The following is a 57533-nucleotide window of genomic DNA, read 5'->3' on the forward strand; positions in this document are numbered from 1 at the left end:
CGCAGGGCGTGTTCGGACAGCAGCTCCTCGAAGGGCCCGGCCTCGGCGGCGAGCAGCCGGGCGGCGCGCAGCGGGGTCTCGATCGCCCGGTCGCGTGAGGTGTACAGCGCCACGGTCTTCTCGACCGTGACCGGCCGGCCGCACTCGGCGTCCACGGTGAGGAGGTGGGCCGTCCAGCCCTCGCGGCACTCGGTGGCCGCCTGCGCTCGGTCCGAACGCGTCCGGGCGGAAAGGGCGATCCGTAGCGGAGAGTTCGCCGCGCCGACCTCCATCCAGAGCAGCCCGTCCTCGTCCACCCCCTGCCCGACCGGGGTGAGGTGGCGCTCGGTGAGCCCTCGGTAACGGTGCACGCCGGTGTTGGCGACCCGGCCGTCCAGACCCGAGCGGACCTCCAGCCGACCGGACCAGTTCTCCGGGGTGAACGTGCTTTCCAGGGCGAGGAGGTGCGGGCGGGACTGGCTGGCGAGGCGGCGCTGCACCAACCGGGTCCGCCGCCCCTGGCCGTCGACCACGAGCGCCGTTCGGGTCAGCACGCCCCGGCGCAGGTCCAGCTCCAGGGTCTGTTCGGCGGGCGGGCCGGCGAACCGGACGCCGCCGGACGGGCGGAAGGTCAGCGGCAGCCAGTTCGGGCAGTTGACCAGGTCCTCGTTGCTCACCACCCGCCCCGAGACCGTCGACTCCGCGCGGTCGTAGCAGCCGGCCAGGTACGTCCCCGGGTAGTGGACGCCGTCGGCGACCGACTCGGGTGCGGCGCCCCGGGTGACCACGTAGCCGTTGCCGACCGCGCACAGGGCCTCCCGCAGCCCCTCCTCGGCGGGGTCGAAGCCCCGGTAGCGGAGGGTCCACGGGTCCGGCATGACCGGATAGCCCTCTGTGGTGTGCGCTGCCACCTCACCACCTCCGTGCCGACCGGCCTGCCTCCCAGTCTGCGCACCGCGCCGCCGGGCCGCGCGTCGCCACGTCCAGCCCGCTGTCCGGTCGGTGTGTTTCCGGGGCCGTCGAGCGCGGCTGCCGCAGGACCGGAGCCCCCTGGCTGGGCCGGTCGGCCCTCCCGGAACGAAGGGTGGGAGCGGAAGCTGAAGGGGAGAACGGCGACGGCCGAGGAGATCCGCCATGTCCACCGTGCAGCAGCCGCACAGCACCGCCGAGGCCCTGCTGGCCGACGGCACCACCGTCGAGATCCGTCCGCTCGGCCCCGACGATCACCGAGCGGTCCTCGACCTGCACACGGCCGGGATGTCCGAGGAGAGCCGTCGGATGCGGTTCTTCGGGGTCAGCCGCAACGCACCCGAGCAGGCCGCCGACCGGTTGTGCGGGCCTCCGCGGTCCGGCCTGCTGGGGTTCGGGGCCTGGGCGGGGGAGGAACTGGTCGGCGAGGCGGACTGCGAGGTGCTGGACGAGCCCCCGGAGACGGCGGAGCTGGCACTCGTGGTGGCCGATCGCTGGCACGGCCGGGGCGCGGCCACTCTGCTGCTGGAGCACCTGGTGCACGCTGCCCGGCAGCGCGGGATCCGCTTCTTCGAGGCCGACATGCTGTTCGGCAACCGGGCCGTCCACCGGGTCTTCGCCGACCTGGGGCTGCCGGTCGAGCGCCGCTACGCGCAGGGCGAGGTGAGGATCCGGGTGCCGCTGGACGAGCGTGACGAGCGGTACCGCTCGGCCGTGGATGAACGCGGCCGCCGTGCCGATGTCGCGAGTCTGGCGGGGCTGCTGCAGCCGGCCTCCGTCGCGGTGGTGGGGGTGTCCCGGCGGTCGGGCTCGGTGGGGCGCACCGTCCTCGCGAGGATCCGGCGGGCCGGCTTCGCGGGCGAGGTGTGGGCGGTCAACCCGCGCGCCGGGGAGATCGACGGCCGGCCCGCATTCCCATCCGTCCGCGCGCTGCCCGCCGTGCCGGACCTCGTCGTGCTGGCCGTACCCGCCGGCGCCGTCCCGGAGGTGGCCGAGGAGTGCGGCGCCGTCGGGGTGCGCGCGCTGGTGGTGCTCACCTCCGGGCTCGATGCGCACCAGGCCCGCGGGCTGATGAGGGCCTGCCGCCGGCACAGCATGCGCGTGGTCGGGCCGAACAGCCTGGGCATGGCCCAGACCGATCCGGCCGTCCGGCTGGACGCCGAGTTCGGCGGCGCGTTCCCCAGGCCCGGCAGCGCCGGGATCGCCGTGCAGAGCGGTGGCGTGGGGATCGCCCTGCTCCAGCGGCTGGCCTGGCTGGGCATCGGGGTGTCGAGCTTCGTCTCGCTCGGCGACAAGTACGACGTCAGCGGAAACGACCTGCTCCAGTGGTGGGAGGCCGACGACCGCACCGACCTCGCGCTGCTGCACCTGGAGTCCTTCGGCAGCCCGCGCGCCTTCGGCCGCACCGCCCGCCGGGTGACCCGGACGATCCCGGTGCTGACCGTGGACGCCGGACGTTCCACCGCCGGCCGCCGGGGCGCGGCCTCGCACACCGCGGCCGCCGCCACGCCGACCGTCACCCGGGAGGCGCTGTTCCGGCAGGCCGGCATCACGGCTACGCGAAGCATCGATGAACTCGTCGAGGCCGCCGCCCTGTTGCACGCCCAGCCGCTGCCCGCTCCGCGGGGTGCGGTCGCCGTGGTGTCGAACGCCGGCGGCATCGGCATCCTGGCCGCGGACGCCTGCGCCGATGCCGGGCTACTCCTGCCGGAACTCCCGGTAGGCCTCGCTGACCTGCTGCCACCCGGTGCCTCCGTGCGCAACCCGGTGGACACCACGGCGGCGGTGACCCCGGTCGAACTCACCCACCTCCTCAGGGCATTGGAGCGTGAGCCGGGCATCGACGCGATCCTGGTGTGCCTGGTGCCGACGGCGCTCGGCGTCACCCCCGACCGCGATCCGGTGTACGCCCTGCTCGAGGGGCCGGCCCGGCGCCGCATCCCGATCGCCGCCGTCCTGCTCGACCAGCAGGTGCCCGTGTGCTACCGGACGTGCGCCGACGGGGGCGTGCTGCCGGTCTACTCGGACAGCGTCGCTGCGGCACGTGCCCTCGGTCACGCCCGGGACCGCGCCCGGTGGCTCGCCGAACCGGCCTCCGCCGAGGCGGACCCGCCCGACTGCGACCGGCGCACTGCGGGCAGCCTGGTCGACCGCTACCTCGCCGTCCACCCCGAGGGCGGCTGGCTCGATCCGCTGTCGACCGCAGACCTGCTGGAGGCCTACGGGCTGCCGTTGATCACCTCGGTGTGGGCACGCGACGAGCACGCGGCGGTCGCAGCCGCGAGGGGGCTGCGCCGGCTCGGGCACGAGGGGAGGGCGGCGCTGAAGGCGTACTGGCCCGGTCAGGTGCACAAGAGCGCGCTGGGCGCCGTCCGCACCGGTCTCGCCACCGATGCCGAAGTGCGCTCCGTGTACCGGGAGTTCGCTCGGCGGTTCGGCGCGGAGTTGGCCGGAGCCGTGGTCCAGCCGATGGCCGCGCCCGGCATCGAGCTCCTCGCGGGCGTCGTCCAGGACCAGGTCTTCGGCCCGCTCATCGTGCTCGGGATGGGCGGCACCGCCGCGGATGTCCTGGCCGACCGGGCGGCCCGGCTCGCCCCGCTGAGCGAGCGCGACCTGACCACCATGGTCACCGAGCTCCGTTGCGCGGCGCTGCTGTCGGGAACCGGCGGGGCACCGCCCGCGGACCTCGCCGCGGTCCGGTCCGTCCTCGCCCGGCTGTCCCGGCTCGCCGAGGACTTCCCGGAGGTCGTCGAGGCCGACCTCAACCCGGTCATCGTCCGCCCGGACGGCGCCGTCTGCGTGGACGCCCGGGTCCGCCTGGAACGCCGGCCGTCCTTCGACCCCTACCTGCGGCGGCTACGGCGCCCGGCGGTCGCCGAGGGGGAGTGACCACCGCGAAGCAGGGCGTCCGGCATGCCTCGCGACACCTTCCCGCCCTCCGATCCTGCCCGACCGCCCGGCCTCCGTACGTCGGCTCGGGTCAGCGGACGAGCACCCGCTCGCCCGAACGCGGCACCACGGCCGTCCAGCCGAGTTCGCGGTCGATCCGGTCCCGCAGCGCCTCCGAGCCCTCGGGCTCGCCGTGGACGAGGTAGACCGCGCTGGGCGGTGGTGCCGGGCGCAGCCATTCGACGATCTCGGCGGCGTCGGCGTGCGCGGAGAATGCGGGCACGTTCACGACCTCGGCACGCACCGGGACGTAGGTGCCGTACATCTTCAGGGCGCGGGAACCGTCGACCAGGTCCCGGGCGCGGGTGCCGGCGGCGGCGTAGCCCACCACGACGACGGTGTTGCGGGCGTCCGGGAGCAGGCGGGCGAGGTGGTGGACGACGCGGCCGCCGGTGGCCATGCCGGAGGCGGAGACGATGACGGCGGGTCCGTGCGCGTGCTGCAGGCCGAGTGATTCCTGGAGGGAGCGGATCAGGGTGAACGGCTGCGGGTCCAGGGCACTCGGGCCCTGGGCGACGATGTCGGGGCGCAGCTGGGCGGAGCCGTCGGCGAAGGCCTCCCGGTAGATCTGCAGGGTGGCCAGCGCCATCGGGCTGTCCACGTAGACGGGGACGTCGGCCGGTAGTCGGCCGGTGCGTCGAAGCTCGGTGAGCTGGTGCAGCACGACCTCGGTGCGGTCGACGGCGAAGGACGGGATCACGACGGTGCCGCCGCGAGCCAGGGTGCGTTCCAGCGCTTGGGCGAACCACTCGCGTGCGGCGGTCTCCTCGTGGTGCCGGTTTCCGTAGGTGGATTCCATGAGCAGCACGTCGGCGCCGGTGAACGGCTCGGGCGGGCGTAGCAGCGGGTGGACTGGGCGGCCGAGGTCGCCGCTGGCGGCGAGGGTGTGGCCGTCCTCCAGGGTCAGGTGGGCCCAGGCGGAGCCGAGGATGTGCCCGGCCCGGTGCAGGCGGAGCACGGTGCCGGCGGTGACCTCCACGTCGGTGTCCAGCGGGACGGGGTCGAACATGCGCAGCGCGTTCTCGACGTCCTTGTCGTCGTAGAGCGGCTGGGCCGGACGGTGCTTGGACCAGCCGTGTTCGTTGGCGTGGTCGGCCTCCTCCTGCTGCAGGTGGGCACTGTCGCGCAGGATCAGTTCGGCGATGCGCGCGGTGTCGGGGGTGGTGAGGACCGGTCCGCGGAAACCGTCGCGGACGAGTCGGGGAAGGTACCCGCAGTGGTCCAGGTGGGCGTGGGTGAGTACGACGGCCTGGACGTCGGCGGGGTCCAGGGGGAGCGGGCGCCGGTTGCGGCGGCGCAGCTCGGCCAGGCCCTGGAACAGGCCGCAGTCGATCATCAGGCGGGCGCGGTCGGTCTCGACCAGGAACTTGCTGCCGGTGACGGTGCCCACGCCGCCGAGGAACGTCAGCAGGCCCGGCCGGGGCTTCGGTCGGCGTTCGCCGGTGGCCGTCGTGATGTCCGTCGCCATGGCCGCCTCCAGCGGGACTCGGGGTCCCATCGTCCCGCCGTTCGGCAGTGTTGTCCTGGGCCGAACCGTACCCGGCGGCATGGACCGTCCGGCCCTGTCCGGCGCCCTCCGACGAGCGGACATTGGAGGCGGGACCACCTCAGGAGGAGTGAGGACGATGCAGCACCGCAGCGTCAACGACGTGATGACCCACGAGGTCGTCACCGCCAGGCCCGACACGGCGTTCAAGGAGGTCGCGGCACTGTTCCACCGCAACGACATCACCGCGATCCCGGTGATCGACGATCAGGGCCGGCCGCTGGGCATGGTGTCCGAGGCCGACCTGCTCCGCAAGGAGGCCGTGCTGCCGGATCCGGAGGGTCGTTTTCCGGGCCGCTGGCTGGACGCGAAGGACCGTGCCCGCGCGGAGGCCGAGACCGCCGGCGGGCTGATGACCAGCCCCGCCGTCACCGCCCGCCCAGGCTGGTCGGTTCCCGAGGCCGCCCGGGCCATGGACAAGCACAAGGTCAAGCGTCTGCCCGTGGTGGACGAGGTGGGCCGTCTGGTCGGCATCGTCAGCCGCCGCGACCTGCTGGAGGTCTTCCTGCGCCACGACGCGGCCATCCGGGACGAGATCGCCCACGACGTGCTCGGCCAGACCCTCTGGCTCGCCCCGGGGGACGTCCAGGTGGCGGTCGACGACGGCGTGGTCACCCTGAGGGGGCGGCTGCCGCGCCGGAGCCTGATCCCGATCGCCGAGCAGCTCTGCCGCGGAGTGGACGGAGTGGTCGCGGTCCACCACACCCTCGACTGGACCGAGGACGACACCGACCCAGCCGTGGAACACCCCCGCGCCTACCGCGCGGCGTCCTAGGAGGCCACCGTGATCAACGCACCGAGCACCGTCGCCGACGTGATGACCCACGCGGTCGTGGCCGTGGGCCGCGACGCGGACTTCCGCGAGATCGCCGACACCCTGCAGCGCTGGCGGGTCAGCGCGGTCCCCGTGCTGACCGGCGACGGCCGGGTGGTCGGAGTGGTCTCCGAGGCCGACCTGCTCACCGCCCGGGACGGCGACGGCGAGCGGGCCGACGCCCTGACGGCCGGGCGGATGATGTCCGTCCCGGCGGTCACCGTGCACCCCGGCAGCCCGATCAACGAAGCGGCGCGGGCGATGGCCCGCGGCCACCTCAAGCGGCTGCCGGTCGTGGACGACGAGGACTACCTGGTGGGCATCGTCAGTCGGGGCGACCTGCTGAAGGTCTACCTCGACGACGACCGCGAGCTCGCCGACCGGGTCCGCTTCGAGCTGGTCGCCACCCTCGGTCCGGCCGCCGCCGTGAACACCGACGTCCGCTCCGAGAACGGCCGGATCACCCTGTCCGGCGACCTGCCCGACGCCCTCTCCGCGCCGGTCCTGGCACGGCTGGTGCGTTCCGTCCCGGGCGTCGTGGGCGTCGAACTACGGCTCGCCGCGGCGGCCTGAGCAGACCGGTCGCCGCCGAACCGCGCGGCCGACCGCGGTGCGCGGGCAGGTCCGGGCGCGCAGAATCGGTGATGTCGCCGCCCGCGCACACCCAGGGAGCCAGGACATGGACACGCCCCAGCCCGTACGGGTGTTCCTGCTGGACGACCACGAGGTGGTCCGGCGCGGTGTCCGTGACCTGCTGGAGGCCGAGCCCGACATCGAGGTCGTCGGCGAGGCGGGCACCTGCGCGCAGGCCATCGCCCGGGTACCGGCGCTGCGCCCGGACGTCGCCGTCCTCGACGTCCGCCTGCCGGACGGCGACGGCGTCACCGTCTGCCGGGAGCTCCGCGACCGGATGCCCGACCTGGTCTGTCTCATGCTGACCTCCTTCGACGACGACGACGCCCTGCTCGACGCGATCATGGCCGGCGCGGCCGGCTACGTGCTGAAGCAGGTCAAGGGCGCGGACCTGGTGAGCGCGGTACGGACGGTGGCCTCCGGCCAGTCGATGCTCGATCCCGCTACCACCCGCAAGCTGATGGAGAGCCTGCGCCACCACGAGGAGAGCGAGGCGGACGCGGCCCTCGCCGGTCTCACACCGCGTGAACGGGAGATCCTCGCCCTCGTCGGCGAGGGGAAGACCAACCGCCAGATCGGCCAGGAGCTGTACCTCGCCGAGAAGACCGTGAAGAACCACGTCTCGCGCCTGCTCGCCAAGCTCGGCGTCGAACGACGCCTCCAGGCCGCCGTCCTCGCCGCCCACGCGGAGCAGCCCGAGCACCACCACCAGCGCCCGCAGTGAGCGCCGCGATCACGGCCGTCGGACCCCGGCGATCGGACCGATAGGCCCAAGCGCGGATCCGGGACCGGGCCGCACGGTGGAGGTGAGGCAGCAGCAGCCTCACCCACCGGCCGAGGAGCCCGTGATGATGTACTGGAACGATCATGGAATGAACGGCTGGGGCATCGGCCTGATGACCGTGAGCATGCTGCTCTTCTGGGCGCTCCTGGCCGTCGGTGTGGTCGCCCTGGTCAGGTACGTCGGTCGCACGACCCAGCACCACCCCACGGCCCCGCCGCCCACCGGCGCCACCGACCGGCCCACCCCGGACCGGCCCACCCCGGACCGTCCCACCCCCGAACAGGTCCTCGCCGAGCGGCTGGCCCGCGGCGAGATCGACCCCGACGAGTACCGGCAGCGCCTGGGCGTCCTGCGCGGCGGGCCGGGCTCCGGCTGACCACGCCCCGTCCCCGGAGAGCGCCATGACCACCCTCACCCTCGACGCCGCCGCACTGGAGAAGCTCGTCTCCGCGGCGGTCGCCGCGCCCTCGATCCACAACAGCCAGCCCTGGCGGTTCAGACTCCAGCCCGACACCTCGACGCTGGAGGTCCGTGCCGCCCGCGAACGGGCCGTCCCGGCCGCCGACCCCCGGGGCCGGGCGATGCACATCTCCGTCGGAGCGGCCGTCCTCAACCTGCGGATCGCCGCCCGCCACCTCGGCTGGGCCCCCGACGTGCGGCTGCTCCCCGACCCGGCCGAGCCGGACCTGTTCGCCGCCGTCGGCCTCGACACCCCGGCTTCGGCGGCGCTGCCCGGCACGGAGGAGCTCTACGAGGCGATCTGGCACCGCCACTCCGTCCGCACGCCCTTCACCGACGAACCCCTCGCGCCGGCGGTACTCGACCACCTCGTGGCGGTCGCCCGAACGGAGGACACCACCCTCCGGCTGCCCGACCACGAGGAGACGGCCCGGTTGCTCCACCTCACCGCGGAGGCCGAACGCCGCAACACCACCGACGAGGCCCAGCGGACGGAGAGTCGGGCCTGGATCCGCAGCGGGAACGTGCCGCCCTACGGCATCCCGGCCGGTGCGCTCGGCCCCCAGGACCGCATGGGTCAGCTGCCCATGCGGGACTTCGCCGCCATCCGCCCCGCCGAACACCGGACGCCCGCCACCTTCGAACACGAGCCGCGCATCGCCGTGCTCACGACGGAACGCGACACCCCGACGGACTGGCTGCGCGCCGGGATCGGCCTGGAACACGTCCTGCTCGCCGCCACCGTCCACGGCGTCCGCGCCTCCCTGCTCCACCAGGCGATGGAGTGGCCCCACCTGCGCTGGGAGACCCGCGATCCGCGCCGACCCCCCGGCTACGTCCAGATGCTGATCCGCCTGGGTTACGGTCCCGAGGGCGCCCCCACGCCCCGTCTGCCCGCCGGGGACGTCCTGGAGGGGGAGGCCTAGGGTTTCGGCAGCGGCACCCGCCACTCCAGTGCGGTGCCGCCCTCCGGGCGGCGGCGGGCGGTGAAGGTGCCGCCCAGAGCGGCGGCGCGGTCGGCCAGGTTGGCCAGGCCGCTGCGGCGGCCTCCTTCGGGAAGGCCGACGCCGTCGTCCGTGACGGCGACGACCAGCTCGGGTCCGGCGGTGACCGACACGCCGACCGCACCGGCCTGCGCGTGGCGGGCGGCGTTGGACAGGGCCTCCTCCAGGACGGCGACGGCGGCGTCGGCGATGTCGGCGGGGACGGTGACGTCGATCAGGCCGGTCATCCGCAGGGCCGGGGCGAAGCCGAGGGCGCGGGCGGCGCGTTCGGCCACCTCGACGAGCCGGGCCCGAAGGCCGGCCGCCGCCGGGCCCGACTCGCGCAGGCGCAGGCCGAAGATGGTGGCGCGGATGGTCTTGGCGGTCTCGTCCAGGTCGTCGATCGCCCGCAGGACCCGATCGGTGGCCTCGGGGTGCTCGATGAAGCGCGTGGCGCCCTGGAGGGTCATCCCGGTGGCGAAGAGGCGCTGGACGGCCAGGTCGTGCAGGTCACGGGCGATCCGGTCGCGTTCCCGCAGCAGGGTGATCTGCTCGGAGTCCCGGCGGTGCTCGGCGAGCTCCATCGCCACCGCCGCCTGGCCGGCGAAGCCCAGCAGCGGCCCGGACTCCCCCTCTTCGAACAGCGGTGCGCCCGCCGCCCGGGCCAGCATCAGCACACCGCGGATCCCGCGTTCGGAGGTGCCGATGGGTACCGCGACCGCGGGCCCCAGGCCCTGCCAGCGCGGTGGGCCGACGGTGATCCTGGGGTCCTTCCGGACGTCGGGACTCACCACGAGCCCGCCGGTGCGCGCGGCCGCGCCGACGAACGAGCCCTCCACCGGGAGCACCAGCCCGCGGTGCTGCTGCGCGCCGAGACCGACCGCGATCCGCACCTCCAGCTCACCGGTGTCCGCGAGCGGCAGAGCGACGACGGCGAGATCCGCGCCGGCGATCTCGGTGGCCCGGGCGAGCAGCAGGTCCAGCACCTCCTGCTCCCCGCTTCCGGAGAGCAGGCTGCGGGTGATCTCGGCGTTCGCCTCCAGCCAGCGTTGCCGCTGCCGGGCCCGGGCGTAGAGCCGGGCGTTGTCGATCGCAACGCCGGCGGCGACGGCCAGGGTCGCGAGCACCGACTCGTCCTCGGCGTCGAACTCGGCGCCGCCGCGCTTCTCGGTGAGGTAGAGGTTGCCGAAGACCCTGTCCCGGATCCGGATCGGCACGCCCAGGAAGGTGCTCATCGGCGGGTGGTTGGCCGGGAAGCCGTAGGACGCGGGGTGCTCGGAGATCCGCGCGAGCCGCAGCGGCTCGGGGTGGCGGATCAGCTCACCCAGCACCCCGTGGCCGGACGGCAGCGAGCCGATCAGCCTGACCTGGCCGTCGGTGACGCCGACCGGGATGAACTGCGAGAGCCGCTGGTCCTCGCCGATCACGCCGAGTGCGCCGTACTCGGCGTCCACCAGGGTGACCGCCGCCTCCACGATGTGCCGCAGCACCTGGGCCAGCTCCAGATCACGGCCCACCGCGAGCACGGCCTCCAACAGGCTGTGCACCCGGTCGCGGGTACCCCGGGCTGCGTCCAACCGGCCCTGGAGCTCGTCCAGGAGCTCGTCCAGCCGCAGCTTCGGCACTGGGGCGGACTGCTCCGCATCGCTGCCCAAGGAATCCTCCGTGCCTCGCCCGACGCCACTGACCAGCCTAGGCGCGTACTGGTCGGTCTGCCGGGGGCAAGGGGCCCGTCGGCCCGGCAGGAGGACCCCACCGGGCCCCTGGCGGCCGCCACCGTCGCGCAGAAGTCCGGCGGAACGAGCGGAACCGCACACCCGGGGTCATCCCGGTGAGGTCGGGCTCAGCCGGACACCGGCTTGCGGGCGCGGAGAACGACGTCGAACCGCCCGGAGGTCTGGCGGTCCAGCGGCTCGAAACCCGCTTCGGTGTACCACTGCTCGAATTCCCGCGGGGTGTAGGTGCGGCCCTCGGGCGATGCGACGGTGTGGAGGTACGCCGACAGGAACGCGGCGTGTACGGGACCGGTCTCGTCGTCCTCCTGGGCGCAGGTGACGATCACCAGGTGACCGCCCGGTTCCAACGCCCGGTAGGCCCGCTCGAAGAGGTCGCGGACCTGCTCCGGAGACCAGATCTCCAGGAAGCGGGAGAACAGGACGCAGTCGTGGGACGTGGGGAGTTCGTCCTGCAGAACGTCGGTTCCGACCGCGCGGATCCGCTCGGACAGGCCGACCTCGGCGATCCGGTCGTTCGCCGTCTTCGCCACGTTCGGCAGTTCGAGAATGGTTGCCCGGAGGTCGGGCCAGCGTCGGGCGAAGCCGATGGCATTGGTACCGGTGCCCCCGCCGACGTCCAGGACACGGCGATACGGCGAGAGGTCCAGGGCGTTGACCAGGTCCTCGACCGCCGAGCGGCTCTGGTGCTCCATCATGGCGGTGAACAGCTTCTCGAGGTTCTCGTCCTCGGCCAGGCGTTCGTAGAGCGTGGTCGCCGACGAGCCGGCGAGGAGTTCGCGGTGCAACCCCAGGTTGTCGTTGTGCACCAGCGATTCGTAGAGCCAGCCGATCGGCCGGTACAACATCTCGTGCGTGTAGCGGACGATGACCGGCATGAACTCGCCGGGATCGCCTGCCACCAGATCGGTCGCGGCGGTGTTGTAGTACGCCTGGCCGTCCTTGCGCACGAGATCGAACGCGCAGCATCCCAGCAGCAACACGTGACCGGCACGCTCCTCCAGCCCCAGCGCGGCGACGATCTCGTCGAGAGTGCTGCCCGGCCGCTCTCTGAGCAGGGCGAACAATTCCAGGCGTAGTGCGGCGTGCAGGAACGGGAACCGGAAGCTGGTGTACACCAGCTTCCACAGCTCGTCCATGGCGGTCGCCGACTGTTCGGTCGTTGACGGTGCGGTCGTTGACGGTTCGGTCATGGTGATCCCCTTCGCGGCGGGGTAGTGGCTCACGTGCAATGGGCGCGGACATGCGCGGGGAGGGAGGGGGCGAACGGGGTGGTCAACCCCGGGCCATCGTCGGCAACAGCTGCTTCCAGGCGAGCTCGCCGCCGGCCGCCGCCATCACGGACCAGGGGTCCCAGAAGTCACGGTAGAGAGCGATCAGGCCCTGCTCGAAGCGGACCACCGACAGGTAGGTCTGGAGGTACTGGCCGCCGGTGGCGAGCAGCGTGCACTCGCCGGTGAAGCCCGCGATGACCAGGTCGTCCGCGTCGGCGGTGTAGAACTCGGGTTCGGAGAAGTCGACCTTCAGCTGCTCACGGAACATCGTCATCTGGGCGAGCAGTTCCTTCCGGCCCTGCATGCGGGAGGGCAGACCCCAGGCCGGGTAGGGGAATTCGAGGATTCCGTCCTCGGCGAAGAGGTCGATCCACTCCTCGATCCTCGCCTCTGACAGCAGGTCCAGGCTGTGGGTGAACAGGTCCTTCAGTTCCTGCGACGTGGTCATTCCGACTTTCCTCTCGTGGTCTTGTGTGGGGGGGGGATTCGCGCAGCTCGTGTTCAACGGGCGGATGTGACGATGCCGTTGAGGATCCGGTCGATCGCCCGGTCGGGCATCAGCCGGGCCAGCACGCGGCTGCCGACCGCGTCGCGGCCGACGCCGTAGCGGGTCCTGGGCCGCTTGGTGACCAGGGCGCGGAAGACCACCCGGGCGACGTCGTCGGGGGTCGTGCGGCTGGTCCTGGCCGAGGTCTCGTTGGCCTCCATGAACCGTGGGAACGTGCCGCTGTAGAGGTCCTGGACCGGCGCCGGGGCGCTCTCCAGCGCTCGGTTCCCCTCGTCGGACATCTTGCCCCAGAGCGGCGTGAGGACGGCGCCGGGCTGGACCACCACGACGGGGATCCGCTGCGGGGCGAGCTCCCGGCGCAGCGCGTCGCTGAGGGCCTCCTTGGCGAACTGGGCGGCTGCGTAGGCGCCGAGGTAGGGGATGGCGACGTTCCCGAGGCCCGAAGTGACGTTGACGATCCGTCCGACTCCGGCTCGCAGGAGGGGGAGGAAGCTCTGGATGGCCAGCAGTTGACCGATCACATTGGTTTCGATCTGACGCCTCATCAGCTCGTGCGGTACGCATTCCAGCGGGGCCGTGACGGCGATGCCCGCGTTGTTGACCAGCCCGTACAACCCCGCCGTGCCGGCCGGCTCGGCGATCGCGCGCACGGCGTTCCGGACCGACTCCTCGTCCGTCACGTCGAGGACCACGGGGGTGAGTCGTCCGGTGGCGCCGGCGCGCAGCCGTTCGCCGTCCTCGGGGCGCCGGACTCCGGCGTAGACGTGGAAGCCCACCCGGGACAGCTGGAGCGCGCAGGCCTTCCCCAGGCCCGAGGAGGCGCCGGTGATGACCACGGCCCGGCCTGCGGGTGGCGTCGGGGCCGACGAATTCGACACGAACTTCCTCCTGGCGGCAGGACGTGGAGGGGGGCGGCCCCCACAGTAGGGGGAGCCGGCGATCAAATCCGGGATGAACACAGGGTTTTGGTGCGGCGCGGGCCGCGGCGCGAGGGCTGTGTCAACGCTGGCGGGGTAACGCCGCTCGAAGGAGTGAAACGCGGGACGGGCCGCCCCGTCGCGTTGAATTCCGCCCGCGGGCGAACCAATGATGATCGTGCACGATCGTGCACACCCCCTACAAGCGAGGACGTGACATGGCTACTGCCACGCAGGACGTCATCACCATCAAGCTCGAACGTACATTCGACAGCATGGATGCCGACAACGACGGCTACGTGGACTGGTCGGACTACCAGAAGCTCGCCGACCGCTACATCCAGGCCTACAAGCTCGGCAAGGACGACCGCCGCGCCAGGGCGCTCCACTCCTTCTTCCAGACGTACTGGCTGGAGATCCTGCGCCACGCCGGCGTTCAGCAGGACCGGCTGGCGAAGGACCAGTTCGTCCTGGCCAACCGCCTCGCCAGCATGGACACCAGCCGGATCAACCTGGCCGACGGTGCCGGGCACGTGGTCTTCGACGTCATCGACGTCAACGGTGACAACGAGATCAGCAAGGAGGAGTTCGCCCGGTTCCTGAAGGACGTGTGGCGCGTCGAGGCGCCTGACGCGATGGACACGTTCATCAAGCTGGACACCGACGGGGACGGCGCGATCTCGCGCCACGAGTTCATCCGTGCGGTGCGCGAGCACTTCCTCTCGGACAACCCGGACGCACCGGGCAGCCTGTTCTTCGGGCACGTCTGAGCGGAACGGGCTCCGGCCTGACCGCGCGCGTCCGTGACCGTGCGGTCAGGCTTCACCGATGAGGGCCCGAAGTGACCCCGCCCGCGCATCCCAACTCGCCTGGTGACAGCTCGACTCGACGCCCGATGGGCGAGCCGGGCACTCGGCGGAGGGCGGGGTCGCTTCGGGCCGTCGCACACCAACGGCGGCGGCCCCGGTTCGCGCCCTCGTGGTGGAGCCGCCTCGCCTGGCACCCGCGATCACGAGCGCCCGGCGAGGTCCACGAGCACGCAACACACCCCGGACGGCCGCTCATCCACATCGTCCCGACGAACGAGGTCACCACCCTTGTCCTCCATGCCCCTCCCGAGCCGCTGTCCCTTCCCCCTGGACAGCGGTGCCGCGGACATCCACGGCGAGACCGCGGCGCTGCGTGCGCTGGGGCCCGCCGCCAGGGTCGTACTGCCGGGTGGTGTGCCGGCGTGGTCGGTGACCGACCCGGGCCTCGTCCGGCGTCTGCTGGTCCACCCCCGGGTCTCCAAGGACGCCCGACTGCACTGGCCCGCCTATCTCGGCGGCGACCTCCCCTCCGGATGGCCGCTGCAGATCTGGATCGAGATCCGCACCGTCCAGACGGCCTACGGCCCCGATCGCCGTCGGCTGCGCCGTCCACTGGTGCCCGCCTTCACGGCCCGCAGGGTACGCGACCTCGCCCCGCGGATCGAGGAGACCGTCTCCGAGCTGCTGGACCGCCTCGCCGAGGCCGCCGGAGCCGCCCCGGACGGGATCGTGGACCTCCGGGCACACTTCGCCGCCCGCTTGCCGTGGCTGACGGTCGCTGCGCTGGTGGGCCTGCCGGAGACCATGTACGACGGGTTCCAGGCCGTCAACGACAGCGTCTTCGAGACGAACCTGTCCGCGGCGCAGGCCGCCGCCATCACCGCCGAGGTGGCCCGGCTCTCCGACGACCTCATCGCCGTCAAGACCGAGCACCCCGGCGACGACCTCGCCACCACCCTGCTCGACACCCACCGTGAGGGCCTGCTGAGCGATCAGGAAGTGCCGGACAGCATCCTGATGCTGCTCGGCGCGGGTTATGGGACGACGGCCTGCATGCTCGACCACGCCGTGGTCAACCTCCTCACCCACCCGGACCAGTTGGAGCTGGCCGTGTCGGGTCGGGTCGGCTGGGAGCAGGTGGTGGAGGAGACCCTGCGCCACCAGGCCCCGGTCGCCAACTTCATCCTGCGCTTCCCCACCGAGGACCTGCACGACGAGACGACCGGGATGACCTTCGCACGTGGCGACGCCCTCGTCATCAACTACGCCGCAGCAGGCCGCGACCCCGCGGTGCACGGCGCTGACGCCGGCCGGTTCGACGTGACCCGCGCGACCACCCGTGACCACCTGGCCTTCGGCCACGGACCCCACTACTGCCTGGGCGCCGAACTCGCCCGTCTCGAAGGGCGCATCGCCCTCCCGGCGCTCTTCTCCCGCTTCCCCGGGCTCGACCTCGCCGTCGCACCCGACCACCTCACCCCGCTGCCCTCCATCATCTTCAACGGGCACCGCGAGATCCCCGTCCGGCTCGAAGGGAACCCCGACACGTGGGCATGAACGACCAGGCCCCGCACCGGCTGTCGGCGTACCAGCGCGACCTCTGGTCCGCCGGCGCGCAGGCGCCGGAGTCACCGCAGTTCAACTGCGTGCTCCACGAGCGCCTGCACGGCGAGGTCGACCGTGACCGGCTCACGGCCGCCACCGCGCGCGCGTTGCGCCGCCACGAGACGTTCCGGTTGCGCTTCGAGGAGAGCGGCGGGATCCCGTCCCAGCGGGTGGCGCACGAGGCCGCCCCCGTCGCCGTGGTCGACCTGTCGCGGGAACCCGAGCCGGCGGCGGCCTGCGCCGAGTGGATGCGCCGCTCGATGGCGGGCGCCCTGCCGCTCACGCAGGGCCCGCTGGTCGAAGCCACACTGCTGCTGGAGAGCCCGGACGTCACGCATCTGCACGTCAAGGCGCACCACATCGTGGCCGACGGCTGGACGCTCCACCGGCTGGGCCAGGAGATCCTCCTCGACTACGCCCGGGCGCAGCGCTGCGACCCGGAGCGGAGCGCCGGCGGGGCGCCCTCCTACCTGGCGTTCGTCGAGGAGGACGCCGCCCACCACGCCGGCGCGGACGGCGACCGTGACCGCGCCTTCTACCGGGACTACCTCGACGGCGTCGCACCCGCACTGTTCGAGCGTGCGACGGACAGGGGGCCGCGTGGACGCGGTCGCCACTCGTTCGTGATCGACGGTGCCCTCGTCGGCCGGGTCCGGGCCGCCGGCTTCTCGCCGTTCGGCTACGTCGCGGCCGTGCTCGGTACGTACCTGACGCGCCTGCACCGAAGTGGGGAGGTGGTCCTCGGGGTTCCCTTCCTCAACCGTCCGACCGAGCGGCACAAGGTCGTCCTCGGGCAGTTCGCCAACACCTTGCCCCTGCGGGTCGCGGCACACGGCGGGCGGACCCTGCGGGACCTGCTCGCCGAGCTCCGGGACGCGACCGGTGCGCTCCGGCGTCACGAGCGGCTCTCGCTGGGCGAGGTCCTGCGGGCACGGTCCGGGACGGCCCGGACCGCGGGGCAGCTCTTCGACGTGACGCTCTCCTACATGCACTGGCCCAGGCCGGACCGGATCCCCGGATTCGAGCGGCGGACGGCGCTCATGGCGCCCTCGCACGACCAGGACGCGCTGGGCGTCGTGGTGTCCGCCTTCGACGACACGGCCGAGATCCGTGTCGACCTGGACTACGCCCGTGACGTCTTCGACGAGCACCTGCCCGTCGCGTCCGTGGCCGGTCACCTCACCACGCTCCTGGCGCGCGGTCTGGACCTGCTGGACCACCCGCTCCGCGAGATCCCCATGCTGACCACCGCCGAACACGGGGACCTCACCGTCGGGCGCGCCCGCGGCCCGCAGGTGCCCTTCGCGGACGAGGCGACCCTGCACGGTCTGTTCGAGGCACGGGCCGCCCGCCACCCGGACCGGACCGCGGTCACCGCCGTGGACGGGCAGACGCTGACCTACGCCGAACTCGACGCGCGGGCCAACCGCCTCGCGCGGGCCCTGCGCGCGGAGGGCGTCGGCCCGGACGACCGGGTCGCGGTGATGATGGAACGGGGGCCGCAGCTGCTGGTCGCGCTGCTCGGCGTCCTGAAGTCGGGCGGCGCCTACGTACCGGTGGACCCCGGGCATCCGGCCGAGCGGGTGGGCTTCCTGCTGCGCGACAGCCGCGCCAAGGTGGTCATCGTCGACGACGACGCGCCCACCGCCCTGCCCGCGGGCGAGGCGGGCGTGCGACGCATCGGCGGCCTGCTGGTGGGCAGCGCAGCACCGGTCGAGCCGCTCGCCACCTCCCGCGACCTCGCCTACGTCATCTACACCTCCGGCTCGACCGGACAGCCCAAGGGCGTGATGGTCGAGCACCGGAGCGTGGTCAACCGCCTCGCCTGGATGCAGCGCCGCTACCCGCTCGGGAACCGGGACGTCCTCCTGCAGAAGACGCCGGTCTCCTTCGACGTCTCGGTGTGGGAGCTGTTCTGGTGGGCCGTCGAGGGCGCGACCGTGGCGATGCTGCCACCCGGCGGCCAGCGGGACCCGCGCGAGGTCCTGCGGGCGATCCGCGAACACCGGGTCACGGCCGTGCACTTCGTCCCGTCGATGCTCGGTCCGTTCCTGGACCTGCTGGAGGAGTCCGCGCAGGCCCGCGAGGGCGTCCGGACCCTGCGGCACGTCTTCTGCAGCGGCGAGGCGCTGCCCGCGGCCGGGCTCGAGCAGTTCGACCGGGTGGCCGCGCAGTGCGGCCGCGAGCCCGGCGCCGAGCACCCGGTGCGGCTGGTGAACCTGTACGGCCCGACCGAGGCCACGGTCGACGTCTCGTCCTACGACTGCCCGGGCGGCTCCGCCCGCGGCGTCGCGCGGGTGCCCATCGGCCGGCCGATCGACAACACCAGGCTGTACGTGCTGGGTGCCGACGACCTCCCGCAGCCCGTCGGGGTCGCGGGCGAGTTGTGCATCGGCGGCGTCGGTGTCGCCCGGGGGTACCTCGGCCGCCCGGAGCTGACCGCCGAGAGGTTCGGCGCCGACCCCTTCGTGCCGGGCGGCCGCCTCTACCGCAGCGGGGACCTGGCCCGCTGGCTCGCGGACGGCACCCTGGAGTACCTCGGACGCCTCGACGACCAGGTCAAGATCCGGGGTCACCGCGTCGAGCCCGCCGAGGTGGCCGCCGTCCTGCGCACCGTCCCCGGCGTACGGGACGCCGTCGTGGTGGGCCGCACCGCCCCCGACGACCGGGGAACCGTGCTGGCGGGCTACTACGTCGCCGAGACCCGGATCGGGACGGCGCTGTTGCGTGAACGGCTCGGGCGGACGCTGCCGGTGCACATGGTCCCGGCGTCGTTCACCCGGATCGACGGGATCCCGCTGACTCCCAATGGCAAGACCGACCACGCCGCGCTGCCGTCGCCGGACGACACCCCCGGGGGCGCCCCGGGCGGCCGGCCGCGCAATCCCACCGAGGCCGCCCTGGCCGAGGTCTGGGCCCGCGTGCTCGGCCATGAGGCCGTGGGGATCCACGACGACTACTCCACCCTCGGTGGCGACTCCATCCTGGCGCTCAGGGTGCGTGCCGAGGCGGAGGCCCGGGGCCTGCGCTTCTCGCTCACCGACCTCCTGCGGAACCCGACGGTGGCCGGCCTCGCCGCTCGCACCGCCGAGTACGACCCGAGCGGGACAGAAGCTCTGCCGGCTCCGTTCGCCCTCGTGGCCGACGTGGACCGCGCACGCCTCCGGGACGCCGAGGACGCCTACCCGCTGACCAGGCTCCAGCTCGGCCTGCTCTTCCACAGCCGCAGGCACGAATCCTCCGCCAGGTACCGGGACGTGTTCCGGTACACCCTCGACATGCCCTGGAACGACGAGGAGTTCCGCCGCGCCCTCGACCGGCTGACGGCGCGGCACCCGGCCCTTCGAACCGCCTTCGACCTGTCCGGCCCCGAACCGCTCCAAGTCGTCCACCCCCGCGTGCACGGCGCCCTGGAGACCGTCGACCTGCGTCCGCTCGACGACGCCGCGGCCGACGCCGAGGTGCGCGCGCACGTCGAGGAACGCCGCCACCACCCGTACGCGTTCGACCGGGCGCCGCTCTACCTGTTCCGCGCCCACATCCGGCCCTCCACCGTCGACCTGGTCCTCAGCTTCCACCACGCGCTCCTGGACGGCGGCAGCGTCGCCACCCTGCTCCGGGAACTGCTCCAGGACTACGCCCACGGCCTCGGCCTGGACATCGGCCCGGTCGACGACACCCCGCCTCCCTCGGTGGCGACCCACGTGCGCCAGGAGCAGACCGCCCTGCGCTCGGAGGAGACCCGACGCTACTGGCGGGACAAGCTGACCGGCTGCGAGCCCCTGCCGATCGAGGCGTTCGCACCGCACAGGCCCGGTGGCGCCGCCAGGCCCGCCTCGCGGCGGGTCGACCTTCCCGGCGCCCTCGTCGAGCAGGTGCGGCACTTCGCGGCCGAACACGCCCTGCCCGTGAAGTCCGTGCTGTTCGCGGCGCACGGCCTGACGCTCGCCGCGCTGGCCGGCACCCGGGAGGTGACCACCGGCCTGATCACCCACGGCCGGCCCGAGCTGGCCGGGGCGGAGCGCATCGCCGGGCTGTTCCTGAACACCGTGCCGGTGCGGCTGGGCACCGGAGGGCGGAGCTGGCTGGAGGTGGCCCGCGAAGGCCTCCACCAGGAACAGGACGGTCACCCCCACCGCCACTACCCGCTGAGCGCCATCCAGGAGGACCACGGCGGGCCCGTCGTGGACACCGCCTTCAACCACGTCCACTTCCATCAGCTCGCGGACGTCATCCGCCTGCCCGGCCTGCGGCTGACGGCGTTCGACACCTGGGAGCAGAACGACCTCCGGCTCCTGGTGAACGCGGTCACCGAACCGGACGGCAGCGGGATGTGGCTGCGGATCGACTGCGACGGCGCGACGTTCTCCGCCGAACAGGGGGACCTCTTCGCGTCCGCCTACCTGGGCATCCTGCGTCGGATGCTGGAACAGCCGCACGGTGAAACGGACTTCGCCTTCCTCGCCCCCCGGCCGAGGCTCGCCCGGGCCGGTGAGCACCCCACGGTCGTCGCGCGCATCGCCGACCGGGCCGCCCGGACTCCGGACGCGACCGCCCTGGTCATGGGCGAGGAACGGTGGACCTACGCGCGCCTCGCCGAGGCCTCCGGGCACGTCGCCGCGCGGCTCTGCGCGCTGGGAGCCCCGGCGAACGCCCGGATCGGGATCGCCATGGAGCGCTCCCCGCGCACCGTCGCCGTGCTCCTGGGCGTCCTGCGGGCCGGATGCGCCGTCGTCCCGATGGACGTCGGCTACCCCGCCGCCCGGCTGGCCACGATGGTGGAGCAGGCCCGGCCCTTCCGCGTCGTGGCCGGGTCCGCGCACGCCCACCTCGCCGGCGACCCGGCGCTGCTGCTGCCCGCCGAGACGGCGACCACACCGGTGCCGGCGGGCGAGGCCCGAGCCGGTGGCCCCACCGTCACGGTGGCCGAGCGGCAGGCCGGGGTCGCCCCCGGGAGCACCGCGTACGTCCTGTTCACCTCGGGCTCCACCGGCACCCCCAAGGGCGTCGCCATGCCGCACCGCACCCTGGCCGGCCTGGTCGCCTGGCAGAACGGGGCGGCGCCCAGCGCCGTCCCGGGCGGCGTCACCCTGCAGTTCGCACCGCTGAGCTTCGACATCTCCTTCCAGGAGATCTTCTCCACCCTGTGTTCCGGCGGCACGCTGTGCCTGGCCGGCGACGGCGAGCGGCGCGACATGCCCGCCCTGCTGCGCCTGCTCGACCGCGAGCGCGTCGAGCAGGCCTTCCTCCCGCCGGTGGCCCTCCAACAACTGGCCGAAGCCGTGGCCACGTCCGGATTCACCCCGCGGGCCCTGCGGGTGCTGATCCTCTGCGGCGAGCAGCTGCGCGTCACCCCGGAGGTCCGCGCGCTGTGCGCCCGACTGCCGGGGGTGGTGCTGGAGAACCAGTACGGCCCGACCGAGACGCACGTCGTCACCGCGTTCACCATGACCGGGGACCCGGCGGCCTTCCCCGTGCTGCCACCGATCGGCAAGGCCATCGACGGAGCCGAGGTGCACGTCCTGGACGAGCGGATGCGTCCGGTCCCGGCCGGGGCCCGCGGCGAGATCCACCTGGGCGGCGCCTGCCTGGCCGACGGCTACGAGGGCCGCCCGGACCTGACCAAGGAGCGCTTCCTCCCGCAGCCCTTCGCCGACGCCGACCGCCTGCTGTACTACACGGGCGACCTCGGGATGCTGCTCCCCGGCGGCGACGTCGTCTTCCTCGGCCGTGCCGACACCCAGGTCAAGGTGCGCGGCTTCCGCGTGGAGCCGGCGGAGGTGGAACTGGCCGCCACCGCCCTGGCACCGGGGCACCCCGGGCTGCGCGACGCCGCAGTCGTGGCCCGCCGGCGCGAGGACGGCGAGGTCTTCCTCGCCGCCTTCCTCCTCGGCGAGGGCACGGACGAGGACCTGGCCGCCATCCGTGAGCACCTCCGTGCGACCCTGCCCGACCACATGGTCCCCTCCCACCTGCAGTGGGTCACCCGGTACCCGCTGACCCCCAGCGGCAAGCGGGACGACGCGGCACTGCGCCGCGCGCCGCTGACCGTCCCGGTCCGCACCCTCGACGCAGGGCCGCGCGACGCGTACGAGCAGGCCCTGACCGAGATGCTGGCGGACGCGCTGTCCCTGGACGCGGTGGGGGTGCACGACAACCTCTTCGAGCTCGGCGGCACCTCCCTGACCGCGATGCGGCTGGTCAGCCGGATCGAACAGCGCTACCGGGTGCACATCCCCCTGGCGCAGCTGATCGCGACACCCACCTGTGCGGGGCTCGCGGAGCGGCTGCGCGACGGCGGGGCGAGAGCCTCGTACGACCCGCTGGTGCCGGTCCGTCCGCAGGGCACCCGTCCGCCGGTGTTCATGGTCCACCCGATGGGCGGCAACGTCCTCTGCTACGTCCGCCTCGCCCGGCACCTCCCGGACGACCAGCCGCTCTACGCGCTCCAGGCCGCCGGCGCCGACCCGGGCACCACACCGCTGGTTAGCGTCGAGGAGCTGGCGGACAGCTACCTCACCGCCCTGCGGCGGGTTCAGCCGCAGGGCCCCTACACGATCGGGGGGTGGTCCTTCGGCGGGTTCGTCGCCTTCGAGATCGCCCGCCGGCTGCGGGCGGCGGGCGACGAGGTGACCCGCCTGCTGGTGCTGGACACCACCGCACTGGCCCGGGGGCCGCGCGCTCCGCACCGCGAGGAGGCCGTGCTGGAGTGGTTCTTCCACGAGCTGCTCTGGCTGCGGGACGGCAGCGACTCGCCCGCGCGGGCCATTCCCGACGGACTCCGTTCGCCGGAGGAGAAGTTCGCCTTCATGGCCCGCGTCGCGAGCGAGCGCGGCGTCCTGCCGGCCGGCAGCTCCCCGGCCCTGATCCGCCGGCTGTTCCGCGTCTACCGGGCCAACTGGCAGGCGGCGCTGGCCTACCGGCCCCCGCTGGAGGACCACGACCTCACGCTGATCCGCGCCACGGAGCCGCTGCCCGCCGTCCTCGACGCCATGCACCGTGCCGCCCGCAGCCGCCACCAGGACCCCTGCAACGGCTGGAGCGACATGACCGGCGGGCGGATCCACGTCGTCGGCGTCCCCGGCGACCACTTGACGATCATGGAGGAACCGCACGTGGCACACGTCGCCCGAAGCGTCGCGGACCTCCTGCGAACCGACGCCGTCCCCACCGCACGGTAAGGCAGGAAGAGTGTCACCCAAGCCCCCCGTGAAAGCCCTGATCATCGGCGCCGGCATCGGCGGTCTGACCTGCGCGGTCGCCCTGAGGCGCGTCGGCATCGACGTCGAGGTGTACGAGCGCGCCACCGAGCTGCGCGCCGCCGGCTCCGGCATGTCGGTCATGAGCAACGCCGTCACCGCCCTGGCCACCCTCGGCATCGACCTCGGCCTGGACAAACGCGGCCAGACCGTGGAGTCGTTCACGATCACGGACCCGCGCGGCCGGCGCATCAGGGACCTGCCGTTCAAGGAGGCCTGCGGGCGAGTGGGCGCGCCCAGTGTCTGCCTCAGCCGTACGGACCTCCAGGAGGCCCTGCTGGCGGAGGCCGCGGACTGCCCGGTCCAGCTGGGGGCTGCCGCCACCGGTTTCGAGGCCGACGACGCCGGTGTCACCGTCCGCTTCGCGGACGGGCGTTCGGCGAGCGGCCGCATCCTGGTCGGAGCCGACGGCTTCGACTCGGTCGTGCGGCGCCAGCTCGCCGGCCCCGAAGCGCCGCGGGACAGCGGCTACTTCTACCGGCTGGGCATCGCCTCCTTCCGGCACCCGCGCGTCACCACCGGAAGCGTGCGCCACTACTGGGGCAGGGGCCGGCGGTTCGGCCTCATCGACATCGGCCACGGCCGCTGCTACTGGTGGGCGGCGCTGCCCACGGTCGGGGATCCGGCCGGCGGGGACGGCGCCAACCGCGTCAAGGACGCCCTCGGGAGGTCCTTCGCCGGCTGGGCCGACGAGGTGCGCGCGGTGATCGAGGCCACGCCGCCGGAGGACGTCCTCACCGTGCCCTCCCACGACCGGACCTTCCTCGAAAGGTGGGGAGACGGCCCCGTCACGCTCCTCGGGGACGCGGCGCACCCCATGCTGGCGACCCTCGGACAGGGGGCGGCCATGGCCATCGAGGACGCCGTCGTCCTGGCCCGCACCCTCACCGAGCCCGCGACGGCCGACGACCCGGTGTCGGCCCTGCGCGTCTACGAAGGGCGGCGGCGCGACCGCACCAGGGCGATGGTGGCCGCGTCCCACGCCGCGAGCGACGTCGCCCAGGAGGACCGCCGCGGCCGGCGGCTGGCCCGGGACGCCTACTTCCGGTCGGTGCCCCGCGGCGTCCTCGTCCGGCAGACCGTGCAGGCCCTCACGTTCCCCGGAATCCCGGCCGCCGAACCGATCGAGGTCCGGCGCGAGCTCAGCCCCCTGGAGCGCTGGTACTGGATCGCCGACCGGACCTCGCCCCTCAACGTCATCGCCCGGGTCCGTGTGCACGGACACCTGCCGCCGTCGCTGCTGCGCCGCGCGCTGGACGTCCTCCAGGTCCGGCACCCCCTGCTGCGCGTCGCGATCGCCGACCGCGGCACCGGAGCGGACCCCGTGTTCGTGCCGGTGGACGGGCGGCGGATCCCGCTCCGGCACGTCGACGTAGCGGCGGACGATCCCGCCGCCGACGCGCGGTGGGAGCGCGAGGTCAACGACCACGAGCTCGCGCGGAGCGTCGACTGGCGTACCGGGCCACTGCTGCGCGCAGTGGTGATCACCTCGGGACGGAACGGCGCGGACGGTGAGAGGGACGTCCACGACCTGGTGCTGACGGCCTCGCACTGCATCGCCGACGGAAGGACGTGCCTGTCCCTGCTGAGGCAGTGGATCGAGCTCGCCGCGCAACCCGATGCCGGTACGCCGCCGCACGCCGCCTCGTGGCGGGCGCTGCCCGCGACGGAGGACCTCCTCCCGCGCCGCCACCGCGGCCCGGCGGGGGCCGCGGGGCTGGGGTTGATGATGCTGCGGGACCGACAGGCGGCCCGGCGGGACCCCGCCCAGCGCGTCGTCCCCAGCCGCCCGGTCCCCTTCGGGCAACGGCGCACGCGGATGGTGCACCGGCTCCTGACCGCCGAGCAGCTGGAACAACTGGTGCTGGCGGCCAGGCGGCACGGCACCACGGTCCACGGGGCCCTGGCCGCCGCGATGGTCACGGCCGTCGCGCGGGACGCCGGAGCCCCGCCGAGCACGTGGTTCTCCATCGGCTCGCCGGTCGACTTCCGCGGGGACCTCGATCCGGCCGTCGCCCCCGACGAGGTCGGCACCTTCGTGGCCACGGTGCCCACCCGCGTCCGCTACGAGCCGGACGGGTCCCTGTGGCCCGCGGCCCGGGCGATCAGCCAGGACCTGGTGCGACGGCGAAGGCGCCGGGAGCACCTGTCCATGCTCAGCCTGCCGCGCTGGGCGGGGCCGAAGTCGACGGCGGACAGCGAGGCGTTCATGCGGTTCATGGAGGAGAAGGGGCCGATCAACCTCTGTCTGTCCAATGTCGGACGCCACGAGTTCCCCGAACAGGTCGGCTCGTGGCGCGTCTCCGACGCACAGTTCGTCACGGGCATCTCGGTGGTGGGCGCCGTCGTGGCGACCGCCACCACCAGTCACGGCCGGCTCGCCTGGAACTTCGGCTACGTCGAAGGCCTGATCCCGGAGCTTCGCGGCCGGCGGATCGCCGACGACGCCGTCCGCACCGTGCTGTCCGCCCTCGCCGACTGACCGGCCCGACGGGCCGGGCGTCACGACATCCCGAGAAGGGCCGACCGGTCCCTGATCCGCCGGAGTCCCGGACGCCTGCGCTCCTCGGACCCCGCCAGCCGCTTCCCCAACCCGAAAGGTCCACACCGCGATGACCCACGCTCCGACCCGGACGCTGCCGCGGCGCCGCACCCTGCCCGCCGGCCAGAGCGGTTCGCTGTGGCAGTCCCGTCCCTCGTGCGGGATCTTCGAGTTCCGTGGCATGCGTCTGCAACTGGCGGTGGAGGACCCCGCCGAGGTCCTCTTCCCCACCGATTGCGGGCTGAGCCTCATCGCCGCCCTCAACGGTGACGACGCTCCCGACCTGAACGGCGTCAACGCCCTGGACATCGGGGCCGGTTCAGGCCTCTACAGCGTCGCCCTGCTCGCAGCCGGCGCCAAGCGGGTGACCGCCCTCGACATCAACCCGGCCTCCGCGGCCCAGACCGTGGCGAACGTGCTGACCAACGGTCTCGACGCCACCCGGTTGACCTGTGTCACCTCGCCGGTGGAGGACTACGCACCGCACGGCACGTTCGACCTGGTGATCACGAATCCGCCCCACCTGCCGCACGACCCCGGCTACGCGAGGGGAGACGGCCTGGAAACCGCTCTCGTCGCGAAGGAGGGAGGCCGCGCGATGTACGACGCCGTGGTCGAGCGGATGGACACGCTCCTCGCACCGGGCGGCATCCTGCTCATGGCGCACTCCTCGCTCGCCGACATCCCCCGGACCGTCGCGCAGCTCACCGGGCGCGGCTATGAGACGCACACGCTCGAGATCTTCGAGATGGACATCCCGCTCCTGACCTACGCGGAGCACAAGGACACCATGCTGGGCCTGTTGAAGGAACGGCGGGCGGCCGGCCGGGCGGACTTCGACGGATCCCGCTTCACGGTGCACGCCCTGATGTTCCGGCGCCCCCTTGGCTCCGCCGGTCCCTGACGCGCCCGGTGGTGGGCATGGACGGAGAGGCGGGCGGGGTGGAAGAGGACGACAGCGGCAGCCCGTCCTGCACCCCGCCAGTGCAGGAGGCGGCGTGCGGTGGTGCCGGCCTGCGCCCGGCGCAGGGAGTCGGCCTGGGCCCTGCCCCGGCTCTCGGCCACGGCCTCGGCGAGGTTGGCGAACAGCACGGTGAGCCAGAGCCAGAAGCTGATCATCCAGGCGAAGACGCCGGGGTGGAGGAGAGCGGTGAGGGTGGTGAGGGCGGATCCGGTCTCGACCACCAGGATGACGGGGTTCCTCGCCATGGTGCGCGGGTGGAACGTGCGTACCGCGGCCGGCAGGGCCTCCCGGAGCTGGCGTCCGGTGATCAGCCGGCGCCGGCCGGTCCGGGACGGGCCGGGGCGGTGTCCCGGATGCGGGGGCGTCGGCTCCGTACCCGGCCCCTTCGGGCGGCGGAACCGATCGGGCCGGGGCGCGGCCGCGTCGGTGGTGGTGTCGGGTGGCGTGAGGGCCGAGCGGCGCATCGGTGTTCGGGGACCTTCCGGAGCCGCTTCCCGGGGGAGCGGGGCGGCCGTCGACGGGGACGGGGAACGCCGTCCAGCGAAGCACCGGATCTCTCTGCGCAGGCCGCTCCTTGACGCCCGCTCGGCGGGCCGCCCGGCGTCCTTGACACCACTCTGACGCGACCCTGACGCGAGGAGCCGGCGCCCTGCCGGCCTCCTCGCCGAGGTCTCCCTCCGGATCCGAGGGCGCCACGTGTCAGACGGTCGAGACGATCGCGCGGGTGACGGCCGTGACCGCCGGGGCCGGGCGGCCGGGGAGACGGGCCACGAGGACCCGGCGGATCTCGGGCGGTGCGCCTTCGACGTGCAGCAGGCTCACCCCGGGCGGCAGCATCGGCGCGAGTCGGGAAGGCACCGTCGTCACCCCGAAGCCGCCGGCGACCAGGTGGAGCTTCGTCAGCCAGTCGCGCGCGGAGTGGACGATGTGCGGCCGGCCGGGAAGCCCGGGCCAGACGCCGAGCAGCGGTTCGGAGGTCGACGCCGGGGCGGCGATCCAGGGGGCGTCGACCAGGTCGTCGACGTGCACCGCGGTGCGGCCGGCGAACTCTCCGGTGGACGGCGCCGCCACGACCAGTTCGGTGTCCGCGACGGTCTCGACGTGCAGGCGCGGCGACTCGCCGTCCGGGGGCCGGTGGGGCGGTCGGGACGTCAGCACGGCGAGGTCGATCGAACCCGCACGCAGGGCCCGGACCAGGGCGGGCGTGGTGCCCTCGGTCGTGGTGACCGTGATCTGCGGGTCGGTCGCCGCGAGGCGGGCGAGCGAGGGAGGCAGGAGGGCCGCGCCCGCGCTCAGGAACAGTCCGAGGCGCACCAGTTCGGTCCGCGGGGCAGTGCCGTTGAGGTCGTGCTCGGCCGCGGTCAGGCAGTCCAGGATCGTGCGGGCGTGGCGCAGCAGGGCCAGACCCGCGGGGGTGAGCCGCACGCCGTCGTCGAGGTGCTCGCCACCTGCGTGGCCCCGTACGCGGCCGAGGTCTTCAGCGGCGAGCGGAACTACCCGCTCGTGCCTCCCGTCGTGCCCGGCATCGGCGGCGTGGGGAGGGTGGTCCACGTGGGCCCGGACGCCACCCGGCTGCGTCCCGGCGATCTGGTGTGGTGCGACTGCACGGTGCGTTCGCGGGACGACGCCCTGACGCCCGACATCACGCTCCAGGGCTGGAGCGCCCGCGGCGAGGGCGGCGCGCGGCTGGCCCGGTACCTGCACGACGGATCGTTCGCCGAGCTCATGCGGGTCCCTACGGAGAACGTGTTCCGGTTGCCCGCGGCGGCGGGGGAGGACCCGGCCCGCTGGGCCGCGCTCGGCGTGCACGTCATCCCCTACGGCGGGCTGCTGGCCGGGGGACTCGCAGCCGGCGAGACGCTGCTGGTGAGCGGGGCCACCGGCAACCTCGGCAGCAGTGCGGTCGCGCTCGCGCTCGCCATGGGGGCGGGCCGTGTGGTCGCCCCGGGCCGCAACCGGGCCGCGCTCGACCTCCTCGCCGACCGGTTCGGCCCGCGCGTGTGCCCGGTCCCGCTCACGGGGGACGAGGCCGGCGACCGGGCGGCGATGTCCGCGGCGGGCGACGGCCCGATCGACATGGTGATCGACCTGCTCCCGCCGGGCGCACCCAGCTCGGTGGCGCGCACGGCGGCCATGACGGTGCGGGAGTACGGCCGCGTCGTCCTCATGGGCGGCGTCGGCATGCTCGGCGGCGCGGACCTCGCGCTTCCCTACCCGTGGATCATGCGCAACTCGATCACCGTGCGCGGTCAGTGGATGTACCCGCGGACGGCGAACGTCGGCATCGTCCGGCTCCTCGCCTCGGGCGCCCTGGACCTCGCCCCCGAACGGGTCCGGTCGTTCCGCCTCGACGCCGTCAACGAGGCCGTCGCGTACGCCGCCGCACACGGCGGCCCGTTCGACCGCACCGTCCTCGTCCCGCCGGCCCGCTGAGAGGGCCGGCCGACCTCTCCACGGACTGCGGCGGACGCACGGCTCCCGCGGGCCGCGGCACGCCCGGTGTCGTCAAGGTGTCGTCAAAACCGCAGGTGTCGCCGTCAAGGGAGCGCAGTGATCCGTCGCCGCGGCTCCGGACGGCCTCACGATCATGGGACCCCCGACCGATGGAGAGACGGATGTCCCAGAGAACCAACCCGGCCCCCGCCGCCGGAGCGCAGCCGCCGGACGCCGCCGCCGGGACGACCGCCGCGGCCGGGGCGGCAGGGGCGGCCGACCCGGGCGGTGACGACCGGCACCGGCTGAGCGTGCTCGGCGGCCTGGCGGCGCTCTCGCTGGACGCGATGGCCTCGGTGGCCTACGGCCCGGAGTCGATCGTGCTGGTGCTGGCCGCGGCGGGTGCCTACGGTCTGGGGTTCACGCTGCCGGTGACGGTGGCGATCGCGGTGCTGCTGGCGGTGCTGGTGGCGTCGTACCGGCAGGTGATCGCGGCGTTCCCGGACGGCGGCGGCTCCTACGCGGTGGCCAAGGAGCACCTGGGGCGCCGGACGGCGCTGACCGCCGCGGCCTCGCTGGTGATCGACTACGTGCTGAACGTCGCGGTGTCGGTGACGGCCGGGGTGGCGGCGCTGACCTCGGCGGTGCCGGGGCTGTACGGGGACCGGGTGTGGCTGTGCCTGGGCGTGCTGGCGCTGGTGACGGCGGTGAACCTGCGCGGGATCGCGGAGTCGGCCCGCTGGTTCATGGCGCCGACGGCGGTGTTCGTGCTGTCGATCCTGACGATCATCGTGGTGGGCCTGTTCCGGGACGCGCCGGCGAGCACGGCCGCGGCGGCCGGGCACGCCTCGGTGCTGACGGAGAACGCCACGGCGGTGGGTGCGCTGTTGCTGCTGAAGGCCTTCGCGGCCGGCTGTTCCGCGCTGACCGGCGTGGAGGCGGTGGCGAACGCCGTGCCGTCCTTTCGCACGCCGGGCGTGAAGCGCGCGCAGCGCACGGAGGTCGCGCTCGGCGCGCTGCTCGGGGTGATGCTGATCGGGCTGGCCGTCCTGATCGGCCGCTTCCACCTGCAGCCGGTCGAGGGCGTCACCGTTCTCGCCCAGCTGGCGGACGCCTCCCTCGGCCACGGCGCCGGCTTCTACCTGGTGCAGTTCGCGACGGTGGTCCTGCTGGGCCTGGCGGCGAACACCTCCTTCGGCGGGCTGCCGGTCCTGATGCACCTGCTGGCCCGGGACAACCACCTGCCGCACGTCTTCGCGCTGCGCGCCGACCGTCAGGTGCACCGCCACGGCGTCCTCTTCCTCGCGGCGGTCTCCGCCCTCCTGCTGGTCGGCTCCGGCGGTGACGTCAACAGCCTCGTCCCGCTGTTCGCGATCGGGGTGTTCGTCGGCTTCACGATCTGCCAGGTCGGCATGGTCCGCCACTGGGCCCTGCACCGGCCCGCCCGCTGGCGGGCGAAGGCGGCGCTGAACGGCTTCGGCGCGCTGCTCACGGGCACCGCGACCCTGGTCGTCACCGGGACGAAGTTCACCGAGGGCGCCTGGGGCATCTGCCTGGCGCTGCCCCTGCTGGTCCTGCTCTTCGAGGCGGTGCACCGCAGCTACGCGCGGATCGGCGCGCGTCTGGAACTCGGCCGCGTCCCGGGGCCGCTCACCCCGCAGCGCAGCCTGGTCGTCGTCCCGGTCACCGCGATCACCCGGCTCACCCGTGACGGCCTGTCCGCCGCCCTGTCCCTGGGCGACGAGGTGATGGCCGTCACCGTCGTCCACGATCCGGTGGAGACCGAGACCCTGCGCCGGGACTGGGAGCTGTGGCAGCCGGGCGTCCCGCTGGTGGAGATCCCGGACGAGCACCGCCGCCTGGGCCGGCCGATCGCCGACTTCGTCAACGGCCTCGCCGCCGAGCACGCCTACGACCGCCTCACCGTACTGATCCCCGAGGTCGAACCGGTCCGCCCCTGGCAGCGCGCCCTGCAGAACCGACGGGGCGCGGTCATCGACCGGGCCCTGCGCCGGCACACCGACGCGGTGGTCTGCCGGCTCCGGATGCGGATGTGAGGACCCGCCCGCCCGGCCCCCGGGACGGCGCCGCTGTCCGGGGGCGGGCGGCCCGTCAGTCGGCGGTGCGCTGTGCCCGGTGGGCGGCGACGCGGACGCGGGTGGCGCAGCGCGGGGTGCAGAACCGCTGCGGCGTGCGGCGGCCGGTGTCGATGAAGAAGCGCTCGCAGTCCGGTGCCGCGCAGCGGCCCCAGGCGCAGCGGCCGCGGTCGCCGAGCCAGAGGCCGAGGGCCAGGGCGCAGGTGGAGAGCAGCCAGTGGGTCAGGCCGGCGGAGGGCGGGGCCTGGGTGTGCAGCGACCAGGGGCGGCCGGGGAGGCGGACGAGCCGGGGCCGGGGCGGGTAGGCGTCCAGCAGGGCGTTGACGGCCTCGGCCGCCTCGTCCACGTCGTCGAGGGTGAGGACGTGGACGAGGCGGGCGGCGGCCGTGCTCAGCTCGCGGGCGTCGGCCTCGGTGAGCCGGAACGGCGGGCCGCCGTGGTGTTCCAGGAGCGCCTGGAGCTCGGCCGCGCCGGGCGCCGGGTCGGTGTGGACGGCGTTGGCGAGGTCGGCGAGGAAGTGGAGGCCGCGCGGGTTGCCGTCGTCGAGGTCCTGGGTCATCGTCCGTCCGTTCTGGTCCGATCGTCTGCCGTACACGCCCATGGTAACGTCGAAATCAATAAGTAGGCGTTACGAAGGAGTGGTGTATGCGATTCCCGGCAGAGACGTCCGTCCTGGTCGTCGGTGGGGGCCCGGTCGGGCTGACCCTCTCCCTCCTGCTCTCCGGCCACGGCGTGCCGCACCTGCTCGTCGAGGCCCACCCCGGCACCTCCCACCACCCCAAGGCCCGTGGCGTGTCGGCGCGTTCGATGGAGATCCTGCGCCGCCTCGGCCTGGAGCAGGCTGTCCGCGAGGCCGGACTCCCCGCCTCGCACGTCTTCTTCTACCGCGGCCGCACCCTCGTCGACCCGGACTTCGTCCGCACCGGCCTGGTCGGCGCACCCGACGGCGGCGCGGAACGCACCCCCGCGCCGGGCCTGATCTGCCCGCAGGACGCCCTGGAAGCGCTCCTGCTGCGCCGCGCCCGCGAACTCGCCCCGGACGGCATCCGGTTCGGCACGCGACTGGTCTCCTTCACCGAGTCGACCGCGTCGACCGACTCCGCCGAGGGCGACGGGGGCACCCAGGGCGTCCTCGCGCTGCTGGAGGACCGCACCACCGGCGAGCGCCACACCGTCCGCGCGGACTGGCTGGTCGGCTGCGACGGCGCGGCGAGCACCGTGCGCGCCGGTGCCGGGATCGCCCTGGAGGGGCCGACCGGCCTCGGACACTTCCTCAGCATCCGCTTCGAGGCGCCGCTCGGCGCGGTCGTCGCCGACCGGGCCAGCGCCTCGTACTTCCTCACCGAACCCGGCCGCGGCGGCTTCCTCGCCGTCGACAACGACCGGCACTGGATCTACCAGCACCCCTACGACCCCGCGCACGTGGACGTGGCCGAGCTGCGGGCGGACCACCCGCGCCTCGCCGCCCTGGTCCGGGAGGCCGCCGGGCTGCCGGACCTCGACGTCGCCGTCCGCGACACCCAGACCTGGCGCCTGGACGCCCGGCTCGCCGACGCCTACCGCCGCTCCCGGGTGCTGATCGCGGGCGACGCCGCCCACGTCACGCCCCCGACCGGCGGGCACGGCATGAACACCGGCATCGGCGACGCCGACAACCTCGCCTGGAAGCTCGCCGCCGTCGTCCACGGGCCCGCCGGCCACGCGCTGCTCGACACCTACCAGGCCGAACGCCGTCCCGTCGCCCGGCAGGTCATCGACCTCTCGCTCGCCAACTCCCGGGCCCGCACCAGCTACCGGATCGACGACGAGCTGCTGCTCACCGCGCACTACCGCTCCACCGCCGTGCTCGCCGACGGCCCGGACGCCGACGCCGCGCCCGACTCCGCCGCGCCCGACTCCGCCGCCCCCGACCGGCCGGCGCTCGACCCGGCCGGAGAGCACCCGGAGGGCGGCGCCGGCGGCCGACTGCCGCACCGACGCCTCGCCGGGCTGCCCGGTGCCGCCGCCTCCACCCTCGACCTGGTCGGGCCCGGGTTCACCCTGCTCACCTCCGCGCCCGGTCCCGACTGGCGGCGGCAGGCCGACACGGCCGCCGCGGCCGGTCTGCCCGTCACGCTCCACCGGCTGCCCGCCGGAACCCTCGGCCTCCCCGCCGGAACCCTGGGCCTCCCCGCCGACGGCGCCGTCCTGGTCCGTCCGGACGGTCACATCGCCTGGCGGAGCCCGCATCCGCCCACCGCCGACGGTGCCCTGCGCGACGCCCTGCGGCGGATCCTCTCCGTCGAGCGGTAGGTCCCAGCTGCTCAGAGGCCCGCGACACACCACTTTGAACGCGTTCAAGTTCCTGCGCTACCCTTGAGTCCGGACATGAGGACACGAGGGGGAACTCATGAAGATCGTCATACCCGGCGGGAGCGGTGCCCTCGGCACCCTGCTCGACCGCACCCTGACCGCCGCCGGCCACCAGGTCGTCGTGCTCACCCGCCGGCCCCGCCGCGCCAACGAGGTCGGCTGGGACGGCCGGACACTCGGCCGCTGGACGGCCGAGGTGGACGGCAGCGACGCCGTCGTCAACCTCGCCGGGCGCAGCGTCAACTGCCGCTACACCGAGGAGAACCGGCGGGCCATGTGGGATTCCCGCATCGACTCCACCCAGATCCTCGGCGCGGCCGTCGCCGGCGCCCGGCGCCCGCCCGCCGTCTGGCTGCAGATGAGCACCGCCACCGTCTACGCCCACCGCCACGACGCCCCCAACGACGAACAGGACGGCCTGCTCGGCGGCCAGGAGCCCGACGCCCCGGCCTCCTGGCGGTACAGCGTCGACCTCGCCCGGGCCTGGGAGGACACCCAGGCCCGGGCCGACACCCCGGACACCCGCAAGGTCGCGCTGCGCACCGCGGTCGTCCTCGGCCCCGAACGCGGCGGCGCCTTCGACGCGCTCTCCTGGCTGGCCCGCCTCGGCGTCGGCGGCCCGATCGCGGGCGGCACCCAGTACGTGTCCTGGATCCACGCCCATGACTTCGCCCGCGCCGTGGAGTTCCTGATCGCCCGCGAGGACCTCACCGGCCCGGTGAACCTCGCCTCACCCGACCCGCTGCCGCAGCGCGCGTTCATGCACGCCCTGCGCACCGCCTGGGGCATGCCCGTCGCCCTGCCCGCCACCCGCTGGATGGCCGAACTGGGGGCCTTCACCCTCCGCTCCGAGAGCGAACTGCTGCTCAAGAGCCGCCGCGTCACCCCCACCCGGCTGCTCGACGCCGGCTTCGCCTTCGACCACCCGTACTGGGCCGGGGCCGCCCGCACCCTCGTCCGCCAGCTGCGCGGCCACTGACGGCGGGGGCGGGGCCGCCCGGCGGGGTCGGCTCGTCCCCGTCCCGGTGCGGGCCGAGCCCGGCGCCGGTGCGTGCCGTCCGCCGCACGTCGAGTCCGGGGCGGCCGCGACCGTGACCGCGCACCCCGGCGGAGCGCCCTGCGCGACCCGGGCGAACCGCGACCGGGGCGACACTGGGAGACTCGACGGATGACCACGCCACCGAGCACGCCGTCATCGAACACGCCGTCATCGAGGACGCCGTCATCGCACACGTCGTCACCGAGCGCGCCGCCGGCGCCACTCGTGTCCAAGCCGGCCGGCGGGCCGTCCGTACGGATCGGCGCGCTCGCCCCGCTGACCCGGCCCGGCTGGGCCGAGGCGGGTCGCCACCTGCTCGCCGGGATCGAACTGGCCGTCCAGGAGGTCAACGGCGCAGGCGGGATCGCCGGAAGACCCCTGGAACTTCTGGTCCGGGACACCGCGGCCGATCCCGAGCGGGCCGCGGCCGCCGTCGACGAGCTGGCCGGCCTGGGCGTGGCCGCCGTGGCGGGGGAGTACCACAGCGTCGTCGCCCGCGCCGTCGCCGCCCGGGCCGACGCCCTCGGCCTGCCGTACCTCTGCTCCTCGGCGGTGCTGGACGCGCTCACCGACACGCCGACGCCGGGGGTGGCCCGCCTCTGCCCGGCGCAGTCCCACGGCTGGCGGACCTACGCGAACTTCCTGCTGGGTGCGGGCCACCGCCGGATCGCCCTGGCCGCCCAGCCCACCGTCTACTGGGCGTCCGGGGCCCGCATCCTGCGGGACCACCTCGCCCCGCGCGGCGGCACCGTCGTCGAGCTCGACCCGAGCGGGCTCACGCCCGCGGAGGTGTGCGACGAACTGGTCCGCCACCGCGTGACGGCCCTCCTGCTGCTGGCCGGCCACCCGGAGCCGTCGGTGCCGCTGGTCGAGGCCGTGCGCCGCGACCCGCGGCTCACCGAGGTCGTGATCGGCGCCCCGGCCGGGCAGCCGGAGTTCACCGACTGGGCCGAGCTGCTGGGCGGCGACGGCGCGGCGGTCCCGTTCCTGCGCTACCTGCCGGAGCGGCTCGGCCCGCTTGGCACCCGCGTGGCCGCGGCGCTGCGCGAGCGGCTGGGGGCGGCGCCGTCCTTCGTCGCCTTCGAGGGGTACGACACGATTGCCGTGCTGGCCGAAGTGCTGCGCTCGCACGGCACGGCCCGGGCGCTCGTCGCGGAGGCCTGGCCGCACGTCGCGGTCGAGGGCACCCGGGGGAAGATCCGCTTCTCCCGGGAGCCAGGCGTCAGCGTCTGGCAGTGGGCCTGGCCGCCGGTGCAGGTTGTCGACCGGGACCCGGCCGCCCCGGAACGCTTCCGGATCCTGCACACCGGCTGACCGGCCGAGCGAACAGCAGGGCCGGCGGGGAGGCGTGAGGGGGCGTCACCGGACGCGAGGGCGCGCTCCCGGGGGCGTGCCCCCTTCGTCACGGGCCCGTCACAGCCGGGCCCCCGCGCTTGCCCGCCGCCGGGGCCGTTCGGGATCGTGGCGCGGGGGACGCCGCCGGAGCCGGTGGCGGGAAGAGCTCCGGGGATTCGCTCCGGGGACTCGCGAACGAGCTTCGGGGGCGCGCGATGGTGACGACGGTGCGGCTGGGCGGTATCCGCCCACAGGCGGACGTGATCGGCTGCGGCTGCCTGCTGGCGATGCTCACGGCGATCGTCCTCAGCACCACCGGTGCCGTGAGCACCGGCCCGTGCCTGCTGATCGCGGCCGGGATCGTGGCGGCCGTGGCCGTCGGCGTGCCACGGACCTCGCTGCTCCGCGCGGACGAACAGGGCCTCGCCCTGGTCCTGCTGGCCGTTCCCCGGCGCTACGCCTGGCAGGACGTCCGGGGGCTGGCCGTGGACGTCGGCGAGGAGCCGGAGACCGGCGCCCACCGGGCCGTGGTCCGGCTGCGGCTGGCCGACCGGCCGGCGGGCCGGGGCGGGCGGCACCGCGGCCCGCTCCTCGCCGTGCTGGCGCTCACCGAGGACGACCGGACGCGCGGCATCGAGCGCCGTGAACTCGCCGAGCTGTTCGCCCTGTTCGGCGGTCGCAGCCTCCCGGTCGACCGGCCCGACCTGGCCAACGCCGTCCTCGCCGCGCACGGTCTGCCCGCGCTGCCCGCCTGAGGCCTGTCGCCCCGGAGCGGTCCGATCCGCAGGAGCGGCCCTACACCCGCCGCGAGGTCGGCCCGAGCAGCATGCCCAGCACCCGCCCGAAGACCAGCCGCCCACCGAGGGCGACCAGCGGGTCGAGGAACCTCGGCAGGATCGTGACCTCGATCTCCTCCTCCCAGACCACCTCCGAGCCGCCGCCCGGCCCGTCCAGGGCCCGGACGCGCAGTTCGGCCCAGCCGCGCACCGGACGGCCGAGCTTCTCGAGCCGGCAGAGCCCGTTCCGCCCGGGGGCGGGGGCGGTGAAGGCGGCGATCTCCATCGGGTCGTCGACGAGGAAGCCCGCGATCCTGGTCCGGGCCTGGATGACGTCGCCCGGCCGGCGGCCGGTGCCGCGGACGACGGTGACCCGGGTGAACGGCACCCGATCGCCGTGTGCGCGCCAGGCGGTGACGCGCCCCCAGCAGGCGTCCGGCGGCAGTGGCGAGCGGCGGGTCAGCACGAAATGGGCCATGCCTCACCCTACGGCGCGTCCGACCGTCCCCGCGGCGGCGTGCGGCGTCGGAACACCCGGCCCGGTCTGCGGACGGGGGGACCCCCCGTCTCCTCGCTGCGGTGTCGTCCGCCCCGCGGCCGTCCGCGGATCCGCCCCTCATGGCCGGGCGCGCCCCGACGGGCCCTAGGGTGCAGCGCCGGGCGGTCGCGCGAACCCGCCGTCCAGCAGTGGCGCCAGCGCCGCCAGGTCGGCGGGGCCGGCCGGGTCGGGGAGCAGCACCACCAGCGGCGCCGAGCCGGGCGGGCCGAGCCGGGCGAGTTCGCAGGCGATGAGGCCGCTGCCCGGGGCGGCGACCAGGGCGACCGGGGCGGCGGACTCCAGCAGCGGGGCGAGCACCGGCCGGTAGGCCCGTGGCGGCGGCGGCGCCGCGGCGGCCGGGCGGAGCACACCGAGGGCCTGCGGGCCGGGCCAGCCGCGCGCGGCGGCGGGGTAGCGGGTGTGCGGGGCGTCGGGCGGGGGCAGCAGCAGGACCCAGCCGGCGTCCGGGTGCCCGGCCCGGCGCAGCACCTCCAGCCGGACGGCGGGGCCGTCCTCCCCGGGGTCGGCGTCGGGCGCCCGCACCCCCGGGCCCGCCTCGGGCCGCACCCCCGCGCCCGGGCGTGGCGTGGGGTGCCCGGCGAGCGTGGAGCGCAGCACCTCGGTGGTGCCGATGCCGCTCGGCAGGTCGGGGAAGGTGCGCAGCAACAGGGCGCTCTGACTGAGGAGTTCGGCGGCGTCCTGGTCGGCGAGCAGGGCGCGGTCGTGGGTGGTGGTGAGGACGAGCCCGCCGGCCGGGTCGTAGTGGGCGGCGAGCGTGATCGGGTAGGAGGTGAAGGTGCCGGACGGCACCGGGCTCTCGACGTGGATGCCGTGCGCGGCGAGGTCGGTCTCCAGCCGCAGGTGGTGCGGGGCGGTCGGCTGGTGCTCCAGCACGACCAGGCTGTGCGGGCGCTGCCCGCGCGGGGTGGCGCTCCAGTGGTGGGCCTGCCCGGGGGAGACCCACTCGTAGCCGGCGAGGTCGAACACCCCGTCGCGCAGGGCGGCGAGCAGCTGCGGGACAGTGGTGCTCGGGTGCACCCGGACGGAGATGGGCAGCGGGTTGCGCAGGGCGCCGGGCAGCCGGTCGACGCCGTCCAGCGGGATGCCCCGGCCGGAGACAGTCACCGCGAAGCCGACCCGCACGGCCCGGGCCGGCCGGCGCGGGGTGCGGGACTGCGCGGCCCGGTAGAGCAGCAGGGCCCAGGCGGCCTGCAGGGCGCTGCTCTCGCCCGCTCCCCAGGTGGCCGCCCAGCCGCGCAGCCGGATCGCCTCGTACGGGGTGAGCCGGCGCCGGGCGCGTCCGCTGCCGCGCCGGTCGGGGTCGGGGGCGAGCGGCAGGACGGCGGTGGCGGCGGGCCGGCCGGCCCAGAACTGCCGGGCCGGCTCGGTGCCCTGGGCGCCGAGCCAGCGGGCGTGGTCGCGGACGTCGGGCCGGCGTTCACCGCCGGGCAGCACGCCGCCGGTGAGGTAGGCGCGGTAGAAGGACTGCAGCAGCAGCCGCACGCTCCAGCCGTCCAGCATGGCGTGGTGGTAGGTGAGCAGGACCCGGGTGACGGGCCCCTCGTCGTCGCCGGCGGGGCCGGCGTCGAGCAGCGTGGCGCGCAGGAGGGCGGGCCGGCGCAGGTCGAAGCCGCGGCGCCGGTCCGCTTCGAGCAGGTCGTCCCAGTCGACCGCGTCGTGCGGATGCCGGACGACGTCGGGGACGGCCCGTTCGTGCAGCACCATCCAGGGGTCGGCGGGGTCGTCCCAGTCGAACGCGGCCCGCAGCACGGTCTCGTGGTCGAACACGGACTGCCAGGCGGCGGTGAAGCGCGCGGTGTCCAGCGGCCCGTGCCAGTTCCAGGAGAGCTGCTCGACGTGCCGGCCGTCGTGGTCGGACCGCCCGGCGACCTGCCGCAGCATCTCCCGCTGCAGCGCGCTGGTCGGTACGGTCACGGGCTCCGGCGGGTGCGCCAGGGCCTCCCGCAGCTCGTCCAGCAGGTCGGCGGCGCGGCCGGGCGGTCCGGCGGCGATGCCGAGGAACAGGCGCCGGGGGCCGCCGCGGCGGTCCCCGACCAGGACGGCGCGCAGCAGCGGCCCGGTGTCCAGGTCGTGCCCGAGGTCGGTGAGCAGCCGGTCGAGCCCGTCGGGCCCGTCCGGACCGTCGACCGTCCGTTCCCAGAGCAGGTCCTCGCCGGCCTCGGGGGCAACGGCCCGCAGCGCCGCGCGCAGCGCGTCGCCCTCGTAGACCCGGTTCAGCTCGACCAGCAGGTACTCCGGGAGTCGGCCTGCCCCGCGCGGCCCGGGCGGCTGCCACGCGCGGGTCGCGGTGCGGGCGAGCGCGGCGGTCACGGCCCCCGCGTCGAGCCGTCCGGGCGGCCGGCCGGCGGGCAGGCAGGGCGCCGGCGAGGCGGCGCCGGCCACCAGCAGGGTGACGGGCGCGCTGGAGAAGTGGCGGTTCGTCATCGCTGATCAGCGGGCACCGGAGCCCGGTTCCTTCCCGTGGGCCGGCGGGGTTGGCGCCGGGGCTACTGGGTGGCGAGGCCGCCGCAGACGTTCAGCGCCTGCGCGGTGATGCTGGCGGCGGTCGGGGTGGTGAGGTAGCCGGCCAGCGAGGCGACCTCCTCGGGGGTGGTGTAGCGGCCGAGCGGGATGTGCGTCTGGAAGTGCTGGTGGATGGTCTCGGGCGTGGTGTTGTAGGCGGTGGCGTACTCGTGGTGGATCCGCGTGGTGTGCGGGGTGTGCACGTAGCCGGGGCAGATGGCGTTGACGGTGGTGCCGGTCGGCGCCAGCTCCTTGGCCAGGGCCCGGGTGAAGCCGATCACGGCGTGCTTGCTGGCGGTGTACGGGGCGCCGAAGGTGACGGCCTGCTTCCCGGCGGTGGACGCGATGTTGATGATCCGGGGGTGTGCGGTGCCGGTGAGGTGGCCGTGCCTGAGGGTCTCCCGGGTGACCAGGAAGACGGCGTTGAGGTTGGTGTCGATGACGTCGTACCAGAGGTCGTCCGTGGTGGTGGCGGTCGGCCCGCCGCCGGTGCGTCCGGCGTTGTTGACCAGCACGGTGATCGGGCCGTGCTCGGCCACCGTGTGCTGGATCAGCGCGGTGACCTGGGCCGGGTCCCGGACGTCGCAGGTGGTGCCGTCGGCCTGGTGGCCCTCGCTGCGCAGGGTGGCCAGGGCCTGGGTGATGTGGTGACCGGTGCGGGCGCAGATGAACAGGCGGTGGCCGCGGTTGCCGAGTTCGCGGGCGATGGCGAGGCCGATTCCGCGGGTGCCGCCGGTGATCAGGGCGAGGGGTTTCTCGGGTGCGGTGGTCATGGCGGGTCCTGGGGGTGAGGGCGGGACGGGAGCTCAGGCCGAGTACAGGTTGTAGGTGGTCGGGTGGGCCGTGGTCGGCGTGTTGAGGGTGGGGTCGAGGGTGAGGATCGCGTGCTGCAGGTGCTGCAGGTGCGGGGAGGGCTGGATGCCGAGCTCGGTCGTGAGGCGGTGGCGCAGGTGGTGGTAGGTGGTGAGGGCGCTGGTCTGCCGGCCGGCGCGGTAGAGCGCGACCATGGCCTGGGCGTGCAGGCCCTCGTGGTGCGGGTGCTGGTGGGTGAGGTGGGTGAGTTCGGGGATGAGCTCGTTGTGCCGGCCGAGCCGCAGGTCGGTGTCGATGCGCCGTTCCAGGGTGATCAGGCGGCTCTCCTCCAGGCGCATGATCTCGATGGCGAGGATCGGTCCGGGCCGCACGTCGACCAGGGCCGGGCCGTGCCAGAGCGCGAGGGCCTGCCGGAAGTGCGTGGCGGCCTGGTGGTCGTGCCCGTTGTTGAAGGCGTGCTGTCCCTGCGTGGTGAGCAGGTTGTAGGTGTGGACGTCCAGGTTGTCCGGGTGGGTGGTGAGCTGGTAGCCGCCGTGCCGGGTGGTGAGGACGTCCTTGGCGGTGATGTGCGGGGTGGCGCCGAGGCCCTGGGTGATCCGGCGGCGCAGTTGCAGGATGTACGTCTGCATGGTGGTGAGCGCCTGTCTGGGCGGGTTGTCGCCCCAGATCTCCTCGATCAGCGTGGTGGTGGGCAGGATGCGGTTCGGGTAGAGGGCGAGGAGGGCGAGGATCTGGCGTTGTTTGGCGGCGGTGGGGACGACGGAGATGCCGTTGAGGTCGGCGGTGAGGGGGCCGAGGACCTTGAGGTGCATGACGGTTCTCCTCTCGTACGCGGGCGGCTGCTCGGGTGGGCGGCGTTCGCCGCGGCGTTGGGGTGTGCGGGCCCCGGTGCGTCCCGGCACGGTCCCGGTGTCGGCCGTCGGCTGCTTGTTCGGGTGCGCGGGATGGTGGGGTGGACGCGTCGCACCTTAGTTGCGCCGGGGGGTGGGGGCCGGATTCCTCGAGCGCCCGTCGAGCACGGTTCCGGGCGCTCTGGTGGGAGCTTCCGGGCAGGCCGCCGCGGCGGGGCGGCGCCGTGCACCGGCCGCCCCGCCGCGAGGGGGTGTCACTTCTTCAGCAGCTCGCCCGAGAAGCCGCCGACGATCAGGTGCAGGCTGCCGTCCGCGTTGCGGGTGTACACCTGGTCGTGCGGGTCGGCGGCGCAGCCGCTGAGGGCGTTCATCGGGGCCGTACGGAGCACCACGCGCTCGGGCGTGGCCGAGATCAGGTCGGCCACGGCGTCGCAGTAGGGGGTGCCGGCACCGGTGTTGTTGTGGATCCGGGCGATCGGGTCGGCGGGGCGGCCCTGGGTGATGGTGATCGTGAAGTCGGGCTTCAGCGCCACCGCCGGGCTGCCGAGCTGTCCCTGCCAGGTGCCGAGGAAGCCCTCCGGGACGGAGCCGGCGGGCGTGGCGACGGACGTCGGGTCGGAGGCCGTGGTGGGTGCGGGGGCGGCGGTCGAGGGCTGCGTGGCCGCGGTGGTGGGCGCCGGTCCGGTGCCGGCCGTGCGGTCCGGGCGGGTGACCAGGAGGACGGCGGTGCCCGCCGTCGCGGCCGCCAGCACCACCGAGACCACGAGCGTGCCGCGCCCCGGCCCGCGGCGGGTGGGCCGGGAGGGCGTCGGGGCGGGCGGCGGGTACGGCAGGGCGGGTGTCGCCGGGTGGGCGCCCGGCGGCGGGCCGGGTACGGCGGTGCCCGGCGCCGGTGCCGGGATCCCGGCCGACGGGGGCTGCGGGACGGACGGCGACGGGACCGGAGGCCCGGACGTCGGGAAGGGGCGTGGCGTGGACGTCGGGAAGGGCGTCGGCGTGGACGTCGGTGCGGGCCGCGGGCCCGGCCCCTCCCACGGCTGCGCCGGGCCGAACCGCCCGGTCGGAGCCGCCGGCCGGGCCGCCGACTCCCCGTCCAGGTCGAGCAGTTCGACCGCCAGACCGGCCAGCGAGCCGGCCACCGCAGGCGGCAGCCAGTCCCGCCGCTCCAGGCGCCCCGGCGCGGCCGCGTCGCCGGCCGTCAGCCGTTCGCGCAGCTGCGCCGGGGTCGGCCGCCGGTCCGGGTCCCGGGCGAGGCAGTCGGCCAGGATCGCGCGCAAACCGGCGTCCTCCAGCGGGATGTCCGGATCCTCGTGAAGCACCCGGTAGATCAGCACCGGCGCGCTGACCGCCGAGCCGAATGGCGCCGCGCCGGTGGCCGCGAAGGCGAGGACGGCGCCCAGGGAGAAGACGTCCGAGGCGGGCCCGGCCCGCAGCCCGGCGGCCTGCTCGGGGGAGAGGTAGCCGGGCGAGCCGACCAGGAAGCCGGACTGGGTCAGCACGGTCGCCGCGTCCAGGGCTCGGGCGATCCCGAAGTCGATCAGCCGGGGCCCGTCCAGGGCCAGCAGCACGTTCGACGGCTTGACGTCGCGGTGCACCAGCCCGCGCCCGTGCACGGCCGTCAGCGCCTCCGCCAGCCCCACCCCGAGCGAGCGCACCGCCGCCCCGGGCAGGGGGCCGAAGTCCCGGACCGCCGCGGCCAGCGAGGGGCCGGCCACGTACCCGGTGGCCACCCAGGGCTGCGGCCCCTCGGTGTCCGCGTCCAGCACCGGGGCCGTCCACCGGCCGCCGACCTGCCGGGCGGCCTCCACCTCGTTGCGGAACCGCCGCCGGAACTCCTGGTCGGCGGCGTACCGGGCGTGCACCGTCTTGACGGCCACCGTCCGCCCGCCCGCCGTCCGGCCCAGGTAGACCTGGCCCATCCCGCCCGCACCGAGCCGGCGCAGCAGGCGGTACTCGCCCAGCTGCCGCGGATCCCCGTCGTCCAGCTCCTCCACGCCGTCTCCCCTCGTCGCGCCCGCCCGCCCGTCCACGCCAGACGGTACCGCCGCCTCCCACGGTTCCCGTCACCCCCTGCGCACCCCCGCCCCGAAGGACCGGCCGCCACCGGGCCGTTCGCACACCGGTCGCCACGAACCCGAACGCGGTTGTCACACGAACACCCACCCACCGCGTTACCAAGACATGGATCAATCATCGAGTCCGGACGCGTCGGCCGGAGACCACTGGCCGGAGTTCCCGGACTTCGTCGCCTCCCGCGGTCGCCACCTGCTGCGGACCGCCTTCCTGCTCACCGGCGGTGACGCCCACCTCGCCGAGGACCTCGTGCAGGAGGCGCTCGGCCGGATCTTCGTGAAGTGGCGGAAGATATCCCGGCTGGAGAACCCCAGCGGCTACGCGCAGACCGTCCTGGTCAACACCTTCCTGTCCTACCGCCGCAAGCGCAGCGCCTCCGAGCGGGTCACCGACGAGTTCCCCGAGGTCGGTGTGGACGACCCGGACCCGGCGCTGCGGCTCACCCTGCTGCGCGCGCTGGCCGAACTCCCGGCCAAGGACCGCGCCGTGCTGGTGCTGAGGTTCTGGGAGGACCGCAGCGTGGAGGAGACCTCGACCGCCCTGCGCCTGACGTCGAGCGTCGTCCGCTCGCGCACCCGGCGGGCGCTGGCCCGGATGCGCGACGTGCTGGGCGACGACATCGAGGCGGCGGTGCGCCGCCCCATCGACCCGCAGGGAGCGCCCGGTGCGGGCGGACCGAACCCCTCCACCGAGAAAGCGGTGCTGCGCCATGCCCACTGACGACGAGTTCGCGGACGTCTTCGCCCGTGCCCTGCGCGGCGCGGCCGAGCTCGCGCCCGAGCCGGTCCGGCACGCCGCCCTGGCCCCCCTCGCCGAGCAGCGCGGACGCCGGTGGCGCCGCCGCCGGCGCACCGCCCTCGCCGGCGCGCTGGCAGCCGTGGTGCTGGCCGGGGTCGGCGGCTTCGCCGTCGTCGGCCACGGGCCCTTCGCCGCGGGCCCGGCCGGTCCGCCGGAGCCGGTCCTGCCGAGGATGACGACCGAGGAGGTGCTCGGCACGATCACCGGCATGCTCCCGCACGGCGGGGTGCGGGTGATCACCTCCGGCGGCGCCGGAGACCCGGGCCAGCACCGGACGGGCGCCACGATCCTGTTCGACGACGGGGCGGGGGAGAGCATCCTCACCATCACGGCGGAGCGGACGGACCGCCCGCCCGCGGAGACCGCGAACTGCACGGACGGCTTCGTCGTGCCGCAGGACTCCTGCGACCGCGTGGTGCGGCCCGACGGCTCGGTCCTGACCATCGACAAGCTGCGGGACCGCACGGAGGCGGACAAGCGCGAGTGGCGGGCCACCTGGGCCGCGCCGGACGGCCGCCGGGTGGAGGTCACCGAGTTCAACGGGCAGCCCGCCGCGGCGAGCCGGCCGAACCCGCCGCTGTCGGCGGAGCAGCTGACGGCCCTGGTCACCGGTGAGGGCTGGGAGCGCGTCTTCGCCTCGCTCGCGCCCGCGCCCGGCGGCCCGCCGTCCGCCGCCTCCCCGGCGCCCACCGCGGCGCAGGGCCCGTCCGGCGAGGAGTTGCTCGGCCGGCTCGTCCCGCTGCTGCCGTCCGGCGCTGCGGTCTCGGGCCGGGACGCCGGGCGGGGCGTCCTGACCGCGACCGTCGACGGCCGCACCAGCATGCTGATGGTCGCCGTCGACCCGCCGTCCCAGCGCGGCCGGGACGACCTCCGGGGCACGGAGCGCAGCCCGGCCACACCGCTGGAGGTCCGCGACAAGCGGCGGGACGGCACCCTGGTCGTCACCAACCGCTTCGGCAACGGCAAGGGCGCGACGGACCCGGTCCTGCACTGGACGGCCACCGTGTACTACCCGGACGGCCGTCAGGTGCGGATCTCGGAGTGGAACGGCGAGAACGGCTACACCTTCCGCCCCGGTGATCCGGCGCTCGACGTGGACGCCCTGAAGGCCATCGCCACCGACCCGGTCTGGCGCTCCTGACCACGGGCTCCCGGGCGCGGCCGGACCCTACGCCCACCGGGGCTTACGGGCCCGGCCGCACCCGGGGCCCGGTCGCTCCCGGTCGCGGGCCGCCTGCCGGGCGTCGAACTCGGCCCTGGTCATGACCTCCGGAGGCTCCGGCTCGCGCACGCCACGGGTCAGCGGCCAGGGCACGGCGGACGTCCAGCCGACCAGCGGCAGGGCGGCGTCGAGGCGCGGGGCGAGGTCCGCCCAGTCCAGGGCGGGCATCCGGTGCGCCAGGGCGCGAACGTGCCCCAGGAAGGCCCCGGGCAGCTCCAGGTGGTGGGTCTCGACGTAGTGCGCGAGGTCCAGCCGCCAGAGCCACTCGCCGTCGGTGAGCAGGGAGGAGGATCCGCCGGAGTGGCGGTGCGCGGCCCCGGTGATGACGTCGGACCGACCCTCCGTCACGTCGATCAGCGGGTGGCCGGCGTCCAGGTAGCCGACCAGTGCCGCTTCGTCCGGCTCGCCGGCCGCCCGGACGGCGTCGTGCACCGACCCGTTCGGAGCGCCGGCGCGCCCCTCCAGCTCGTCGTGGAAGCCGAGCAGTCCCAGCATGACGTGTCCTTTCCCTGCTGCCGGGGATCATCCTGGCAGCGGGTGCCCGCCGAACCGCCGCCGGGTCGGGTGGGCGGGGCGCCCGGCGCACCGGGGGCCGGGGATCGTACGATCGGCGAATGGCTGACATGACGGAAACCACGCCGGGCTGGCTTGCCCCCGAGGAACTCGAGACCACCCGGGCCAAGATGCCGATCCTGTACGTCGAGGCCGTGCCGGTGCGCGTCGACGACGCGGGCGAGGTCACCGAGATCGGTCTCCTGCTGCGGATCGGCCCGGACGGGACGGTCAGCCGCACCCTGGTCTCCGGCCGGGTGCTGCACCACGAGCGGATCCGGGACGCGCTGCTGCGGCACCTGGAGAAGGACCTCGGCCCGGTGGCGCTGCCCCGGATCCCGGCGTCCCTGCAGCCGTTCACCGTCGCCGAGTACTTCCCCACGCTGGGCGTCACCGAGTTCCACGACCCGCGGCAGCACGCGGTGTCGCTGGCGTACGTGGTGCCGGTGTCCGGGGACTGCCGGCCGCGGCAGGACGCGCTGGACCTGGTCTGGTTCAGCCCGGAGGAGGCGTCCTCGCCGCTGGTGCTGCAGGACATGCCCGGCGGGCAGGGTGCGCTGCTGAAGCGGGCGCTGGCGCACGTCGGCCACCTGAGCTGACCGCGGGCACCGGCCCGAAGGCCCCACCCGCCGGAACCGCCGGACCGTCACACCGCCGACCGCCGACCGCCCGACCACGGCCGGGCCCGCACCCTTCACCGGGTGCGGGCCCGGCCGCCGTACGTCCTCCCCGACGGGTCAGCAGATGCGCGGCAGCTGCTCGCCCATCGGGAGGTCGACCACGCGGGTGCCGCCGAACCCGGTGCGGGCCACGACCATGCCCGGGTGCTCGGTGACGCACTCGCCGATCACGGCGGCGCCGGCGCCGAGCGGGTGGGCGCGCATGGCGTCGAGGACGGCGTCGGCCTCCCGGCGCGGGACGAAGGCGACGAGCTTGCCCTCGTTGGCGACGTACATCGGGTCGAGGCCCAGCACGGCGCAGGCGTTGGCGACCTGGGGCGGCACGGGGACGGCCCGTTCGCTGATGACGACGCCGACCCCGGCCGCCGCGGCGATCTCGTTGAGCGCAGCGGCCAGCCCGCCCCGGGTGGGGTCGCGCAGGACGTGCAGGTCGGGGGTGACGGCCAGCATCGCCTCGACCAGTCCGCCGAGGGGCGCGCAGTCGCTCTGGATCTCGACCCCGAACTCGAGGCCCTCGCGGACGCTCATGATGGCCACCCCGTGCAGTCCGATCGCACCGCTGACGATCACCACGTCGCCCGGGGCGGCCCGTTGCGGCCGGATGTCCACCCCGGCCGGGACGAGGCCGATGCCGGCGGTGTTGAGGTAGATCCCGTCGCCGTGCCCGGACTCGACCACCTTGGTGTCCCCGGTGGCCACCTCGACCCCGGCGGCGCGGGCGGCGGCGCCGAGCGCCCTGGCGACCCGGTCGACCACCGCCATCTCGACCCCCTCCTCCAGGATGAACCCGCAGGACAGGTAGGCCGGCCGGGCCCCGCTCATGGCGAGGTCGTTGACGGTCCCGTTGACGGCGAGGTCGCCGATGCTGCCGCCGGGGAAGAACAGCGGGCGCACGACGTAGGAGTCGGTGGAGAAGGCGAGCCGGGCGCCGCCGAGGTCCAGGACGGCGGAGTCGCCGAGGCCGGCGAGGGCGGGCCCGCCGAACGCGGGCGCGAAGAGGTTCTCCACGAGTTCGGCGGACATCGCCCCGCCGCCGCCGTGTCCCATCACGACCCGGGGGTGGTCGCGCAGCGGCAGCGGGCAGCTCCAGCCGGAGAGGTCGGGGGCGGCCGCGGCCCGGGCGTCCGCCCCGGTGAGGGTCTCGGTGTCAGCCAACGGGGCTCGCCTCCTGGGGTGCGGCCGGCACGCCCAGGCGCCGGTAGAGGTAGTACGCGGCGCAGGCGCCCTCGCTGGAGACCATGGTGGCGCCGAGCGGGGTGCGCGGGGTGCAGGTGGTGCCGAAGGCCTCGCACTCGTGGGGTTTGAGCAGGCCCTGGAGCACCTCGCCACTGCGGCACTGGGCGGGTTCGCGGGTGGTGATCCCGGAGACGTCGAAGCGGTGCTCGGCGTCGTGGTCGCGGTAGCGGGGGGAGAGCCGCCAGCCGCTCTGCGGGATGACGCCGATGCCCCGCCAGGCGCGGTCGGTCACCTCGAAGACGTCCTCGAGCATGGCCCGGGCCGCCGGGTTGCCCTCGGGCCGTACGGCGCGCGGGTAGGCGTTGTCGACGGTGTGCTCGCCGCGCTCCAGCTGCCGGACGGTGCGCCGGATGCCCTCCAGGATGTCGAGGGGTTCGAAGCCGGTGACGACGATGGGCACGCGGTGGCGTTCCGCGAGCGCCGGGTACTCGTCGGTGCCCATCACGCTGCAGACGTGTCCGGCGGCGAGGAATCCCTGCACCCGGCAGTCGGGCGAGTTCATGATCGCCTCGATCGCCGGGGGCACCCGGACGTGCGAGACGAGCATGCTGAAGTTGCGCAGCCCCTGCTTCCGGGCCACGTGGACGGCCATGGCGTTGGGCGGGGCGGTGGTCTCGAAGCCGATGCCGAAGAAGACGACCTCCCGGTCGGGATTCTCCCGGGCGATCCGCAGTGCGTCGAGCGGTGAGTACACCACCCGGACGTCGCCGCCCTCGCCGCGCACCCGGAAGAGGTCGCGGTCGGTGCCGGGCACCCGCAGCATGTCGCCGAAGGAGCAGAAGACGACCTCGGGGCGGGCGGCGATGGCCAGCGCCCGGTCGATCACCTCCAGCGGGGTGACGCACACCGGGCAGCCCGGGCCGTGGATCAACTCGACCTCATCCGGCAGGAGTTGGTCGATGGCGTGCCGGATGATGCTGTGCGTCTGGCCGCCGCACACCTCCATCAGGGCCCACGGCCGGGTGACCGTGGCCCGGATGTCGGCGAGCAGGCCGGCCGCCAGCTCGGGGTTCTGGAACTCCTCCAGGTACTTCATCGCCCGGCCTCCTCCGCCGCTCCCGCCGCCTCCCAGGGGTCTCCGAACTCCTCCTGCAGCAGCCCGAGTTCCTCGAACAGCTGCAGGGTGCGCCGGGCCGACTCCTCGTCCAGGCGCTGCAGCGCGAAGCCGACGTGCACGATCGCGTACTCGCCGACCCCGAGGTCGGGCAGGTACTCCAGGCACACGTCCTTGACGACCCCGCCGAAGTCCATGACCGCCATCCTGGTCCCGTCGCGTTCCGAGACCTCCGTCACCCTGCCGGGCACCGCCAGGCACATCCGCACTCACTCCTCCCGGGCGGCCGCCGCGCGGGCGGCCACCATCAGCTGGCCGAGCGCCAGTCCTCCGTCGTTGGGCGGCACCCGGCGGTGCCGCAGTACGGTGAAGCCGTCCTCGCCGAGGCCGCGGGCGCAGGCCGAGGAGAGCAGCGCGTTGGCGAAGACGCCGCCGCTGAGCGCCACCGTGGTCGTGCCGTGCCGGTCGCGGACGGCCGCGCAGACCGTCCGCGCCAACCGGGCGACCGCGTCGTGGAAGCGCGCGGCCACCAGTCCGGCGGGCGCGCCGGCGCGGACGTCCGCCACCACCGTGGCCAGGACCGGTCCGGGGTCGGCGATCCAGCCCCCGGCCTCCGGCCGCAGCCCGAAGGCGTAGCCGGGTGCCGGGCCGAACTCCGCGGCCGCCGCCTCCAGTTCGATCGCCGCCTGGGCCTCGTACCCGGCCCGGTGGCAGATCCCCGCGAGCGAGGAGACCGCGTCGAACAGGCGGCCCATGCTGGAGGTCGGCACGCAGTTCAGGTTGCGCTCCAACTGCTTTTCGAGCAGCGCGAGTTCATTGCCCTGGCAGGCCTCCACCGGCGGCAGTCCGGAGCTCCGCGGCAGCCCGGCGGCGTACAGGTGCGCGAGCGCCGTCCGGTACGGGCGCTCGACCGCCGCGTCACCGCCGGGCAGCGGCACGTAGGCGAGGTGGGCCAGGCGTCGGAAGCCGGCGTAGTCGGCCAACAGCACCTCGCCGCCCCAGACCGCACCGTCCTCGCCGTAGCCGGTGCCGTCGAAGGCCAGGCCGAGGACGGGGCGCCGGCCGTCCAGGCCGTGCTCGGCCATCACCGCGGCGACGTGGGCGTGGTGGTGCTGCACCCGCCGGACGGGCCGGCCGGCGGCGACGCGTCCGGCGTGCCGCACCGAGCGGTACCCCGGGTGCCGGTCGGTGACCAGCAGCTCGGGCCGCACTCCGCTGACCGTTCCGAGCTGGGCGACGGCGCGGTCGAAGGCGCGCAGGGTGGCCAGGTCGTCCATGTCCCCGATGTGGCCGGAGAGCCAGGCGTAGCCGTCGCGGGCGAGGGCGAAGACGTTCTTGAGGTCGCCGCCGACGGCCAGGGCCGGACGGACCGGCACCGGCAGCGGGATCGGCAGCGGCGCGTACCCGCGGGAGCGGCGCAGCGGCAGCAGCTCACCGTCGACGACCCGCACCACCGAGTCCTCGCAGGGGACGTGGATCGGCCGGTCGTGGGTGAGCCAGCCGTCGACGAGCGGGGCGAGGTCGGTCAGCGCCCGTCCGTCGTCGGTGACGATGGGCTCGCCGGAGAGGTTGGCGCTGGTCATCACCAGCAGGTCCGGTCCGGGCGGGGCGAGCAGCAGGTGGTGCAGCGGCGTGTAGGGGAGCATCACCCCGAGGTCCGGGCTGCCCGGGGCGACCGCCGCGAGGCCGGGCAGCGGTGTGCCGGTGCGGCGCAGCAGCACGATCGGCCGCACCGGCCCGGTGAGCAGCTCGCGTTCGACCGGGTGGAGCGGCAGCAGGCGCTCGACGGTGGCGAGGTCGCGGGCCATCAGGGCGAACGGCTTGTCGCCGCGCCGCTTGCGCCGCCGCAGCAGGGCGACGGCCTCGGCGTCGCGCGCGTCGCAGGCCAGGTGGTAGCCGCCGATCCCCTTGACGGCGAGGACGGCCCCGGCGCCGAGCAGCCGGCGCGCCCCGCCGAGCGCCTCCTCCCCGGTCAGGTCGTCGCTCCCGGGCACGGTGAGCGTGAGCCGGGGGCCGCAGGCGTGGCAGGCCACCGGCTGGGCGTGGAAGCGGCGGTCGGCGGGGTCGGTGTACTCCCGGGCGCAGTCGGGGCACATCGGGAAGCCGGCCATGGTGGTGCCGGCCCGGTCGTAGGGCAGGCCGGTGACGATGGTGTGGCGGGGCCCGCAGTTGGTGCAGCTGATGAACGGGTGCCGGTGGCGGCGGTCGGCCGGGTCGGCGAGTTCGGCCAGGCAGTCGGCGCAGACGGCCACGTCGGGCGGGATGAGGGTGGTGCTGGGGCCGTCGGTGCGGGACGGGACGATGGCGAAGCCGGTGGCGCCGGTGGGGGCCAGCGGCGCGGACTCCACCGAGGCGACCTGGGCCAGCGGCGGCGCGTCGCTGGCCACCCGCCGGCAGAAGGCGTCGAGGGCCGCGGGGCTGCCCTCGACCTCGGCCAGGACGCCCTCACCGGTGTTGGTGACGCTGCCGGCCAGGCCGAGCTCCCCGGCGAGGGTGAAGACGAAGGGCCGGAAGCCGACGCCCTGCACCAGGCCCCGGACGGCGACCCGCCGCCGCTCGGGGCCGAGCTCCCGGTGACCGGTCGTCACGCGCTCTCCCGCACCGCGGCGGTCGCGTCCCGGCGCTCCCCGTCCTGGTCCTGGTGCGGATGCCCGTGGTCGTGCGCATGCCCGTGGTCGTGCGGGTGCGCATGCCCGTGCCCGTGCCCGGATCCGGCGTGGTCGGCTGCCATCACCGGCCGGTGCGGCGCGGCCCCGTCCAGGACGGCCAGCGCCCGGTCCAGCAGCACACCGACGCCCTGGCCGCGCCGGGCCGAGGTGAGGACGACCTCCACCCCGGGGTTGACCCGGGCGACGTTCGCCCGGAACGCCGCCTCGTCGAACTCGGCCGCCGCGGCGAGGTCGGCCTTGGTCACCAGCACCAGGTTGGCCAGCCCGAACGCGGTCGGGTACTTGAGCGGCTTGTCCTCGCCCTCGGTCACCGAGGCGAGCGCCACCCGCAGCGATTCCCCGAGGTCGTAGGAGGCCGGGCAGACCAGGTTGCCGACGTTCTCCACGAAGAGCAGCCGGGTGTCGTCCGGCAGCCAGTCGGCGAGGTGCCCGGCGAGCATCTCCGCCTCCAGGTGGCAGAGCCCGTCGGTGAGCACCTGCTTCACCAGCGCGCCCGAACGGGCCAGCCGCAGCGCGTCGTTCTCGGTGGCGAGGTCCGCGGTGAGCGCGGCCACCGGCACCCCGCGCCGCCGGGCCAGGCCCAGTTCGGCCTCCAGCAGCGCGGTCTTGCCGCTGCCGGGGCTGGACATCAGGTTCACCGCGACCGTGCCGCGGGCGGCCAGGGCCGCCCGCAGCTCCCGTGCGCTGCCGTCGTTGCGGGCGAGGACCGCCTGACGGAGGTCGACCGTGCGGCACATCGGCTCAGCCTTTCTGATCGGCCTGGACGCCGGGGCGCTCGGCCCACTCGACGTCGAGGATCTGCAGCTCGCGCCCGGTCAGCAGCTCGACGCTGCCGCCGGCGCAGCTCGGGCAGCCGAGGTCCGGCGGCATGCCGACGGGCCACTCGACCGCGCAGGGCGTGCAGCGGGCGCGGGCCGCCACGGACTCGGTCTGCAGCACGGCGCCCGCCACCAGCGTTCCGGCGCAGGCCAGTTCGAAGCAGAAGTCGAGCGCCTGCGGGACGACGCCGGCCAGTTCGCCGACCTGCAGCCGCACCCGCGCCACGCCGGGCGCCCCGTGGTCGCGCGCGGCCGCGTCCACCTGTTCGACGACGGCGGCGGCGATCGACATCTCGTGCATGGGTCCCTTCCCACGGCCGGTGGCGGCGCGCGCCGACGGGCGACGGCCCCGGCACGACGACGGGCCCCATGACAGGGCTGCGACGACGGGCCCCATTACAGGGCGCGGTGGCGGTCCCGGCCCGAAGCCGCGCCGCCACCGCGCCCGGGGCTGCACCGTTCGCAGCAATCCGCGCCCGGCGCCCGCCCGCCGGAGCCCGTCCGGCAGGACCTGCCGGCGGGTGCTACATCCGCGAGATGCGCAGGTAGCGCTTGAGGTCGGGCAGGCTCTGCCAGACCAGCACGCCGATGCCGGCCAGCAGGCCCGCGCAGAACAGTCTTCTCAGCATGGTGTCGTCTCCCTCTCCGGTTGCGTGGCCTCGTCCAGGACCCGCAGGATCACGTGGACCGCCTCCTCGACGGCGGCGGTGACGGGGGCGCTCAGCCCGATGCCCTCCTCGAGCGACGCCGGCTCGCAGCCGACCACCAGCACCCGCCCGGGCGGTTCGCCACCGGTGCCGGCGGCGAGGGTGGCCAGCAGGCCGAGCACGGCGTCCGGCCCCATCCGGTGCCCGTCCAGGACCGGCACCTCCAGCGGCTCGGCGGCCGCCTCGATGAGGTAGACGGTGCCCGGCGGGCCGCCCCGGCAGGTGGCGTCGACCAGCACCGCGGTGCGGTACCCGTCCAGCAGCCGGTACGCCAGGTCGACCCCGCGCACGCCGACGTCGACCACCTCGACGCCCGGCGGCACCGGGTGGGCGGCGAGCCGGCGGACGGCCTCCACCCCGAACCCGTCGTCGCCGAGGAAGACGTTGCCCACGCCGGCGACCAGCACCGTCGCGCCGCTCACGGCTCCACCACCGGGGCGGGGCCGTCCAGCGGGGTGACCTCGTCGGGCTGGAAGTAGCGGAACCGCCCCTGCGCGCGCCACAGGTCCGCGCCCGGGTCGTCGTCCACCGTGACGGCCAGGTGCACCGAGCCGTCGACGTCGTGCAGCACGGCCTCCACGACGGCGCTGCGCCCGTGCAGGAAGAGGTCCTGGGCGTCGGTGCGCCGCCGCCCGGGCCGCAGCACCACCCGGCTGCCGGCGCCGACCGGCGTGCCGTCGACCATGACGCGGTCCTGCTCGGGGTCGACGTGCGGGTCGTTGCCCGGGTCCCACCAGGGCTGCTCGCCCGCGGCGGATCCGCCGGTGACCTCGCGCAGCCCGCGCACGGCGCCGTGCAGCCGCTCCAGCACCTCGGGCGGCATGGACTCCGCCAGGTCGATCACGGCGCCGGCCCGCTCGTCGGTACCCCGCGCCTCGCGCTTCTCCTGGTCGGTGAGGGCCGCGGTCCGCAGGGCCAGGATCTCGTCGATCTCGGTGGCGTCGTAGAGGGTGCCGAGGCTCTCCGGGGCGATCTGCGGGTGGTCCTCGAGGATGATCGGCGAGGAGAGCAGCACCCGGCGCCCGCCGTCCGGCCCGGCCAGCACCGGCCAGGTGTGCTCGTTGCGGCACTTCTCGACGGCCGGGCGGGCCCACTCGGGCGGGTCGGTGACGGACAGGAAGCTGCCGTGCTCCAGCCCGAGCAGCAGGTGCGCGGAGACCAGCGAGCGGGGCAGCGCCTCCTCGCGGTCGGCGCCGCGGGGCGGCGTCCAGTCGGAGGTGTTCTCCACCACGACGGTCAGCCGCAGCGCCCGGAACGGCCCGGGCAGCTCCTCGGCGGTCACCCGGAGCAGGCCGTCGACCTGTTCGCGGCGGCGGGCCAGCCGGCCGACGGCGGTGCCGTTCTCGCGCACCAGCTCCAGTGCCGCGGTGGCCGGCAGCCGGAACGGTCGCATCACCCCCTGCCCGGTCAACTCCTTGACTTTGAGGAGGAGTTCGACCTTCTCCTCGACGCCCTCGTCCCACGGGACGAGCACCCGGTCGGCCAGTTCCAGGCGTTCCACCGGCTCGAAGCCGCCGATGGCGGCGGTCTGTTCGACGGTGCGGCGCTGGGCCCGCAGGAAGCGCAGTTCGACCGCCAGCCGGTCGTCGTCGCCGCGCGGCTCCAGCAGGCACTCGGTGCGCTGGTGGGAGTGCTCGCCGCCGCGCGCGCCGTACTCGGGCGGGACGAGCACGCCGAACTGCCAGCGCAGTCGGTTCTTGGCGGCCGAGGCGCGGTACGGGTAGAGCACGTAGCCCTCGAGCAGCACCGCGTCGGCGATCTGCCGGGCGGTCGCGAAGCCCTGCTCGATCCCGCTCGGGAAGGCGCTCACCGGACTCCCTCCTTCACGATGTCGTCGACGGTCGTCCCCCCGGCCGCGGTGAGCAGCTCGCGCACCGTCGCCTCCCAGGAGGGCAGGGCCCGTCGGGAGCGGTACGCGAGGAGGGCGTCCATCAGGTCGTTCGGCAGCCGCAGCCAGCCGCAGCCGGGGAAGTGCTGGTCGACGGCCTCGCGCCAGACCCGCACCGGCATCCGGACGGAGGCCTCCCGGTCCCAGGGCACCGGGGTGACCTGGAAGCCGCCGGGGCCGCTGAAGGCGGTGCCGGAGAAGAGCAGCAGCAGCGGCACCTCGCCGCCGTCCAGGGCCCGGAAGTAGCGGGCGGAGGCGACCTCCAGGTCGTAGCTGCACGGGACGGGCAGGTCGACCTCGGTCTCCTCGGTGAAGCCGGGGACCATCAGCGGCACGGTGGCGAGCTGGATCGGGTTGAGCGTGGTCGCCCAGCGCTCCCGCTCGCCGAACAGGTCGGCCAGTCGCTCGCCCTCCGCCTCGCCGTACGGCCGGCGCCCGGGTTCGATGCGCAGCTGGCAGCGCAGCGCGAGGGCGTGCACCCGGGTGCCGGGGGCGGCGGTGATCCGCAGCCGGAACACCAGGGTCGGCACGGCCGCGTACGGGTCGGAGCGCACCGCGGTGCAGCCGAAACCGAGGGCGCTCACGCCGTCACCTCCGCGGGCAGCGGGCGGGCCCGGGCGGCCAGCCGCGCGAAGAAGGCGTCGAGTTCGGCGCGGGCCTCCGGTCCGCCGTCGAAGCCGTGCCAGCACCGGCGCAGCCGGCCGACGAGCTCGTAGCAGGCGTCGATCGGCACCAGGAGGCAGCTGACCCGGTCGGCCTCGCGGTGCAGCAGCAGCGCCTCGACGTCCGGTGCCAGGGCGGCCGCCAGCCGGCTGCTGCCGAGGGCGGCGCTCCAGGCCTCCTCGGTCAGTTCGCTCTCGGTGGCGCCGGCCGGCCCGGGGTAGCAGGCGACCGGCCGGCCCAGCGCGGTGTTGCGGAACAGGAACGCGGTGCCGACCGGGATCCCCAGCGCCGTCCAGGCCCGCTCGTCCAGCCGGGTGTCCGGGTCGCTGAGGTGGCGGTCCGGCACCGCGAGGTAGCGCCCGGCGGCGGCGCCCGGCTGCTGGAACAGCAGGCCGCAGGCGGTGCAGGCGCAGGTCAGCGCGCGCTGTTCGGTGTCCACCAGGTGGCGGTGGCCGGGTGGCAGGCCCTGGCCGCAGAACCCGCACCGCTCGGGCAGCGGCGGGGCCGGCTCGCGCAGCCGGCGCAGCAGGGCGCTGCCGGCCCGGGGCAGCGGACGGCCGGTCATCGGGCCTCCGCGGCCAGGGGCGGCCGCGTGCCGATCTGCAGCAGCTGCGGGGCCCGTTCCAGCTCCAGGGACGTCACCTCGGGGGCGTGGCAGGCGAGCGCGGCCTCCACCTCCGCCTCGCCGCAACCGCAGCCGGAGGCGGTCCGGCGCAGCCGCAGCGTGCCGGCGGCCGGCTCGAACCCGAGCACCTCGAGGGGTTCGGGCAGGGAGTCGAGCGCCCGGCGGATCCGGGTGTCCACGTCCTCGGGGTGCAGCTCGTGCAGGATCAGCAGCCCGGCCACCGCCGGGTCGTCCAGCAGCCGGGACAGGGCGGGCGGGGGCAGTTCGGGGACGAGCCGGGCCAGGCCCTCGCCGTAGAACTCCATCAGCTCGCGGACCAGCTGCTCGCCCGCCTGTTCGGCGCCGCTGCCGGCCAGTGCGTCCAGGGCCTCCTGGATCCGCAGCCCGGTCTGCTCGGCCGTCACGCGGTCAGCCCGCTCAGGCCGCTGGGCACGTGCATGGTCTGCAGGGTGCGCCCGTTGCCGACGTACATGTGCACGCCGCAGGGCAGACAGGGGTCGAAGCTGCGCACGGCGCGCATGATGTCGATGCCCTTGAAGTTCTCCGGGCTGTTCTCCTCGAAGATCGGGGTGTTCTGCACCGCGTCCTCGTACGGGCCGGGGGTGCCGAAGCTGTCGCGGACGCTGGCGTTCCACGGGGTCGGCGGGTAGGGGTGGTAGTTGGCGATCTTGCCGTCGCGGATCACCATGTGGTGCGAGAGCACGCCGCGCACGGCCTCGGTGAAGCCGCAGCCGATCGACTCGTCCGGCACCTCGAAGCGCTCCCAGGTCTGGCTGCGTCCGGCCCGGACCTCGGCCAGCGCCTTCTCGGTGAAGTGCAGGGCGGCGGCGGCCGCGTAGGCCTGGAAGTAGGTGCGGGCGCGGTTGCGCTCGATGGCGTTGCTCCACTGCGGGATCTTCCACTCGAAGGTGGTCTCCGGCTTGGTCATGGAGCGGGGGAGGTTGATCACCACGCTGTGCCCGGTGGCCTTGACGTAGCCGATGTCGACCAGGCCGGAGAGCGCGGTGGACCACAGCCGGGCGATCGGGCCGCCGCCGGTGTCCAGGGCGAGGTAGTCGGTGCCGT

General features: G+C 74.7%; 45 protein-coding genes and 2 pseudogenes (2 of these 47 cut by a window edge). 20 read left to right on the top strand and 27 right to left on the bottom strand.

Features of this window, described 5'->3' with window-relative positions:
• Positions 1 to 890: the start of a glycosyl hydrolase family 65 protein gene (locus tag AB0N04_RS14770; RefSeq protein WP_360213309.1), read on the bottom strand. 1504 nt of this gene lie to the left of the window's left edge; 890 of the gene's 2394 nt are visible here — the first part of the coding sequence; its start codon is at positions 888 to 890; its stop codon lies beyond the left edge, outside the window.
• 223 nt (positions 891 to 1113) lie between these two features.
• Here AB0N04_RS14770 and AB0N04_RS14775 point away from each other — a divergent pair, with 223 nt between their 5' ends.
• Positions 1114 to 3837 carry a GNAT family N-acetyltransferase gene (locus AB0N04_RS14775; RefSeq protein WP_360213307.1) on the top strand — a complete coding sequence of 908 codons (2724 nt, stop codon included), beginning with the start codon at positions 1114 to 1116 and terminating at the stop codon, positions 3835 to 3837.
• Positions 3838 to 3928: 91 nt separating this feature from the next.
• Here the strand turns inward: AB0N04_RS14775 and AB0N04_RS14780 are convergent, their stop codons facing one another.
• Complete coding sequence (locus AB0N04_RS14780; RefSeq protein ID WP_360213305.1) at positions 3929 to 5365, bottom strand: MBL fold metallo-hydrolase; 1437 nt, start codon at positions 5363 to 5365, stop codon at positions 3929 to 3931.
• Between the two features lie 157 nt (positions 5366 to 5522).
• Between AB0N04_RS14780 and AB0N04_RS14785 the strand changes: the two genes are divergently transcribed.
• The 5 genes from AB0N04_RS14785 (at position 5523) to AB0N04_RS14805 (ending at position 9059) form a co-directional block, all read left to right on the top strand.
• Positions 5523 to 6218 carry a CBS domain-containing protein gene (locus AB0N04_RS14785; RefSeq protein ID WP_360213303.1) on the top strand — a complete coding sequence of 232 codons (696 nt, stop codon included), beginning with the start codon at positions 5523 to 5525 and terminating at the stop codon, positions 6216 to 6218.
• Between the two features lie 9 nt (positions 6219 to 6227).
• A complete protein-coding gene (locus tag AB0N04_RS14790; RefSeq protein ID WP_360213301.1) occupies positions 6228 to 6830 on the top strand; it encodes a CBS domain-containing protein in 603 nt (200 codons plus the stop codon).
• Positions 6831 to 6936: 106 nt separating this feature from the next.
• Positions 6937 to 7614, top strand: coding sequence for a response regulator transcription factor (locus tag AB0N04_RS14795; RefSeq protein WP_360213299.1), 678 nt, complete (start codon positions 6937 to 6939; stop codon positions 7612 to 7614).
• A 124-nt stretch (positions 7615 to 7738) separates the two neighbouring features.
• Positions 7739 to 8050: an SHOCT domain-containing protein gene (locus AB0N04_RS14800; protein WP_360213297.1), complete on the top strand. Its 312-nt coding sequence runs from the start codon at positions 7739 to 7741 to the stop codon at positions 8048 to 8050.
• Positions 8051 to 8075: 25 nt separating this feature from the next.
• Positions 8076 to 9059, top strand: a complete 984-nt coding sequence (locus tag AB0N04_RS14805; RefSeq protein WP_360213295.1) for a nitroreductase family protein — start codon at positions 8076 to 8078, stop codon at positions 9057 to 9059.
• Here AB0N04_RS14805 and AB0N04_RS14810 read toward each other — a convergent pair.
• The 4 genes from AB0N04_RS14810 to AB0N04_RS14825 all read right to left on the bottom strand — a co-directional run bounded on the left by AB0N04_RS14810 (position 9056) and on the right by AB0N04_RS14825 (position 13509).
• Positions 9056 to 10771 carry a GAF domain-containing protein gene (locus AB0N04_RS14810; protein ID WP_360213293.1) on the bottom strand — a complete coding sequence of 572 codons (1716 nt, stop codon included), beginning with the start codon at positions 10769 to 10771 and terminating at the stop codon, positions 9056 to 9058. The genes AB0N04_RS14805 and AB0N04_RS14810 overlap by 4 nt on opposite strands.
• Positions 10772 to 10959: 188 nt before the next feature.
• Positions 10960 to 12042: a methyltransferase gene (locus AB0N04_RS14815; RefSeq protein WP_360213291.1), complete on the bottom strand. Its 1083-nt coding sequence runs from the start codon at positions 12040 to 12042 to the stop codon at positions 10960 to 10962.
• Between the two features lie 82 nt (positions 12043 to 12124).
• Entirely contained in the window at positions 12125 to 12571 is a 447-nt protein-coding gene (locus AB0N04_RS14820) for a nuclear transport factor 2 family protein (RefSeq protein ID WP_360213289.1), read from the bottom strand.
• 53 nt (positions 12572 to 12624) lie between these two features.
• Entirely contained in the window at positions 12625 to 13509 is an 885-nt protein-coding gene (locus AB0N04_RS14825) for an SDR family NAD(P)-dependent oxidoreductase (RefSeq protein ID WP_360213287.1), read from the bottom strand.
• A gap of 257 nt (positions 13510 to 13766) precedes the next feature.
• Here AB0N04_RS14825 and AB0N04_RS14830 point away from each other — a divergent pair, with 257 nt between their 5' ends.
• The 5 genes from AB0N04_RS14830 to AB0N04_RS14850 all read left to right on the top strand — a co-directional run bounded on the left by AB0N04_RS14830 (position 13767) and on the right by AB0N04_RS14850 (position 26667).
• Positions 13767 to 14318 (top strand): EF-hand domain-containing protein, encoded by a 552-nt coding sequence (locus AB0N04_RS14830; protein WP_360213285.1) that lies wholly within the window; start codon positions 13767 to 13769, stop codon positions 14316 to 14318.
• Between the two features lie 336 nt (positions 14319 to 14654).
• A complete protein-coding gene (locus AB0N04_RS14835) occupies positions 14655 to 15914 on the top strand; it encodes a cytochrome P450 (protein WP_360213283.1) in 1260 nt (419 codons plus the stop codon).
• Entirely contained in the window at positions 15911 to 23143 is a 7233-nt protein-coding gene (locus AB0N04_RS14840; RefSeq protein WP_360213373.1) for an amino acid adenylation domain-containing protein, read from the top strand. The genes AB0N04_RS14835 and AB0N04_RS14840 overlap by 4 nt, the downstream gene beginning before the upstream one ends.
• Before the next feature lie 28 nt (positions 23144 to 23171).
• Positions 23172 to 25703: an FAD-dependent monooxygenase gene (locus AB0N04_RS14845; protein ID WP_360213281.1), complete on the top strand. Its 2532-nt coding sequence runs from the start codon at positions 23172 to 23174 to the stop codon at positions 25701 to 25703.
• A 130-nt stretch (positions 25704 to 25833) separates the two neighbouring features.
• On the top strand, positions 25834 to 26667 hold the full coding sequence (locus tag AB0N04_RS14850) for a 50S ribosomal protein L11 methyltransferase (RefSeq protein WP_360213279.1): 834 nt from the start codon (positions 25834 to 25836) through the stop codon (positions 26665 to 26667).
• Between the two features lie 74 nt (positions 26668 to 26741).
• Here the strand turns inward: AB0N04_RS14850 and AB0N04_RS14855 are convergent.
• Positions 26742 to 26972, bottom strand: a pseudogene (locus AB0N04_RS14855) (potassium-transporting ATPase subunit B); the annotation flags it as partial.
• Between the two features lie 454 nt (positions 26973 to 27426).
• Positions 27427 to 28158: pseudogene (locus AB0N04_RS14860) on the bottom strand (LysR substrate-binding domain-containing protein); the annotation flags it as partial.
• On the opposite strand from AB0N04_RS14860, the gene AB0N04_RS14865 reads away from it, so the two are divergent.
• Both AB0N04_RS14865 and AB0N04_RS14870 read left to right on the top strand, forming a co-directional pair.
• Entirely contained in the window at positions 28114 to 29160 is a 1047-nt protein-coding gene (locus AB0N04_RS14865) for a zinc-binding dehydrogenase (protein ID WP_360213277.1), read from the top strand. The pseudogene AB0N04_RS14860 and the gene AB0N04_RS14865 sit on opposite strands and share 45 nt — an antisense overlap.
• 182 nt (positions 29161 to 29342) lie before the next feature.
• Positions 29343 to 31217, top strand: coding sequence for an APC family permease (locus AB0N04_RS14870; RefSeq protein ID WP_360213275.1), 1875 nt, complete (start codon positions 29343 to 29345; stop codon positions 31215 to 31217).
• 55 nt (positions 31218 to 31272) lie between these two features.
• Here AB0N04_RS14870 and AB0N04_RS14875 read toward each other — a convergent pair whose 3' ends face one another.
• Positions 31273 to 31815 carry a CGNR zinc finger domain-containing protein gene (locus tag AB0N04_RS14875; RefSeq protein ID WP_360213273.1) on the bottom strand — a complete coding sequence of 181 codons (543 nt, stop codon included), beginning with the start codon at positions 31813 to 31815 and terminating at the stop codon, positions 31273 to 31275.
• Between the two features lie 86 nt (positions 31816 to 31901).
• On the opposite strand from AB0N04_RS14875, the gene AB0N04_RS14880 reads away from it, so the two are divergent.
• The 4 genes from AB0N04_RS14880 (at position 31902) to AB0N04_RS14895 (ending at position 36737) form a co-directional block, all read left to right on the top strand.
• The gene (locus AB0N04_RS14880) at positions 31902 to 33548 is read left to right on the top strand and encodes an FAD-dependent monooxygenase (protein WP_360213271.1); all 1647 of its coding nucleotides are present in this window, start codon (positions 31902 to 31904) and stop codon (positions 33546 to 33548) included.
• Positions 33549 to 33645: 97 nt separating this feature from the next.
• Positions 33646 to 34587 (top strand): TIGR01777 family oxidoreductase, encoded by a 942-nt coding sequence (locus AB0N04_RS14885; protein ID WP_360213269.1) that lies wholly within the window; start codon positions 33646 to 33648, stop codon positions 34585 to 34587.
• 285 nt (positions 34588 to 34872) lie between these two features.
• On the top strand, positions 34873 to 35961 hold the full coding sequence (locus AB0N04_RS14890; protein WP_360213267.1) for an ABC transporter substrate-binding protein: 1089 nt from the start codon (positions 34873 to 34875) through the stop codon (positions 35959 to 35961).
• Between the two features lie 236 nt (positions 35962 to 36197).
• A complete protein-coding gene (locus AB0N04_RS14895; protein ID WP_360213265.1) occupies positions 36198 to 36737 on the top strand; it encodes a hypothetical protein in 540 nt (179 codons plus the stop codon).
• A 40-nt stretch (positions 36738 to 36777) separates the two neighbouring features.
• Here the strand turns inward: AB0N04_RS14895 and AB0N04_RS14900 are convergent, their stop codons facing one another.
• The 5 genes from AB0N04_RS14900 to AB0N04_RS14920 form a co-directional block, all read right to left on the bottom strand.
• Positions 36778 to 37236 carry an SRPBCC family protein gene (locus AB0N04_RS14900; protein ID WP_360213263.1) on the bottom strand — a complete coding sequence of 153 codons (459 nt, stop codon included), beginning with the start codon at positions 37234 to 37236 and terminating at the stop codon, positions 36778 to 36780.
• 165 nt (positions 37237 to 37401) lie between these two features.
• Positions 37402 to 39741: a condensation domain-containing protein gene (locus tag AB0N04_RS14905; RefSeq protein ID WP_360213261.1), complete on the bottom strand. Its 2340-nt coding sequence runs from the start codon at positions 39739 to 39741 to the stop codon at positions 37402 to 37404.
• A gap of 62 nt (positions 39742 to 39803) precedes the next feature.
• A complete protein-coding gene (locus tag AB0N04_RS14910) occupies positions 39804 to 40592 on the bottom strand; it encodes an SDR family NAD(P)-dependent oxidoreductase (protein WP_360213259.1) in 789 nt (262 codons plus the stop codon).
• A 33-nt stretch (positions 40593 to 40625) separates the two neighbouring features.
• Positions 40626 to 41444, bottom strand: a complete 819-nt coding sequence (locus tag AB0N04_RS14915; protein WP_360213257.1) for an AfsR/SARP family transcriptional regulator — start codon at positions 41442 to 41444, stop codon at positions 40626 to 40628.
• 293 nt (positions 41445 to 41737) lie between these two features.
• A complete protein-coding gene (locus AB0N04_RS14920; protein ID WP_360219994.1) occupies positions 41738 to 43477 on the bottom strand; it encodes a protein kinase in 1740 nt (579 codons plus the stop codon).
• Between the two features lie 187 nt (positions 43478 to 43664).
• On the opposite strand from AB0N04_RS14920, the gene AB0N04_RS14925 reads away from it, so the two are divergent.
• Both AB0N04_RS14925 and AB0N04_RS14930 read left to right on the top strand, forming a co-directional pair.
• Positions 43665 to 44276: a SigE family RNA polymerase sigma factor gene (locus AB0N04_RS14925; protein ID WP_360219991.1), complete on the top strand. Its 612-nt coding sequence runs from the start codon at positions 43665 to 43667 to the stop codon at positions 44274 to 44276.
• Complete coding sequence (locus AB0N04_RS14930; RefSeq protein WP_360219988.1) at positions 44266 to 45495, top strand: hypothetical protein; 1230 nt, start codon at positions 44266 to 44268, stop codon at positions 45493 to 45495. The genes AB0N04_RS14925 and AB0N04_RS14930 overlap by 11 nt, the downstream gene beginning before the upstream one ends.
• 27 nt (positions 45496 to 45522) lie before the next feature.
• On the opposite strand, the gene AB0N04_RS14935 is transcribed toward AB0N04_RS14930, so the two are convergent.
• Complete coding sequence (locus tag AB0N04_RS14935; protein ID WP_360219985.1) at positions 45523 to 46071, bottom strand: hypothetical protein; 549 nt, start codon at positions 46069 to 46071, stop codon at positions 45523 to 45525.
• A 128-nt stretch (positions 46072 to 46199) separates the two neighbouring features.
• Here AB0N04_RS14935 and AB0N04_RS14940 point away from each other — a divergent pair, with 128 nt between their 5' ends.
• Complete coding sequence (locus AB0N04_RS14940; protein WP_360219997.1) at positions 46200 to 46727, top strand: NUDIX hydrolase family protein; 528 nt, start codon at positions 46200 to 46202, stop codon at positions 46725 to 46727.
• Positions 46728 to 46865: 138 nt separating this feature from the next.
• On the opposite strand, the gene hypE is transcribed toward AB0N04_RS14940, so the two are convergent.
• The 12 genes from hypE to AB0N04_RS15000 form a co-directional block, all read right to left on the bottom strand.
• Positions 46866 to 47963, bottom strand: a complete 1098-nt coding sequence (gene hypE / locus AB0N04_RS14945) for a hydrogenase expression/formation protein HypE (RefSeq protein ID WP_360219982.1) — start codon at positions 47961 to 47963, stop codon at positions 46866 to 46868.
• Complete coding sequence (gene hypD / locus AB0N04_RS14950) at positions 47956 to 49080, bottom strand: hydrogenase formation protein HypD (RefSeq protein ID WP_360219979.1); 1125 nt, start codon at positions 49078 to 49080, stop codon at positions 47956 to 47958. Before hypD ends, hypE begins: the two co-directional genes overlap by 8 nt.
• A complete protein-coding gene (locus AB0N04_RS14955; RefSeq protein ID WP_360219977.1) occupies positions 49077 to 49361 on the bottom strand; it encodes a HypC/HybG/HupF family hydrogenase formation chaperone in 285 nt (94 codons plus the stop codon). The genes hypD and AB0N04_RS14955 overlap by 4 nt, the downstream gene beginning before the upstream one ends.
• A gap of 6 nt (positions 49362 to 49367) precedes the next feature.
• Positions 49368 to 51686 carry a carbamoyltransferase HypF gene (gene hypF, locus AB0N04_RS14960; protein WP_360219974.1) on the bottom strand — a complete coding sequence of 773 codons (2319 nt, stop codon included), beginning with the start codon at positions 51684 to 51686 and terminating at the stop codon, positions 49368 to 49370.
• A complete protein-coding gene (gene hypB / locus AB0N04_RS14965; protein WP_360219971.1) occupies positions 51683 to 52504 on the bottom strand; it encodes a hydrogenase nickel incorporation protein HypB in 822 nt (273 codons plus the stop codon). The genes hypF and hypB overlap by 4 nt, the downstream gene beginning before the upstream one ends.
• A gap of 4 nt (positions 52505 to 52508) precedes the next feature.
• Positions 52509 to 52886: a hydrogenase maturation nickel metallochaperone HypA gene (gene hypA, locus AB0N04_RS14970; protein ID WP_360219968.1), complete on the bottom strand. Its 378-nt coding sequence runs from the start codon at positions 52884 to 52886 to the stop codon at positions 52509 to 52511.
• Positions 52887 to 53207: 321 nt separating this feature from the next.
• Positions 53208 to 53714, bottom strand: coding sequence for a hydrogenase maturation protease (locus AB0N04_RS14975; RefSeq protein WP_360219965.1), 507 nt, complete (start codon positions 53712 to 53714; stop codon positions 53208 to 53210).
• Positions 53711 to 55102 (bottom strand): hypothetical protein, encoded by a 1392-nt coding sequence (locus AB0N04_RS14980; RefSeq protein WP_360219962.1) that lies wholly within the window; start codon positions 55100 to 55102, stop codon positions 53711 to 53713. The genes AB0N04_RS14975 and AB0N04_RS14980 overlap by 4 nt, the downstream gene beginning before the upstream one ends.
• A complete protein-coding gene (locus tag AB0N04_RS14985) occupies positions 55099 to 55764 on the bottom strand; it encodes a DUF6084 family protein (protein WP_360219959.1) in 666 nt (221 codons plus the stop codon). The genes AB0N04_RS14980 and AB0N04_RS14985 overlap by 4 nt, the downstream gene beginning before the upstream one ends.
• Positions 55761 to 56408 (bottom strand): DUF5947 family protein, encoded by a 648-nt coding sequence (locus AB0N04_RS14990; protein WP_360219956.1) that lies wholly within the window; start codon positions 56406 to 56408, stop codon positions 55761 to 55763. Before AB0N04_RS14990 ends, AB0N04_RS14985 begins: the two co-directional genes overlap by 4 nt.
• Complete coding sequence (locus AB0N04_RS14995) at positions 56405 to 56872, bottom strand: thioredoxin (RefSeq protein WP_360219953.1); 468 nt, start codon at positions 56870 to 56872, stop codon at positions 56405 to 56407. Before AB0N04_RS14995 ends, AB0N04_RS14990 begins: the two co-directional genes overlap by 4 nt.
• Positions 56869 to 57533 carry the 3' portion of a nickel-dependent hydrogenase large subunit gene (locus AB0N04_RS15000; RefSeq protein WP_360219950.1) on the bottom strand. The gene runs 1120 nt beyond the window's last position, so only the last 665 of its 1785 coding nucleotides appear in the window; its start codon lies beyond the right edge, outside the window; the stop codon is at positions 56869 to 56871. The genes AB0N04_RS14995 and AB0N04_RS15000 overlap by 4 nt, the downstream gene beginning before the upstream one ends.

This window comes from Kitasatospora sp. NPDC051702, assembly GCF_040681575.1.
Lineage (GTDB): Bacteria > Actinomycetota > Actinomycetes > Streptomycetales > Streptomycetaceae > Kitasatospora.

What these genes read in the sequence shown, in the direction of transcription:
- AB0N04_RS14935 (WP_360219985.1), bottom strand. Translation starts at nt 46,071, where the DNA reads ATGCTGGGACTGCTCGGCTTCCACGACGAGCTGGAGGGGCGCGCCGGC.
- AB0N04_RS14875 (WP_360213273.1), bottom strand. Translation starts at nt 31,815, where the DNA reads ATGACCCAGGACCTCGACGACGGCAACCCGCGCGGCCTCCACTTCCTC.
- AB0N04_RS14780 (WP_360213305.1), bottom strand. Translation starts at nt 5,365, where the DNA reads ATGGCGACGGACATCACGACGGCCACCGGCGAACGCCGACCGAAGCCC.
- AB0N04_RS14910 (WP_360213259.1), bottom strand. Translation starts at nt 40,592, where the DNA reads ATGACCACCGCACCCGAGAAACCCCTCGCCCTGATCACCGGCGGCACC.
- AB0N04_RS14805 (WP_360213295.1), top strand. Translation starts at nt 8,076, where the DNA reads ATGACCACCCTCACCCTCGACGCCGCCGCACTGGAGAAGCTCGTCTCC.
- AB0N04_RS14880 (WP_360213271.1), top strand. Translation starts at nt 31,902, where the DNA reads ATGCGATTCCCGGCAGAGACGTCCGTCCTGGTCGTCGGTGGGGGCCCG.
- hypD (WP_360219979.1), bottom strand. Translation starts at nt 49,080, where the DNA reads ATGAAGTACCTGGAGGAGTTCCAGAACCCCGAGCTGGCGGCCGGCCTG.
- AB0N04_RS14830 (WP_360213285.1), top strand. Translation starts at nt 13,767, where the DNA reads ATGGCTACTGCCACGCAGGACGTCATCACCATCAAGCTCGAACGTACA.
- AB0N04_RS14900 (WP_360213263.1), bottom strand. Translation starts at nt 37,236, where the DNA reads ATGGCCCATTTCGTGCTGACCCGCCGCTCGCCACTGCCGCCGGACGCC.
- AB0N04_RS14990 (WP_360219956.1), bottom strand. Translation starts at nt 56,408, where the DNA reads ATGACCGGCCGTCCGCTGCCCCGGGCCGGCAGCGCCCTGCTGCGCCGG.
- AB0N04_RS14795 (WP_360213299.1), top strand. Translation starts at nt 6,937, where the DNA reads ATGGACACGCCCCAGCCCGTACGGGTGTTCCTGCTGGACGACCACGAG.
- AB0N04_RS14870 (WP_360213275.1), top strand. Translation starts at nt 29,343, where the DNA reads ATGTCCCAGAGAACCAACCCGGCCCCCGCCGCCGGAGCGCAGCCGCCG.
- AB0N04_RS14775 (WP_360213307.1), top strand. Translation starts at nt 1,114, where the DNA reads ATGTCCACCGTGCAGCAGCCGCACAGCACCGCCGAGGCCCTGCTGGCC.
- AB0N04_RS14850 (WP_360213279.1), top strand. Translation starts at nt 25,834, where the DNA reads ATGACCCACGCTCCGACCCGGACGCTGCCGCGGCGCCGCACCCTGCCC.
- AB0N04_RS14785 (WP_360213303.1), top strand. Translation starts at nt 5,523, where the DNA reads ATGCAGCACCGCAGCGTCAACGACGTGATGACCCACGAGGTCGTCACC.
- AB0N04_RS14925 (WP_360219991.1), top strand. Translation starts at nt 43,665, where the DNA reads ATGGATCAATCATCGAGTCCGGACGCGTCGGCCGGAGACCACTGGCCG.
- AB0N04_RS14885 (WP_360213269.1), top strand. Translation starts at nt 33,646, where the DNA reads ATGAAGATCGTCATACCCGGCGGGAGCGGTGCCCTCGGCACCCTGCTC.
- AB0N04_RS14840 (WP_360213373.1), top strand. Translation starts at nt 15,911, where the DNA reads ATGAACGACCAGGCCCCGCACCGGCTGTCGGCGTACCAGCGCGACCTC.
- AB0N04_RS14955 (WP_360219977.1), bottom strand. Translation starts at nt 49,361, where the DNA reads ATGTGCCTGGCGGTGCCCGGCAGGGTGACGGAGGTCTCGGAACGCGAC.
- AB0N04_RS14905 (WP_360213261.1), bottom strand. Translation starts at nt 39,741, where the DNA reads ATGACGAACCGCCACTTCTCCAGCGCGCCCGTCACCCTGCTGGTGGCC.
- hypB (WP_360219971.1), bottom strand. Translation starts at nt 52,504, where the DNA reads ATGTGCCGCACGGTCGACCTCCGTCAGGCGGTCCTCGCCCGCAACGAC.
- AB0N04_RS14835 (WP_360213283.1), top strand. Translation starts at nt 14,655, where the DNA reads ATGCCCCTCCCGAGCCGCTGTCCCTTCCCCCTGGACAGCGGTGCCGCG.
- AB0N04_RS14930 (WP_360219988.1), top strand. Translation starts at nt 44,266, where the DNA reads ATGCCCACTGACGACGAGTTCGCGGACGTCTTCGCCCGTGCCCTGCGC.
- AB0N04_RS14815 (WP_360213291.1), bottom strand. Translation starts at nt 12,042, where the DNA reads ATGACCGAACCGTCAACGACCGCACCGTCAACGACCGAACAGTCGGCG.
- hypA (WP_360219968.1), bottom strand. Translation starts at nt 52,886, where the DNA reads ATGCACGAGATGTCGATCGCCGCCGCCGTCGTCGAACAGGTGGACGCG.
- AB0N04_RS14820 (WP_360213289.1), bottom strand. Translation starts at nt 12,571, where the DNA reads ATGACCACGTCGCAGGAACTGAAGGACCTGTTCACCCACAGCCTGGAC.
- AB0N04_RS14895 (WP_360213265.1), top strand. Translation starts at nt 36,198, where the DNA reads ATGGTGACGACGGTGCGGCTGGGCGGTATCCGCCCACAGGCGGACGTG.
- AB0N04_RS14800 (WP_360213297.1), top strand. Translation starts at nt 7,739, where the DNA reads ATGATGTACTGGAACGATCATGGAATGAACGGCTGGGGCATCGGCCTG.
- AB0N04_RS14915 (WP_360213257.1), bottom strand. Translation starts at nt 41,444, where the DNA reads ATGCACCTCAAGGTCCTCGGCCCCCTCACCGCCGACCTCAACGGCATC.
- AB0N04_RS14940 (WP_360219997.1), top strand. Translation starts at nt 46,200, where the DNA reads ATGACGGAAACCACGCCGGGCTGGCTTGCCCCCGAGGAACTCGAGACC.